This is a genomic window from Endozoicomonas sp. ALC013 (genome assembly GCF_049310205.1).
Lineage (GTDB): Bacteria > Pseudomonadota > Gammaproteobacteria > Pseudomonadales > Endozoicomonadaceae > Endozoicomonas.
This window is the reverse complement of sequence record NZ_JBLYNS010000004.1, coordinates 57,672-103,586: the sequence shown is the minus strand read 5'-3', so window position 1 is coordinate 103,586 and position 45,915 is coordinate 57,672. Positions and strand designations below refer to the sequence as shown.

Annotated in this window: 34 protein-coding genes (1 of these 34 cut by a window edge); 16 read left to right on the top strand and 18 right to left on the bottom strand. The window is 50.1% G+C overall.

The window, feature by feature from the left end; genetic code table 11:
• From recO to rpoE, 11 genes are all read right to left on the bottom strand, one after another.
• Positions 1 to 732, bottom strand: a 732-nt coding sequence (gene recO, locus ACO6V1_RS02015) for a DNA repair protein RecO (protein WP_422465588.1), incomplete at its 3' end; no start/stop codon positions are given.
• Entirely contained in the window at positions 729 to 1,700 is a 972-nt protein-coding gene (era, locus tag ACO6V1_RS02010; protein WP_422448354.1) for a GTPase Era, read from the bottom strand. The genes era and recO, both read right to left, overlap by 4 nt.
• Before the next feature lie 15 nt (positions 1,701 to 1,715).
• Complete coding sequence (gene rnc / locus ACO6V1_RS02005; RefSeq protein ID WP_422448356.1) at positions 1,716 to 2,402, bottom strand: ribonuclease III; 687 nt, start codon at positions 2,400 to 2,402, stop codon at positions 1,716 to 1,718.
• The gene (locus ACO6V1_RS02000) at positions 2,399 to 2,773 is read right to left on the bottom strand and encodes a DUF4845 domain-containing protein (RefSeq protein ID WP_422448358.1); all 375 of its coding nucleotides are present in this window, start codon (positions 2,771 to 2,773) and stop codon (positions 2,399 to 2,401) included. Before ACO6V1_RS02000 ends, rnc begins: the two co-directional genes overlap by 4 nt.
• Positions 2,774 to 2,794: 21 nt before the next feature.
• Positions 2,795 to 3,604 carry a signal peptidase I gene (gene lepB, locus ACO6V1_RS01995; RefSeq protein ID WP_422448360.1) on the bottom strand — a complete coding sequence of 270 codons (810 nt, stop codon included), beginning with the start codon at positions 3,602 to 3,604 and terminating at the stop codon, positions 2,795 to 2,797.
• 32 nt (positions 3,605 to 3,636) lie between these two features.
• Entirely contained in the window at positions 3,637 to 5,436 is a 1,800-nt protein-coding gene (gene lepA, locus ACO6V1_RS01990) for a translation elongation factor 4 (protein WP_422448362.1), read from the bottom strand.
• A gap of 252 nt (positions 5,437 to 5,688) precedes the next feature.
• Positions 5,689 to 7,131 carry a DegQ family serine endoprotease gene (locus ACO6V1_RS01985; RefSeq protein WP_422448364.1) on the bottom strand — a complete coding sequence of 481 codons (1,443 nt, stop codon included), beginning with the start codon at positions 7,129 to 7,131 and terminating at the stop codon, positions 5,689 to 5,691.
• Between the two features lie 123 nt (positions 7,132 to 7,254).
• Positions 7,255 to 7,743 (bottom strand): SoxR reducing system RseC family protein, encoded by a 489-nt coding sequence (locus ACO6V1_RS01980; protein ID WP_422465586.1) that lies wholly within the window; start codon positions 7,741 to 7,743, stop codon positions 7,255 to 7,257.
• Between the two features lie 86 nt (positions 7,744 to 7,829).
• A complete protein-coding gene (locus ACO6V1_RS01975) occupies positions 7,830 to 8,849 on the bottom strand; it encodes a MucB/RseB C-terminal domain-containing protein (protein WP_422460821.1) in 1,020 nt (339 codons plus the stop codon).
• On the bottom strand, positions 8,836 to 9,561 hold the full coding sequence (locus ACO6V1_RS01970; RefSeq protein ID WP_422448370.1) for a sigma-E factor negative regulatory protein: 726 nt from the start codon (positions 9,559 to 9,561) through the stop codon (positions 8,836 to 8,838). Before ACO6V1_RS01970 ends, ACO6V1_RS01975 begins: the two co-directional genes overlap by 14 nt.
• A gap of 38 nt (positions 9,562 to 9,599) precedes the next feature.
• A complete protein-coding gene (rpoE, locus tag ACO6V1_RS01965; protein ID WP_101746214.1) occupies positions 9,600 to 10,187 on the bottom strand; it encodes an RNA polymerase sigma factor RpoE in 588 nt (195 codons plus the stop codon).
• Between the two features lie 581 nt (positions 10,188 to 10,768).
• Between rpoE and nadB the strand changes: the two genes are divergently transcribed.
• The gene (gene nadB, locus ACO6V1_RS01960; protein ID WP_422465584.1) at positions 10,769 to 12,394 is read left to right on the top strand and encodes an L-aspartate oxidase; all 1,626 of its coding nucleotides are present in this window, start codon (positions 10,769 to 10,771) and stop codon (positions 12,392 to 12,394) included.
• A 122-nt stretch (positions 12,395 to 12,516) separates the two neighbouring features.
• On the opposite strand, the gene ACO6V1_RS01955 is transcribed toward nadB, so the two are convergent.
• Entirely contained in the window at positions 12,517 to 12,984 is a 468-nt protein-coding gene (locus ACO6V1_RS01955; protein ID WP_422465582.1) for a protein YgfX, read from the bottom strand.
• Complete coding sequence (locus tag ACO6V1_RS01950) at positions 12,956 to 13,222, bottom strand: succinate dehydrogenase assembly factor 2 (protein WP_163370676.1); 267 nt, start codon at positions 13,220 to 13,222, stop codon at positions 12,956 to 12,958. Before ACO6V1_RS01950 ends, ACO6V1_RS01955 begins: the two co-directional genes overlap by 29 nt.
• Positions 13,223 to 13,344: 122 nt before the next feature.
• Between ACO6V1_RS01950 and ACO6V1_RS01945 the strand changes: the two genes are divergently transcribed.
• Positions 13,345 to 14,391 (top strand): YgfZ/GcvT domain-containing protein, encoded by a 1,047-nt coding sequence (locus tag ACO6V1_RS01945; protein ID WP_422460829.1) that lies wholly within the window; start codon positions 13,345 to 13,347, stop codon positions 14,389 to 14,391.
• Between the two features lie 56 nt (positions 14,392 to 14,447).
• On the opposite strand, the gene ACO6V1_RS01940 is transcribed toward ACO6V1_RS01945, so the two are convergent.
• On the bottom strand, positions 14,448 to 20,255 hold the full coding sequence (locus ACO6V1_RS01940) for a response regulator (RefSeq protein WP_422465579.1): 5,808 nt from the start codon (positions 20,253 to 20,255) through the stop codon (positions 14,448 to 14,450).
• A 133-nt stretch (positions 20,256 to 20,388) separates the two neighbouring features.
• On the opposite strand from ACO6V1_RS01940, the gene ACO6V1_RS01935 reads away from it, so the two are divergent.
• The 4 genes from ACO6V1_RS01935 (at position 20,389) to recD (ending at position 29,798) form a co-directional block, all read left to right on the top strand.
• Positions 20,389 to 20,676, top strand: coding sequence for a hypothetical protein (locus ACO6V1_RS01935; protein ID WP_422448382.1), 288 nt, complete (start codon positions 20,389 to 20,391; stop codon positions 20,674 to 20,676).
• Positions 20,677 to 20,755: 79 nt separating this feature from the next.
• Positions 20,756 to 24,067, top strand: coding sequence for an exodeoxyribonuclease V subunit gamma (gene recC, locus ACO6V1_RS01930; RefSeq protein WP_422448384.1), 3,312 nt, complete (start codon positions 20,756 to 20,758; stop codon positions 24,065 to 24,067).
• Positions 24,064 to 27,801 (top strand): exodeoxyribonuclease V subunit beta, encoded by a 3,738-nt coding sequence (gene recB / locus ACO6V1_RS01925; protein ID WP_422465577.1) that lies wholly within the window; start codon positions 24,064 to 24,066, stop codon positions 27,799 to 27,801. Before recC ends, recB begins: the two co-directional genes overlap by 4 nt.
• On the top strand, positions 27,795 to 29,798 hold the full coding sequence (gene recD / locus ACO6V1_RS01920; RefSeq protein WP_422465575.1) for an exodeoxyribonuclease V subunit alpha: 2,004 nt from the start codon (positions 27,795 to 27,797) through the stop codon (positions 29,796 to 29,798). Before recB ends, recD begins: the two co-directional genes overlap by 7 nt.
• A gap of 82 nt (positions 29,799 to 29,880) precedes the next feature.
• Here recD and ACO6V1_RS01915 read toward each other — a convergent pair whose 3' ends face one another.
• Positions 29,881 to 31,110, bottom strand: a complete 1,230-nt coding sequence (locus tag ACO6V1_RS01915) for a cation:dicarboxylate symporter family transporter (protein ID WP_422465573.1) — start codon at positions 31,108 to 31,110, stop codon at positions 29,881 to 29,883.
• Positions 31,111 to 31,391: 281 nt separating this feature from the next.
• Here ACO6V1_RS01915 and nhaC point away from each other — a divergent pair, with 281 nt between their 5' ends.
• The 8 genes from nhaC (at position 31,392) to ACO6V1_RS01875 (ending at position 41,181) form a co-directional block, all read left to right on the top strand.
• Positions 31,392 to 32,822: a Na+/H+ antiporter NhaC gene (gene nhaC / locus ACO6V1_RS01910; protein ID WP_422448392.1), complete on the top strand. Its 1,431-nt coding sequence runs from the start codon at positions 31,392 to 31,394 to the stop codon at positions 32,820 to 32,822.
• A 165-nt stretch (positions 32,823 to 32,987) separates the two neighbouring features.
• Entirely contained in the window at positions 32,988 to 34,001 is a 1,014-nt protein-coding gene (gene ansA / locus ACO6V1_RS01905) for an asparaginase (protein ID WP_422448394.1), read from the top strand.
• 642 nt (positions 34,002 to 34,643) lie between these two features.
• The gene (locus ACO6V1_RS01900; RefSeq protein ID WP_422448396.1) at positions 34,644 to 34,814 is read left to right on the top strand and encodes a hypothetical protein; all 171 of its coding nucleotides are present in this window, start codon (positions 34,644 to 34,646) and stop codon (positions 34,812 to 34,814) included.
• Between the two features lie 408 nt (positions 34,815 to 35,222).
• Positions 35,223 to 35,480 (top strand): hypothetical protein, encoded by a 258-nt coding sequence (locus ACO6V1_RS01895; RefSeq protein WP_422448398.1) that lies wholly within the window; start codon positions 35,223 to 35,225, stop codon positions 35,478 to 35,480.
• Between the two features lie 91 nt (positions 35,481 to 35,571).
• On the top strand, positions 35,572 to 36,876 hold the full coding sequence (locus ACO6V1_RS01890; protein ID WP_422448400.1) for a homoserine dehydrogenase: 1,305 nt from the start codon (positions 35,572 to 35,574) through the stop codon (positions 36,874 to 36,876).
• 77 nt (positions 36,877 to 36,953) lie between these two features.
• Positions 36,954 to 38,342, top strand: coding sequence for a threonine synthase (gene thrC / locus ACO6V1_RS01885; protein WP_422448402.1), 1,389 nt, complete (start codon positions 36,954 to 36,956; stop codon positions 38,340 to 38,342).
• A gap of 381 nt (positions 38,343 to 38,723) precedes the next feature.
• Positions 38,724 to 40,460 (top strand): single-stranded-DNA-specific exonuclease RecJ, encoded by a 1,737-nt coding sequence (recJ, locus tag ACO6V1_RS01880; RefSeq protein ID WP_422448404.1) that lies wholly within the window; start codon positions 38,724 to 38,726, stop codon positions 40,458 to 40,460.
• Between the two features lie 100 nt (positions 40,461 to 40,560).
• Entirely contained in the window at positions 40,561 to 41,181 is a 621-nt protein-coding gene (locus ACO6V1_RS01875) for a paraquat-inducible protein A (RefSeq protein ID WP_422448406.1), read from the top strand.
• On the opposite strand, the gene dinB is transcribed toward ACO6V1_RS01875, so the two are convergent.
• On the bottom strand, positions 41,165 to 42,292 hold the full coding sequence (gene dinB / locus ACO6V1_RS01870) for a DNA polymerase IV (RefSeq protein WP_422448408.1): 1,128 nt from the start codon (positions 42,290 to 42,292) through the stop codon (positions 41,165 to 41,167). The two genes, ACO6V1_RS01875 and dinB, sit on opposite strands and share 17 nt — an antisense overlap.
• A 194-nt stretch (positions 42,293 to 42,486) precedes the next feature.
• On the opposite strand from dinB, the gene ACO6V1_RS01865 reads away from it, so the two are divergent.
• On the top strand, positions 42,487 to 43,134 hold the full coding sequence (locus tag ACO6V1_RS01865; RefSeq protein ID WP_422448410.1) for a lysophospholipid acyltransferase family protein: 648 nt from the start codon (positions 42,487 to 42,489) through the stop codon (positions 43,132 to 43,134).
• Between the two features lie 103 nt (positions 43,135 to 43,237).
• On the opposite strand, the gene ACO6V1_RS01860 is transcribed toward ACO6V1_RS01865, so the two are convergent.
• Positions 43,238 to 43,966, bottom strand: coding sequence for a hypothetical protein (locus tag ACO6V1_RS01860; protein WP_422448412.1), 729 nt, complete (start codon positions 43,964 to 43,966; stop codon positions 43,238 to 43,240).
• 168 nt (positions 43,967 to 44,134) lie between these two features.
• Between ACO6V1_RS01860 and ACO6V1_RS01855 the strand changes: the two genes are divergently transcribed.
• On the top strand, positions 44,135 to 44,803 hold the full coding sequence (locus ACO6V1_RS01855) for a response regulator (RefSeq protein ID WP_422448414.1): 669 nt from the start codon (positions 44,135 to 44,137) through the stop codon (positions 44,801 to 44,803).
• Here ACO6V1_RS01855 and ACO6V1_RS01850 read toward each other — a convergent pair.
• A protein-coding gene (locus tag ACO6V1_RS01850; RefSeq protein WP_422465571.1) for a PAS domain-containing hybrid sensor histidine kinase/response regulator crosses the window boundary here: on the bottom strand, positions 44,800 to 45,915 show its end. It continues 2,388 nt past the right edge of the window; the window shows 1,116 of its 3,504 coding nt (coding positions 2,389-3,504); its start codon lies off the right edge, out of view; it ends in the stop codon at positions 44,800 to 44,802. The two genes, ACO6V1_RS01855 and ACO6V1_RS01850, sit on opposite strands and share 4 nt — an antisense overlap.

The following is a 45,915-nucleotide window of genomic DNA, read 5'->3' as shown; positions in this document are numbered from 1 at the left end:
GTAGGGCAGTCTATTCTCGGTCAGCCTCCTGGTAAACAGCATGCGGCTCTGCATCGGCCTGTCTCCGATAAGCGGTTTCATGGCCTGCCTGGTAAAACGCTTGAAACCAGGATAGAAATCAGCATTGGTGAAATCCCTGGCCGAGAGTGCTTGCAGCAACTCTGCGGTGTAGCAAAACGGTCTCTCATGGTAGCTGACTTGTCCATGGGTCGGTACCAGCCCATGCTCAGGTTCAAAGCGGTAAACCATGCCTTGTTTTAAAGGCGCGCCGCTGACCACGTCCCAGTCAAGCGGTGGAGCATAGCCGCAGAGTTCCAGCAAATCCAGTTCAAAGGAACGGAGCAATGGCTCAAGAGGCACGTTCTGATGAAGATGGGCCAATAGGTCCCGGTATAATTCCGTCACGCCATCCACCAGCTGCCCCGGAATCATTGATCGCATCAGCAACTCATTGGCATAGAACCCGCAATAAAGCCGTTCACCAGTCAGAAAGGTAAAGCGATCAAGCTCCAGATCAACCAGTGTTTTCAGCTCACTTCGCCCTTTCCAGCGCACCAGTACCTGATGAAAAGGCTGTAACAGCGAAGCCAGCCGGGACTTTGACTGCCTGACTCCCCGAACCACCATGGCCACACGGCCATGACCTTCCACTAAGAACTCAGCAATCACTGAGCGCTCTTTATAAGAGCGCCGATGCAGTAACCAGGCTTTATGGAATTCATTACCAATCACAGGTTGTGATCATACCCCAGACTTTTCAGGGCACGCTCATCGTCAGACCAGCCTGCCTTGACCTTAACCCAAAGGTTCAGCATGACTTTTGAGTCGAACATGTGCTCCATATCTTTGCGGGCCTCCTGTCCGATTTTTTTCAGTCGTGCTCCCCGGTCACCAATAACAATGGCTTTCTGGCCCGCTCTCTCCACAAGAATCAAGGCACTGATGGTCAACAGTGGACCTTTCGGCCGCAACTCATGCTTGAACTCTTCAATCTCCACCGTCACGTCATAAGGCAGCTCATCACCCAGCTGACGCATGACCTTCTCCCGCACCAGCTCAGCGGCAAGAAAACGGGAACTGCGGTCCGTCAGCTGATCTTCAGGAAAATGATGGACGCCTGCCGGAATCAGCCGGGTAATCATTCCATCCAGCTGTTTCAGATTATGGCCGTGCTGCGCAGAGATGGGCACCACCCCATGAAAATCCATTTTTGTTGACAGAGACTCAAGGTGCGGGATCAATTGCCCCTTATCCGTGATCTTGTCCACTTTATTAATCGCAAGAATAACCGGACAGCGGGCACCCTGTACCTTTTCAAGGACCATCTGATCCTCTTCATTCCAGGTCAGGCGGTCAACCACAAAAACAATGGCATCAATACCCGCCAGGGCACTGCTGGCCGCTTTATTCATATAGCGGTTGATCGCTTTTTTCTGCACCTTGTGCATGCCCGGCGTATCAACATAGACCGTTTGAACCCCCTGCTCCGTCTTGATACCCAGAACCTGATGGCGGGTAGTCTGGGGGCGGCGGGAGGTAATGGAAAGCTTCTGGCCGAGAAGGTGATTCAACAGGGTTGATTTGCCAACATTGGGTCTGCCAACAATGGCGACGTAGCCACAGCGGCTGTGTTCCGAAACGGTATCGGAAAGGCTGAGTTCATGAGCAGCTGGCTCTTCTCGATTTACATCAGATGTCATCTGTTTTCTGCGCTCTTAATGATCAACGCCAAGCAACTTCAATGCATTGCGAGCCGCCTGCTGTTCAGCACCACGACGACTCGACCCTTCCCCCTTCGACGGCTCATCCAGACATTCCAGTTCACAAATCACTGAAAAGTGCTGGTCATGAGCTTCCCCCTGAATATCTGTCACTTGATATTTTGGCAGTGACTGCTGCCGCGCCTGCAGATATTCCTGCAAGCGGGTCTTCGGATCTTTATTCTGCTCATCCGTCGTGGTCAGTTGATCCAGACGAGTGGTAAACCAGATGCGAATTCGCTGGTGACAAACGGCCATACCGGCATCCAGGTAAATCGCACCAATAATGGCCTCAACCGCATCCGCAAGAATGGACTCCCGCCTGAAGCCACCACTTTTCAACTCACCGGAGCCAAGACGAAGAAAGTCGCCCAGTTCAAACTCCCGGCCAAGCTCGGCCAGGGTTACACCGCGCACCATTCGAGCCCGCAGGCGGCTCAACTGCCCTTCTTTGGCATCGGGAAAGCGCTCATAGAGGGCTTCAGCAATAACAAAGTTGACAATCGAGTCGCCAAGGAACTCCAATCGCTCATTGTTACGACTGCCAAAGCTGCGATGGGTGAGCGCCAGCGCCAACAGGCTCTGATTGGAAAATTCATGCCCTAACTTTTTCTGCAGTCGGGCAAGTTCAAGCGTTTTCACTGAGTTCCAGCTTTCCAGTTATGTTCAAACGTTAATACCAGATCAACGTTATGGAAAAAATGAATCCGTCGCTCGTAGTCAATATCGACAACGACAACACCGTTTTCGCGGGTGACCTTAACCTCATTGCGATCAAGCTTGATCAGGTTTAGCTGCAACCCTTTATTTATCCAGGTTCTCACCTGGGTAACGGATGCAGTGGCAGAGCCTGGCCGGTCAGTTAATGAAGATACCACCTGCTTCACAGAGTGATCATCCATATAAAAGGGCACAACCTTAACCGCAAAAGACAACAATAGTCCACCAATTAACAGGTAAAACAGCCAACTGACTGCACTACTGCCTCGTTGTCGGCTCTTCATACCATACATAAGATTCTCTCCTTGGACAGCTTACTCAATCACCCCGTTGTTCTTAAAGCCGGGAAGTTGAGTCCAGCTCGGCCAGTGCATCCAGATGTAAACCGCCTTACCAACAATATTCTGTTCAGGAACATAGCCCCAATACCGGCTGTCATTGCTTCGGTCACGGTTATCCCCCATGACGAAGTACATGCCGTCAGGCACAACCCACTCACCTTCAGCCCGGAAATCATGACTGGTCAGCTCTTTACGAACCTGGTAGCGCTTGCCTTCATCACCTTCGTTATAGAGACGATAAATGGATCGGGCATCACTGAGTTGTGCCACAAACTCTTCAGGAACCGCCTGGCCGTTCACCGTCAGCCGCTTGTCCATATATTGCACAACGTCGCCAGGCAAACCGATCACACGCTTGATAAAGTTGATATTTTCTTTCCCTGGCTGTTTAAACACCATCACATCACCACGATCAGGCTCACCGATGGCAAGCACCTTGGTACCTGACACGGGCAAACGCAAACCGTAACTGTATTTATTAACCAGAATAAAATCACCCACTTCCAGGGTCGGAATCATGGAGCCAGATGGAATTTGAAAAGGTTCGAACAAAAAGGATCGAATCACCAGAACAAACAGCAAAACCGGGAAGATAGACTTGGAGGTCTCAACCACGGTAGGCTCCCTGGCCAGCTTCTCAAGGGCGTCATCGTCTCCGCCCTCGGCACCGAGCATGGCAACAGCAGCCTTTCGCCTTGGTAACAAAAAAAGTCGGTCAATCAGTGCGATGATACCTGTAACAACAACCGACAGTACCAATAGCAGCGGAAAGTTAAAATCCATGGCTGTTTTTCTCTTATGTAATCAATGGTGAATTATTTGTCGACCTTTAGAACTGCCAGGAAAGCCTCCTGAGGAATTTCCACACGCCCAACCTGCTTCATCCGTTTCTTACCGGCCTTCTGTTTTTCCAGCAGTTTACGCTTACGACTCACGTCACCACCATAGCATTTCGCAGTGACGTTCTTTCTGAGCGCTTTTACCGTGGTCCGGGCAATAATCTGCCCACCAATGGCCGCCTGAATGGCAACATCAAACATCTGGCGGTGAATGATCTCTTTCATTTTTTCCGTCAGCACCCGTCCGCGGGAAACGGCGTGATCCTTATGCACAATAACCGCCAGTGCATCGACTTTTTCACCATTGATCAGAATATCCACCCGAACCATTTTAGCGGTTTCAAAACGATCAAAAGAGTAGTCCAGAGAAGCAAACCCCCTGCTCACCGATTTCAGTCGGTCAAAGAAATCCAGCACCACCTCGTTCATCGGAATATCGTAGGTCAGTGAGACCTGACCACCCGTGAACTGCATATCTTTCTGTACGCCGCGCTTTTCAACGCAGAGAGAAATCACATTACCGAGATATTCCTGGGGTACCAGAATATTGGCCCGGGAAATGGGTTCACGAATTTCGTCAATACCTGCAGGGTCAGGCAGTCTGGAAGGGTTATCAACTTCCACCACACTGCCGTTTTTCATATGACACTGATAGATTACCGTGGGAGCCGTGGTAATCAGATCCAGGTCATATTCCCGCTCAAGTCGCTCCTGAATGATCTCCATGTGCAGCATGCCCAGGAAGCCACAACGGAAACCAAAGCCCAGCGCGTCACTGCTCTCCGGCTCGTAAAACAGGGAGGCATCATTGAGACTCAGTTTTTCCAGCGCATCACGAAAATCTTCAAAGTCATCCGCACTGACCGGGAACAAGCCGGCATAGACCTGCGGCTTAACATGTTTAAAGCCTGGCAGCGCTGCAACATCCTGGGTTTTCAGATGAGTCAGGGTGTCACCGACGGGAGCACCTTGAATATCTTTGATACCGGCAACCACATAACCAACCTCACCGGCTTTAAGAACTCCGGTGGGCGTCCGCTTGGGCGTGAAAATACCGACATTATCCACAACATGAGACTGTTTGGTGGATTTAACGACGATCTTTTCTCCCTTGCGCAACGTACCGTTTTTCACCCGCACAAGAGACACCACACCCAGATAGTTATCAAACCAGGAATCGATGATCAGTGCCTGCAATGGCCCATTGATGTCACCTTCAGGAGCAGGAATAGTGGACACCAGTCGCTCAAGAACATCCTCAATGCCCAAACCACTCTTGGCAGAGCAGCGGACAGCATCGGTTGCGTCAATACCGATAATCTCTTCAATTTCCTGGGAGACCCGGTCTGGCTCTGCCTGGGGCAGATCCATTTTATTCAGCACGGGCATGACTTCCAGCCCCTGCTCTATGGCGGTGTAACAGTTAGCAACGGATTGTGCCTCAACACCCTGGGCCGCATCCACCACCAGAAGCGCACCTTCACAGGCCGCCAGGGAACGTGAAACTTCATAGGAAAAGTCAACGTGTCCTGGTGTATCGATAAAATTCAGCTGATAGGTATTACCATCTTTGGCATGATAATCCAGCGTCACACTCTGGGCCTTGATGGTGATGCCACGTTCACGCTCAAGCTCCATGGAATCAAGCACCTGGGCCTGCATTTCACGATCACTGAGCCCACCACAGGTTTGGATAAAACGGTCAGCCAGGGTTGATTTCCCATGATCAATATGGGCAATGATGGAAAAGTTCCTGATTAAGCTTAGGTCGCTCACGATAGTATCTACTGTAAAAACGTCACAAAAAGCGATCCCCGCAATCGCGGGGACCGTCTTGAATTAGGGAATTGGCCTGCGGATCAAACTGACTTACCGGCTGTTAAACAGCATGAATTGATTTTATTCATGCCTGTGGCTAAAGCTCCGGCAGCAATTAACACGTGTCTGACCTGCATAAATGATTCCATAATATTCTATAACATGTCAGCACACTACTCCATGGTCATATACCGTGCTATCCACATTTGATCACCCCTGTAACCGGAAGGTGATGTAGCCGGGATTCCCACCGCGAATAACCCGCATTGAAATTGAGCGGTTCCTGGGCAGTTTGGCTACCACTTTTTTGAATTCCGCTACCGTTGTCACACTGCTATTATTCAGGTCCGTGATAACATCGCCCTGACGCAACCCAATGGAACGGCCAGCACCCCGGTTAACTCCAATCACCACCAGCCCCTGAACATCCTCATCCAGGCGCAGCTTACTGCGATAATTCTCATCAAGCTCAGCTACCTGAACACCCAGAGGGTTTTTATCAGAAGGCGTCTTATCTCCCCTATGTTCAGGGGCACCACTGTTTTCATCCGGCAGCTCACCCACTACAACATCTACGGTCTTGCGCTTGCCATTGCGGATATATTCAAGCCTGGCTTTTTCGCCGGGTTTTATCACCCCCACCGACATTGGCAATACGCCTGAGCTGCTGATGACTCTTTCATTAAATCTGACAATAATGTCGCCGGGATGAAGCCTTGCCTTATCAGCCGGACCACCGGGAACCACCTGACTGATCAGCGCCCCCATGGGTTTTTCCAGACCAAACGATTCGGCAAGATCCCGATCCACATCCTGAATGGCGACCCCCAGCCATCCCCGGGTGACATAACCCTTCTCTTTCAGTTGATCAACCGCCCACATAACATGATCAACCGGTATGGCGAATGACAGCCCCATAAAACCGCCAGAGCGGGTAAAAATCTGGGAGTTAATTCCGATGACTTCGCCATTCATATTAAACAGCGGACCACCCGAGTTACCCGGATTGATAGGGACATCGGTTTGAATAAACGGGACATAGGAGTCGCTGGGCAGGCTTCTATTCAGAGCGCTGATAATGCCTTTGGTAATCGAGTATTCAAAATTAAACGGAGACCCAATTGCTGCTACCCATTGACCAGATTTAACACTCTCGGAATCACCAAGTTTAACGACGGGCAGACTGCGGTCATTGTTAATTTTTAACAGCGCCAGATCCGAACGCTTATCGGCACCGATAAGTTCTGCAGAACGCTCACTCCTGTCACTGAGTCTGACAATAATCTGATCAGCACCTTCGATAACATGGTTATTGGTCAGAATGTAACCGTCTGACGAGATAATAAAGCCAGAACCGAGTGACATCGGTTGAGAACGTCCGGAAGGGTTTTCATCAGGCAGCGGGATACCAAAGTAACGGCGGAAAATTTCAGGAATCTCCTCCCCGCCCGGCCCATATATTGACGGTCTCGCTTTTGGCGTGGCCAGAGTACTGATATTCACTACCGCTGGTGATGCCTGTTCAAACAATGCCGCAAAATCTGGCAGCCCGGAACCCCTGACTGAAGCATTTGCCAGTGTTGCGTAAAACAAAAGCAGGGAAAACCCAACGTTATAAAGTGACTTTTTGCAGAGAAAAAACACCCTACTCATATTATGTTTTCTCCAGTATTCGACTATTGAAAAAACTCACCGGAGCCATACGCTCCTGCGATATTATTTATAATTACGTGATAACAAGGCGACCCGGCAGCATCAGAAATAAAACAAGAAAACTCATTCCTGCCTGGAAGAAAGCGTTCGCCCAGAGGAGCTGCCTGATAACGACAAATTGTCAGAGGGTAATACCCTTACCACATCAACACGGCACATATCAGCTGACCTATTCCCAAATAACCTTACTGCACAAAAGCCACATGCCAGGAGCAAACCAGCTGAGACAAGCAGCAGCCAATCTGCTGCCCCCATTACAGAGGACAACCAGATGCCAGCCATCATAAGCAGAAGCGGGAAGAGATAAATCAGAAAAGAAGCCTTTAGCAAGGAGCCTTCCGGAATACCGACCACAACCATGTCACCCTCTTTCACTACCCAGGGACAAACCGCTTTGATATATGAAAAGGATGAGCCGACCCTGTACTTTTCAAAGAGATGCTGCCCACAACCATTTCGGGCACTACAGCTTGAACAACCGGACTGTCTGATTGTTTCAACCCAGACAAAATCACGCTCTACAGCCACAACTCGTCCCTGCTCTTCTATCATATTCCTGAAAACCTGATATAGATCGGTAACGAAATAATACAAAAAAAACCAGTCTTCAAGTCCAGCAAACTTACTTGATCATTACATCAAGGCTTTATTTTTACCGGACGAACAGATACAGCCACCCTCTCTGCCGTCCCCAGAGGAATATCACCAACAACCGTCACATGGAAGTACTGATTACCCTCTCTGTAAATCTTTGAAACCGCCGAAAGAGCACCGATTTGTTCAGAAGCCTGACTTAGCACCCTAGTATCATCCTGCTCAACAAAGACAGAGAAACTGGCAATTCCATCAGAAAAAATCAAAGCATCTACATCGTGCTTGCTGACCGGAGAAGGACGGACGGTGCTGTTTTCCAGCACAAAGCCATCAGGCAGCCAGCCCGTTTCCCATTCCGGGGGCACATCAGGTTTCTCTGAGTGTTCCGGGTTGCTTTTTAACTGAATAGTTTCATCGACACCGGAGGGCTTGCGGTCCAGAAGTGCCAGAACATCATCTGACAGCTGACCAATATTCAGGGAAGTGAACTGCAGTCGCTCAATTATTTTACCCTGATCATCAACCAGCACTGATTTCAACAACAGTGAGGATACTCGGTCAAGCCATAGCTGATAGCCATAACGGAAACGATCTTTCGGCAGCACAAGCAACAGCACGGCTTCTCGACCAGCAACGCGGTCAATACCTACAATTTTCAAGTCATAGAAACGCTCAGATACACCAGACTGGAACTTGCTTACTACCGGCATCAATGAACCATGCTGAAACCTGGTCACCCCTTCGTTATAACTGGAAAAGAAAAGTTCATTTCCGGAGCGTATAACTTCCCGGGGAGCACCATCCAGATAGAGAATGCGTTCTTTTTCCGATATATTCTCAGCTTCAGCCTGATGAACAACACTTAATGTCTGCAACTGTGCTCCCTGCTGATAAACAAACTCTCCCTGAAAGCTCAGACTTTTGGCGGAAGCAGCCATTCTTTCAAGCAGGTAACCTGCATCGGGTGATGTTTCCGCAGACACAAAGCCACTGACAAAAAAACATAGAACCAGTAACTTTCCGGTAATCCATTGCATCTGTTTCATAAATTTATTGGTTGTCAAAACTGGTCAATCTGGCAAATGACAAAATACTCTGGCCACTTCCCATTGCAGAAAGCTCTGCATGCTGAAGTGCATAGGCATGAAAACGCTCCCTGGTTGCCCTGTCAGCAAGACTCTGGGCATAAGCAAGTTGTTCAGGGGTAATACCGTCATGCTGCCTTGAGTTGTACCCGGCACGAATACCCAATGCACCGTAATCGTTATGACCCGATTGCGCCAGCTGCACTGGCTGAGTCAGGGTAACCGGTTCATTTTCAGCCAGAACCTGCAAATCAGGAGACGGATTACTGTTTCTGACCCCGACAACAATGGCAAAAGCCACCGAGGCTGCAACCGCAACCTTACCCAAAGAAGCCCATACATCCTCAAAAAAGCGACCGGGTACGGGACTGATCGCGGAAGAACCTTTTGTTTCAGAGACATTCTGCGCACCGGTAGTACCGGCCTCTTCCTGCTCTATGGCATTCATCACGCCCCTGGAAATATCGACATTGGCAAATTTGCTGCTATTACCACGGAGTGTCTCACCAATCAGCTGATAACGACCCGCAAGCGCCCGGAGGTCATCGTCCTTGCCGATGCTATCAATCACTCGACGCAATTCCAGCTCACTGGCCTGCCCATCCAGAGAAACCGATAAAGATTCTTTCAAATGTTCTCTGGCACTGTTTTGAGAACTCTTTTCACTCATAGACAAACCTCTGGTATTCATGCCGACCTTCACTCTGTCGCACATGAGTTAAACCCTGTTTAACCACTTTGCCCTAATAACGGTCTGATCTCACGATCAATGGCTTCACGAGCCCTGAAAATTCTGGACCGTACAGTACCTACCGGGCAATCCATAACATCGGCAATTTCTTCATAGCTGAGGCCATCAAACTCCCTCAACATTACTGCTGTTCTCAGTTCATCGGGTAAACGCTGAATGACATCATGGATAACCTGCTCGATTTCATTACAGTACAGGTTGCGCTCAGGGGTATCAACGACCCTCAAGGTAGTCGCTGTTTCCAGGAAGTCTGCATCATGAACATCGATATCAGACTCTGGCAATCTTCGCCCCTTGGATACCAGATGATTTTTGGCTGTATTGACAGCAATACGGTACAACCAGGTATAAAAAGAGCTGTCACCACGAAACTTATCCAGTGCACGGTACGCTTTTATAAAAGCCTCTTGCGTAACATCCTGAACTTCCTGAAAGTCACTGAGATAACCACCAACCAGCCCAAGAATACGGTGTTGATATTTAATAACCAACACATCATAAGCTCTCTTGTCACCCTGCTTTACACGATCAACCAACTGCTGATCAGTATCCGGACTATCAACCATTCAGGCATCTCCACCCATGCATGGCAGGAACACCATAAAAGGCACCATCGTGCAATAAAGGGTTTAGCTCAGCAGCAAGTATATAGACCATCAAAATGAAGAAAAGTTCCTGATATTTTCAATTTTTTACTTCAAAAGGTATCTGTCCACCACAACCCGGTTTATCCGGGTGTTGTAATTATATTGGAAAACCGACAGGTTATTTTTAGCACGTCAACGACACTACAGTAACTTCCAGACATTCTATATAATGCCCTGACAATGAACATTCCAGGTACCCGGCTGGCCCGGTGGAGAAAATACACAGGTCAGACAAGTTTACTCGGGCCTCTTGATTCAGGTCAGCAGCAATTTTAACATCGACCCGTAAAATAGCCTCTTTAGCCCGATGCACATAACCAGTAACTGTCATTAATCATACCGATAAATAGCTAAGCCACTCAATAAAGAACTCATCATGTTACTTATCCAGACATGTACAGTTCCACAGGCTAGCACATTAAAACCACACTGCATGCATTTTCCTGTGGATTATAGGAAGGATAAAAGATGTCGGAGTGACTTGATGACCGGGGAGCCTTATGCAACAGCCCTATAATTACGATGTAATCATCATTGGCTCTGGCGCAGCCGGACTGACCACGGCACTGCAGCTGCCTGATGATGCCAGAATAGCCATTTTCAGCAAAGACTCATTAAGCGCTGGCTCAACCTATTGGGCGCAGGGAGGCGTGGCGGCGGTATTGGACCAGACCGGTGACAATATCGACCAGCATGTGAAAGACACCCTGACCGCAGGCGCAGGCCTGTGTAACGAGTCGGCTGTTCGACATATCGTGGAGAATGGCAGAGAGAGTATTGAGTGGCTGATCAGCCAGGGCGTACCATTCACACCGGATCATACCGTTGACCGGCCCTTCGACTACCACCTGACACGGGAAGGTGGACACAGCTCCCGCAGAATCATTCACTCCGCAGATGCCACTGGCCGGGCTATTTCAGATACCTTACTGGAACAGGCAAGGTTAAAGCCGAACATAGACCTTTACGACCATCACCTGGCTGTAGACCTGATCACCACCAGCAAACTGGAACCTCAGATTCACCAGCATGAACCGCGCTGCGTTGGTGTCTATATACTCGACCTTCTATCAGACCAGGTGCATGCCTTCAAGAGCCGCTGTACCGTGCTTGCCTCCGGAGGTGCCAGTAAAACCTACCTTTATACCAGTAACACCGATGGTGCGTCCGGAGATGGCATTGCCATGGCCTGGCGGGCAGGCTGCCGGGTTGCCAATATGGAGTTTAATCAATTTCACCCGACCTGCCTCTACCACCCAAATGCCAAGTCGTTTCTGATTTCAGAAGCCGTTCGGGGCGAAGGCGGCCTGCTCAAACGAGCCGATGGCAGCCGGTTCATGCCAGACTACGACCACAGGGAAGAGCTGGCTCCCAGGGATATTGTGGCACGGGCCATTGACCATGAAATGAAGCGTTTGGGGTCAGACTGCCTTTACCTGGATATCAGCCATAAGCCGGCGGAGTTTATTCGCTCTCATTTTCCAACCATTTACGAGCGTTGCCTCAGCTACGATATCGACATCACCAAAGACCCAATCCCTATTGTTCCTGCTGCCCATTACACCTGTGGTGGAATACTGGTTGATAAAAACGGTCAAACCGACGTACAAGGCCTTTTTGCCGTTGGTGAGTGCAGTTTTACCGGCCTGCATGGTGCTAATCGGCTGGCCAGTAATTCACTGCTGGAGTGCTTTGTCACTGCCAAAAGCTGCGCCCGGATGATACGCGATACCATTGATCAATACCCACAACCACCCTCTCTGCCGAACTGGGATGAAAGCCAGGTAACAGATTCCGATGAAAATGTGGTTATCTCTCACAATTGGGATGAACTTCGCCGCTTTATGTGGGATTACGTGGGTATTGTCCGCACCACAAAACGTCTGCAAAGAGCAATGAATCGCGTTGAGCTGCTCCAATCGGAAATTCATGAGTTCTACAGCAATTTCAAAGTCAGCAATGACCTGATAGAGCTGCGCAACCTTGCCCAGGTATCTGAGCTGATTATTCGATGCGCCATGGCCAGAAAAGAGTCCCGCGGTTTACACTACACGCTGGATTACCTTCATACGAATCCTGTTCCTGAAGACACGATTCTGGTTCCAGAGAACTTCAGGGGCTGTTGACGTTTTGTGGATGTTCACCGAATCCGATCCTGAAGAATAACTTCAGGGATTACAGAGGCCTTAGTTGATAGAGACAGCAATGTCACAATGAAAACATTCAGGCCGAACACGATGGGCATGAACTATACGTGCCCCTCGCCCTTGCCACCAAACAGAGAGTGAGACTCAAGCATCAGCCTCAGCCTGAAACCATGCAGCTCAACCGGGTCAGCACTGTCTGGAAACAGAATCAGGCAGGAAGGGTGCCGCTTACCCTCAACTCTCAACTTAAAGCAAATCAATATTGAGGTGACAACAATTTCACCCTCAGGCCAGGCGCGATACCAGGCACCGCCAAGATTCACTCGCCACTGATCTTCCAGCAAACGAATTACAGAAATACTGGTCGGAAGACTCTGAGCAATAAATTGAAGGTAGCGTCGATAGAAATGCAAGGCGAGAACCATGGCCAGGGCAAATTTGACAACAGGCCAGACTGAACAAAGCCACAGTGCAACACAAGCTGCACCGTGGCTGATAAGCATCAAAACAAGGTGGTAACGGGAACTTCTTACATTAACTTCACAAAGACTCGCCTTTGTAGCGCCCACGCTCCAATACTCTGTCAACCATGCGGCTAAGAGCCTGATCTTCAGGCCTTGTACCACTCATAAACCAACTGAAGAGATCCGGATCTTCACACTCCAACAGGCGAACATAGGTTAGCTGATCAGCTTCACTGAGCTCAGACAGCGCCTCCCTGGTAAAAGGTTCCAAAAGCACGTCAAGCTCAAGCATCCCACGACGACTTCGCCACTGCAGGCATTTCAGCTCATTTTCACCCAGCATCTTAGAATAACTCCTATTATGGATTTTGCCGGTTATTATACCTTTAAATTCGCAGCAATAATCTTCTATTATGCCAGCAAGTATTAAATGCAATTGCGGCAACCAGATAACAAGGTAATCAGATGGCCACCGACTGGAAGACCTACTTAACAACTCAGGGCGCTGTTTATAAAGAAGAGCGGTTGACAGGCTTTGCCAAAACACCACAGGCACTGGATGAAAATTCTGTCTCAGTACTCTCTGGCCACAGCATTATCAAAATCGATGGCACCGATCGCCAGAAGTTTTTGCAGGGACAGATTTCAACACATATGCTTCAGCTGGCTGCTCATCAATACAGCACCGGGGTGGCATGCTCCCCTAAAGGACGGATGTATACCAGTTTCAAAATCATGGACAATGGTGAAGACTACCTGTTGACCATGAACTCAGGTCTGACTGAAACCACTCTCGACACTCTGAAAAAGTACGCGGTTTTCTTTAAGGTTAATCTCACCAGTCAACCTGAGCACGTGGTTCTCGGCCTGTCCGGAGCCAATATCGACACCCTGCTGAGCAAAATGTTCCCCGACTCATCACTTCCAGAGCAAAACGAAGTTATCAAAGTCTCCGGCAATGGCTACCTTATAAAAGCCGCTGGTGTCAGGACTCGCTATGAGCTTTGGCTTCATCAGGATGACCTTCCTCTTTTATGGCCAGAACTGACCAAAGAGCTTACACCTGCAACGGAAGATTTCTGGTCGTTACTGAATATTGAGTCAGTCATTCCAGAGCTTTGTCAGGAAACCATCGATAAATACATTCCCCAACACCTCAATCAACCCTCCCTTGGCGGGGTCAGCTTCAGAAAAGGGTGCTATACCGGGCAGGAAATTGTGACCCGAATGCAAAACCTTGGTCAGCAGAAAAGCCGGTGTTACTGGTTGAGTCTGGAAAGCGCCGAACAACCTGACATTAACACCCGACTTTACAGCAGTAATGGTAAACCGGTTGGTGAAGTCATCCAGCGTGCCTGCAATGTCGAAAACGGCAACATTGAATTACTGGCGGTTATTCGGATTGAAGCGGCTGAAGCCAACGATGTCTTTCTGGATACAGAAAAAAGCCATCAGCTGCAGGTTCATGAAATACCCTATGCAATAGATCCAAAGGCCGAACTGCAAAAATAGTCGCCCCAGCCAATGCCACTCACCCAGAGTCATGACTCTGGGTGAGTGGCAAGCTATCAGCTGATTTTCTTTTTGATTTCCACCAGCACCCCATAGGCTTCGTCAAAGTCGTAACTGATAACCGCATCCTGAAATAACGTCAGCTCTTTGTGGTCAATCTGATCATTCAGTCCATGAATAAGCGTTGGCAGCAGAGAAACCACATCCACATCGCCTTCACTGAGCTTTTGCTCCATCTCATCAAGCAGTTCATTCAGCTCACCAACGGCAATAGCCCCCTCCCCGGCGGGTTCCAAACCTTCTTTTACCGGAGGCAAATGTTCAAGGCCTTCCATCACCTGTTCAAAGGCCAGCACAAACGAGTCCATCAAGCTGTTGTCAGGCATTTCAAATTGTCTGCGTAAACTATGCTCAAGTTGAGCAGCCTGATCATGCAGGCTGCTTGCCCCTAAGTTACCGGCAACCCCTTTCAATGCATGCACCAACTGGCAAGCCTCATGCCATTTGCCGGTTTCCAGAAGCCCTTCTAATTGGATCAGATCTTCCCGCTGGCCATGATAGAAGTCTGTCAAAAGCTTTTCATAAAGCGCCCGGTTGCCCTGAAGCCTCTGCAAACCATCGTCTACATCTATTCCCGGCAGTTTCAGGCAGGACGTATTCTCTGATGCCTGAGGCAAAGCAACAGTCTGATGCACATCGGTTTCTCCTGCCTGCAACCAGTGACGCACCATCTGCTTGAGAGCAGCAGGACTTAATGGCTTGGAAATATGATCATTCATTCCAGCCTGCAAACAGCGCTCCCGATCACCGGTCATGGCGTGTGCAGTCATGGCAATAATTACCAGCTTATCCTTGCCAAGCTTTCGCCTGATCTTCCGTGTTGCCTGATACCCATCCATTTCAGGCATCTGAATGTCCATAAAGACCAGGTCAAAGTCTTCGTGCTTCACCCGCTCTACCGCTTCGGCACCGTTCGTGACCATGACGACCTCAAGCCCCATGCCCTGTAACAGCTCACGGGCAACCTGCCGGTTGATTTCATTATCCTCAGCCAGCAGTATGCGGCCTTTAGGCATAATCTCACAAAATCGAGCTTCTTCGATGATTTCAGTTTTCGGATTATTCTGACACTGCAACAGGCGCAAAATAGTCTCTATCAAAACGCTGTGATTGACCGGTTTAATCAGAAAAGCATCCACTGTACCTGAGGCTTTTGCCATCAGCTCTTCCCGGCCATAGGCCGAAACCATCATCAGTTTGGGTTCCGGGGCAAGATTGAGTTTATGAATGCGTTCTGCCAGTTCAATGCCATCCATATCCGGCATTCTCCAGTCAAGCAGCACCAGAGAAACGGCCTTATCAGCACCGGAATTCTTCTCTTTCAGCAACGCCAGCGCTTCGTCACCATGGTTACTTTCCAGGGTTTCGCACCCGGATGTTTGCAAATGACTGATCAGAAGTGCTCTTGCTGTCGGGTTATCATCCACCACAAGCACACGGACCCCGGCAAGTGACCGCTCCAGAACCTGAGTCTGATGGGCAACACCCAGTTCAACGGTAAAGCAAAAAGTACTGCCCTTGCCGGGCTCTGAGGCAACAGAGATATCCCCATTCATCATGTACACAAGGTTTTTACAGATAGCCAGCCCCAGCCCGGTACCACCAAACTTCCGGGTTGTTGACCCATCAACCTGAGAAAATGACTGAAACAACTTATTCTGCTGCTGTTTACTGATACCAATGCCTGTATCGGCCACCGAGAACTGAAGTCTGACCACATCCTGCCTGCTGCTGACCAGCCTGACAGACACATTGACTTCGCCTTCACTGGTAAACTTGAGGGCATTATGGGTCAGGTTGATCAGTATCTGCCCAAGCCGGAGCGGATCACCCCGCAGATGTCTGGGCACATCCGACTGAATATCGTAAGTCAGTGTCAGGCCCTTTTCCCTGGCCTTGATACTGCTGAGGTTATAGACGTTGTCAAAAACGCCCCCAAGGTCAAATTCAATATTTTCCATATTGAGTTTGCCTGCCTCAATTCTTGAGAAGTCAAGAATGTCGTTGATGATACCCAGAAGGTCATGGGCAGATGACTGAATTTTACTGATGTAATCCCGCTGCTGATAAGAAAGCCTGGTTTCCTGAACCAGATGACTCAAGCCAATAATGGCATTCATCGGCGTACGGATCTCATGGCTCATATTGGCCAGAAAGTTACTTTTCGCCTGATTGGCCTGGTCAGCAACTTCTTTCGCCTTGCGCAACGCTTCTTCAGTCTGTTTTCGATCGGTGATATTGCGCCCGGAAGCAAAGAGGTACCCTTCTCCCTCATACTCCATATAGTTCGCAGTAATCTCCACTGGAAAAACAGTGCCATCGGATGTTTTTCGCAGCGTTTCATAGGTCATACCTTTTCTCAGCTCCAGCTGCTCCCAGAGCTTTTTCCAGGAACTCCGGGTAACCGCCGGGTTAATGTCCATGATGGACAGTTTCATCAACTCTTCCTGGGAAAATCCCAGGGCTTTACAGGCAGACTCATTGACATACTTGTGGTAACCATCCCTTCTGAACCAGTGAATATGATCACCGGCACTATCGAGGGAGAAACGGGCCATCGACAGCTCACGTTCCCGTTCAATCTGGCGAGTAATATCCACGGTTGTACCAATGACCCGAAGGGGTTTCCCCAGCTCATCCCTGAACACCACCTTCCCTTTGCTGCGAACATTACAATAACTGCCGTCTTTCCTGCGGATACGGTAAACAAACTGAAACGAGTTATCGGAAGTCTCCAGCTGTTGTTCAAAAAAATGAATGGTGGAAATTTTATCCTCTGGATGAAGCTGCTGTCGCCAGGTCCTGATATTGCCCAACAGTTCCCCGGGCTGGTAACCCAGCATGGTTTGATATCGGGGGCTTAAATACATGTTATCCCTGAGGACATCCCAGTCCCAGAGACCATCGGAAGCCGCATCCATTGCCAGCTGGTAACGTTCCTCACTGACTCTTAAGGCATCTTCCGCATGTTGACGATCACGGGCAACCGCCACCAGCTCACCCATTCGATGCAGCAAATCCATTTCATGGATATAGACCTGATATTTTTCCGGCGTATTGATCAATCCAATACCACCCACCACACGACCAAACAGCAACATAGGGGCATAGACCGCGATGGAAACCCCCAAATCATCCAGAATGGCAGCACCTTCAAGGTCCCCCTTCTGCAATATTTCATCACGAATAAGAATGTTGCCCTGATGTTTTTTCACCTCGCCATAAACACCGGAAAAGTCATGGTCAAACAGTGGCTCAAAAGCTGCGGGATCAGGATCAGGTCGGCATGACCAGTAATGCTCAATACGGGCCTGGGGCTCCCAGGAGAAGATGCAGACGGCTTCAGCATTGAGATAGCGCCCAAGCCGACTCAGAAAATAGTCATTGGCCCGATGCACCGGCTGGTCCATGAAATGCCTGGAAATATCACTCAGCAGGCGGTCCAGTTCGGAACGAACCCGCAGCCCTTCTTCTGCTTTTTCACGGTCAGCAATCTCGATGGTTAAACGACGATTCCAGTAAACAATGAGAATCAATGTCACCAGAATCAATACCAGACCAATAAACAACTCTTTATTAGGCCGCCACATGCCTCCCTGAATCGACAGCCAGCTGCTTTCAAGAGCCTCCCGGTCTTCCGGAGTAATGGTATCCACCGCTTTTTCCAGGATAGAGGCCAGTTCAGGAGAGTTGTTTCTCGATGCCATACTGAAGTCATAGTTAAAACCCGCTTCAGCAACCACCTGCAAGTTGGTTATTTTCATGCGCTCTATTTCATAACTTGCAGAAGCCAGGTTGACCACTATGGCATCAAGAACTCCACTGGCAACCTGATTCAAGCCTGTGGCAATATCCGGCATCTTGACAAAATTGATACCCGGGTAGTTCTGTTGAAAGATTTCATAAGTGACATAACCTGGCGTAAAACCAACCCTTTTCCCATTTAAATGGCCCGGAGAACGGATGCTTTTATCGGAATCACGGGCGAGGATCACGGCCGGCACACTGACAAATGGTTTGGTAAAATTCAGATAACGGCTGCGCTCTTCCGTTTTCTGTAACATCGCAACGGCATCAACATCATGGCGATAAGCCTGAATCAAGGCATTGGTCCATACGGGGTCCTGATGAAGCTGAAAGGTGATGCCCAGCCTGTCTTCCAACAGCTTGAGATAAGCTATGGTCATTCCCTGCCATTGCCCTCTTCTATCAATATAAGAAAATGGCGGTTTATTATTATCAACCAGAACACTGATCACCGGATTTTCAGCTAACCAGCGGCGCTCGGAATCACTCAGTTCAACCACTGAGCCGCTGTGGCGAAAATAGCGATCTCGACTACTGATAATCCAACGGTTTTCAATGGCACGGTACTCATCCGGTGTGATGGCCCGAAATCCATTATTCAACTCCGGCAATAAGTCTGCCGACCTGTTCAGCAAAAGGCCGGCCCCAACCGCCTCATTCAGATTAAAGTACTCGCTGGAGTTCACCTCCCCCACCAGACCATGGCGATTCAGGGCAGACCGGACAATCACCGGTTCGCCAAGAAATGCATCTATTTCTCCGGAGAACAGGCTCTCAATCATCTGGGAGACAGTACCATGTTCAATGGGATAAGCATCCGGCAACCAGCGCCGGACGAATTCCTCAGGGCTTGAAGAACCGATCACACCCAGCTTTTTACCATTTAAATCCGCCCCGGGATCACCCAGGTTGCTGTCAGGGCGAAAGTAAATTCGGGTATTCAATCCATAGTAAGGATTTGACAGCGCCATCCACTGGCTTCGTTCCATCGTCGGAGACACGGCAGCAATAACGTCGACCTTACCTTTTTGCAAAGCAGCTATGTTTTCACCAATAAGACCCATTCTGAATTTAATCGGTGTTCCTGTTTTTTCTGACCATAAGTTCCAGATATCAACAAACAGGCCTGAGGGTTTACCCAGTGCATTGATAAAAGACAGCGGGGAAAGGTCGGTCTCCAGGGCAACGACCAGACTTTCAGGATGACAATGAGTAAACCTGAACAGCTCTTCAATAAGATCTGCTTTGTCCTGATCAGAAATTTTCGCCACCCCATGCTCAATAACACGCACAAGATCCGTTCGACCCGGGGCAACAATGGCCTTGACTTCAACGGGTGGCAAAGGCGTTGGCACCACCTGAAATTCATCTTTAACACCCAGATTATGCAAGTAGTAGCTCAAGCTTGAACGACCGCCAAGTATCGCGTCGATCTCACGTTTGGATACTGCTGTGGCCATAGATGAGCCTGAAGTGAAGGGCACGACAACAGCTTCTGCATTAAAGCTTTTGAGGCAGGGCTGACAGTTATAACCTTTGATGTAGCCAACCCGGAGTTTCGCAATTACCTCCTCAAAGCTGCTTATCTGACTGCTTTTTCTGACAAAGAGAACAGGAACAAACGAGTGAATCGGTACACTCTCCAGACCATTCTTGCGCAACTGATCCTGCATGCCCGGTGGCAGGTAAGCCAGAACATCAACTTCAGAACCCTTAAGCTCGGCCTCAATTTTTTCCGGAGAAGACACCACAAACTGGATATCAACGTTGCTTTTTTCCGACCACAGTTCCCAGAGGTCATGAAACACACCGTCGGCCTCTCCCTCGCTGTTGGTAAACATCCAGGGCGCATCATCGGTAAAATAAGCAATTCTGATCGGCTTTTTATTACCCTCTGCATAAAGCCCCGTGCTAATGGGCAATATCAGGAAAAACAGCAGGAGTGATATCAAAGTCCGGGAAATCGTTCGGGAATAACGGCTCAGTGCGAAGGGCATAGTAATTCGGGATAAGTCAGGGAACCGGAAAGCGGGCTTATCTTACCCTGTATCCAGACAATCAACTATCAAAGAAAAGGTAAATTCGGTTATTTGCTAAAATAAGCGTGAGAATAACTATCAGGTAAATACCATGGCAACCGAACAATTTTCCACCGAACAACTTGATGCCAGTAAAAAAGCCATTGCCCGGGCTAAATCATTGATGGATTCAATGAAAATGCTGAAGAAAAAACTGCACCTCAGTGAAGGCTGCGGGCAACGCTTCCTGCAAAAGACCAATCCTGACCTCGCGCTGTTACAAAAAGCCGAACAGGAAATTAATCAATCCTACAGCGGCAAACCGGGGAATAGTCGGCCGACCAGCTCAAAAAATAAAACGGGGTTGTTAAACAATATTCTCCGCAGGGGACAGGCCTGAGTTTCCACCAATCCGGTTGACAGCACGGTGGATAGCGCCGACAGTAGCCTTATCTATCGGTTAATGACGACGTTTCCCTGTGCTGACCATATACCATTCCAATCATCTGGATGTGCTTAAAGACCTTCTGGTCGAGCTTTTTCGCCAAACCCCTCCGAGCAACCCCCTGGAAGATGAACAGATTCTGGTACAAAGCCCCGGAATGGCCCAGTGGCTCAGACTGGAACTGGCGAAAGGGCTGGGTATAGCTGCCGGTGTCAATTTTCCTCTGCCGGCCAGTTTCCTCTGGCAAATGTATACCCGCATCCTGCCGGACGTTCCACGCCGATCCGCGTTCAATAAGGAGTCAATGACCTGGAAGCTGATGGATCTCCTTGACTCCCTGAAACACGACCCGGACTTCTATTCATTAACCCAATACCTGGCGAGTGATGATGACGACATTCGGAAATTTCAGTTGTCCGGAAAAATTGCTGATATTTTTGACCAATATCTTGTCTATCGCCCTGACTGGATTCTGGACTGGGAACAGGGGAATGACACCAGCACAATCACCTCTGACCAGCCCTGGCAGCCCAAACTATGGCGTGCCCTGGTCTCAAGAACAGCTGAACTGGAACAATCCCCCTGGCACAGGGCCAATATGCACCACCGCTTTCTTGAGGCTATGGCCAATAATGATTGCAGCTCACAGCTGCCACTGCGGTTGTTTGTCTTTGGTATTTCTGCCCTGCCCCCGCATTTTGTCGAATCCATCGAGGCAATGTCCAGCCAGTGCGATGTGCATTTAATGGTCGCTAACCCCTGCCAGCACTACTGGGGAGATGAACGGGACCCAAAATATCTGCGCAAGCTGGCAGCCCGTAAACTGCTGGATCAAAAGAAGCAGCAGGATAAAGGCTGGTTCAGTAAAGAGGGATTGTCTCTGGACAACCTGGACGCCATTGGCAATCCGCTGCTGGGCTCAATGGGCAAGCTTGGCAGAGACTACTTCCACCAGCTCCACGGCCTGGATGCGTTTGATATCGATGTCTTTGTCAGCGATCACAAGGATACCCTGCTGGGCAATCTGCAAAAGGACATCTTCGAGCTGCACGACCGGACAGCCCAGGGCCAGAAAACGGCGATGCCAAACGATCAGTCCCTGCAATTCCATAGCTGTCATAGTCCACTCAGAGAGGTGGAAATACTGTATGACCATCTGCTTGATATGTTTGAACAGAACCCGGAACTGACCCCCAAAGACATTGTCATCATGCTACCGGACATCGACAGCTATACCCCGTGGATTCAAGCCATATTTGGCAGCATGGATGACCAGCGTCGTATCCCATGGGCCATTTCAGATGTCAGTGCAAAAAACGAGCACCCTGTCCTGTCAGCACTCCTTAAACTGCTGGAGCTGGACAAAAGCCGCTGCTCCGCCCCGGAGCTTATGGAGCTGTTGGAAGTGCCCGCCATTCAATACCGTTTCAACCTGACCACCGGTGACCTGGACATTCTGAGACAATGGACCCATGAGTCAGGTATACGCTGGGGTTTAACCCCTGCCCACCAAACCCGGTTTGACCTGCCAGAGCTGCAGGCTAACTCCTGGTCATTCGGGCTCAGAAGGATGCTGCTGGGCTATGCCATGCCGGAAAATACCGGCGTCTATGATGATATTTTGCCGATGGATGCGGTTCAGGGCATGTCTGCAGTGCTGGCAGGCTATCTGGCCAGTTTTATTGATAGCAGTGAGCAATTACTCAATGAACTGGATAACACACGAACCATTGAACAATGGATCCAGTTCACTCATCAGCTGCTGGATCGCTTTTTCCTTACCCGCTCGGAAGAGGACGAAGCAGCGCTCACACTGGTCAGGAATACCCTGTCTCACCTCTATGAACAGCTGCAGGAGGCAGGGTACCAGCAAACATTATCACGCAGAGTCTTTATCAGTTATCTGACCGAACGTTTGACTCAGGAGCGCAGCAGTCAGCGCTTCCTCGCTGGCCAGGTCAATTTCTGCACATTAATGCCCATGCGCTCCATCCCGTTCAGGGTTGTCTGCCTGCTGGGTATGAATGACGGTGCCTATCCCCGCAGTATTGCCCCCGCCGGATTTGACCTGATCGCCCGCCATGGCAGGCGTGGTGACCGCTCACGTCGGGTAGACGACCGTTACCTGTTCCTGGAGGCTCTGCTGTCTGCCCAGGATACCTTATACATCAGCTATGTTGGCCGACGGATACAGGATAACAGTGAGCGCATACCTTCCGTACTGGTCACCGAACTGCTCAACTACTGCGAACAGGGTTTTGACCTGAAATCAGAGCAGCTGGTTATCGAACACCCTCTGCAGCCGTTCAGCCACAGAAACTTCTTGAATCAGCCTGAGTCAGGCCAGCGAGGGCACACTTTTCACAGTTACATTAAAGAGTGGTTACCGGCAGCCAGTCGCACTGAAGAAAGGCCAGGCCAGTTTATTCAGACGCGCCTGCCGGATGAAGAGGGAGTTAACCTCAATGACGTTGAGCTTGCCGAGCTGTTGAGATTTTACAGCAACCCCAGTCGCTACTTTTTTAATCGCCGCCTGAAAGTCTATTTCTCCGTTCAGGACCAAGCCCTGGAGGAGACCGAAACATTCGCCATGGAGCCGCTGGAGAATTACCAGCTGAAAGCCGGGATTCTTGACAGTCTGATTAACGAAGAAGCCCCTGAACGTCTTCTCAGCCGACTGCACTCTTCCGGCAAGCTGCCACACTCCGCTTTTGGCCAGATTCTGCTGGATGAGCAGATAAAAGACCTTACCCCAATGGCTGACCGATTAAGCCTACAGTTGGAAGATAGTGCTGACGACCGGGAAGTGAACCTGCAGCTCCCCCACCTCGAACGCCAGCACCCTCCGGTGCATCTGACCGGCTGGCTGAAAGGCTTCTCTGCGTCCGGTATGCTTCGCTACCGCCCCGCCAGTTTTAAAGGTAAAGATCTGATCAGAAGCTGGATTGAGCACCTGTGTCAGTGCACGACCGAAAATCCAACCGTGACCCGGATTCATGACCCGGAGAAGGAGCGCCTGTTGCCGGTCATCCCAAAACAGGAAGCAGAACAACACCTGTCCACACTGATCCATTACTTCCAGATGGGTCAGAACCTGCCGCTGCCCTGGTTCCCGGAAACGGCCTATAGCTGGTTAAAGGCCGATCCGGATGATAACCCGGACAAGGCAGAAAAAGCCGCCGAAAAAGCCTTTGCCGGGGATGATTTCCATGTGCGGGGAGAGTGCAGTGATGACTATATACAGCGGGTCTACCCTGAGCTGACGCCGGTATTTACTGAAATGACCAGCCTTACCAGAGAGATTATGGCTCCTGCGTTTGACTGTTTGCAGGAGGAACAGCCATGAGCCAGTCAACAGCCTTGAGCCAGTCAACAGCCACTGACCAGAACCACCTGGTTCCGGAAACACTGGACCCACACGCCCTGCCCCTGCACGGCGTCCGCCTGATCGAAGCCAGTGCCGGCACGGGCAAAACCTATACCATTGCCAATCTCTATCTTCGCATACTGCTGGGCCATGGCAGCGATAAAACACAACATGAAACCCCGTTAACCGTTGATCAGATACTGGTGGTTACCTTTACCGAAGCGGCCACCGGCGAATTGCGGGATCGTATCCGGGCCAGAATTCACCAGACCCGGGATGACTTTATTGCGGGCAAATCCAGCGACCCGTTTATTCAGCAGCTGATTGAAGATATGGATCAGCCAGAACAGTGTCAGGCACTGCTGCTGGCCGCAGAACAGCAGATGGATGAGGCGGCGATTTTCACCATCCACGGCTTCTGTCAGCGCATGTTGAAACAGCATGCGTTTGAAAGTGGCACACTCTTCTCCAGTGAGCTGATTACCGATACCGAGCCCATGTTGCAGCTGAGTGCTGCGGACTACTGGCGCCGGCATTTCTATCCCCTGGAAAAACCGCTGGTGAAACTGATCCGCAACCTCTGGAAAACACCCAACGACCTGCTGAGTCATTTGCGCAGCTGGCTGCCCCTGTCAGATCTGAAACTGGCCGGAGACCAGGTGCCGGAATCCATGGAGGAGTTCAACAGGGTCTATCTGTCACCCGCCAGGGAGTTGAAGACACTCTGGCAAAACGATCAGGACACCATCGCAGACCTGTTGCGTAACTGTGGCCTGCGTAAAGACCGCAAACCGCTGAAACGTCTTGGCCAAATGAACAGTTTTCTTGCCTCTGACGATCTGATTCCCAATCTGGAAAAAGACAGTTGGGAGATCTACGGCACCGAAGTATTACAAAAGAGCCTGTTAAAAACCGGCAAACTGCCCGAGCACCCCATTTTTCGGAAAATTGATGAATTCCTGGATTTGCCACTCTCTCTCAAGGAGGCGCTTCAGGGCCTGATTACCCGGGATGCACTGCAACATATCAAACACCAGCTGACACAATTGAAAGCCAGCCGCTATCAACTCTCCTTTGATGACCTGCTGACCAACCTGGCCAGTGCGTTGTTTCCTGAAGGTAATCCTGAAGGCAATTGCGAAGAGAAGGCCGGTGACGGCGAGCTGCTGGCCCAGGCAATTCGCAGCCAGTATCGCATTGCCATGATTGATGAGTTTCAGGATACCGACCCTCTTCAGTATCGCATTTTCAACAAGATCTACATGGAAGGCGGTGACCCCGGCGTCGGCCTGTTTATGATCGGCGATCCCAAGCAGGCCATCTATGCCTTCCGTGGTGCCGATATCTTCACCTATATGCAGGCCAGGCAACAGGTACACAGCCATTACACGCTGGCTATCAACTGGCGTTCAAGCAATGCCATGGTGTCTGCGGTGAATACGGTATTCCAGCATTCACCGACCCCCTTTATCTACAACGACAGCATCCCTTTTGAACCCGTTCACCCATCCCCGGGTGCCGCGCAGAAGCGCCTTTATCATGAGGGAGAAGCACTACCGGCAATGACCCTGTGGCTGCAGCAGCCCGTTGATGGACCCACCATCAATGCCGAGCGCTATCTGGATACCATGAGCCAGGCAACCGCCACCGAGATCAACCGCCTTCTCACCGCCGCAGACCAGGGCAACTGCCAGATTCACAACGGTGACCGGCAAACACCTCTACAACCCGGTGATATTGCCGTACTGGTTCGCAGTGGCCGCCATGGCCAGAAGATTCGCGAGGCCCTGGCCGCACAGAATATCGCCAGTATCTACCTGAGCAACCAGGACTCGGTATTTGCCGCACGGGAAGCGTCTGACCTGGAAAAAGTCCTTCAGGCCTGCCTGCAACCCACCAGCGAACGGGTGTTGAAAGCGGCGCTGGCCACCACGCTTTTCCATCTTGATGCCCCGGCCCTGGATGCACTCAATGTGGATGAGCAAGCCTGGGAAAGCGCGGTGGAAGAGTTCACTCACTATGGCGAACTCTGGCAGAAAAAAGGCATCCTGCCCATGTTACGCCAGCTTGTCTTCCAACGGAAAATCGCCGAACGACTGCTCTCATTCCAGGATGGGGAACGGCGTCTGACCGACCTGTTACACATGGGCGAGCTGCTGGCGGCCGCCAGCCTTGAACAGCAGGGAGCATCCGCCCTGGCTCGCTGGTTTTCCGAACAGGTCATCAGACCCAATCAAAACGCCGATGATCAGCAGCTGCACCTGGAGAGCGAGCGGAACCTGGTCAAGATTATTACCATTCATAAATCCAAGGGGCTGGAATACAAGGTGGTCTTTATCCCCTTTCCGTGCCATCTGCGCAAAGCGGATTCCCCCCTGTACCATGACCCGCAAACCAGTGAAACCTGGCTGGCATTAACCCCCTCGGAACAAGCCTCAGCCCTTTCCGAAAAGGAGCGTCTGGCTGAAGACCTGCGCCTGCTCTATGTTGCCCTGACCCGTTCGGTCTACTGCTGCTACCTGGGCATGGCTCCCTACAAATCGGGGAAAGCCGGTAAAGAGGGTAAAACTGATCTGCATCAGAGCGCGATTGGTTACTTGCTCAACCAGGGCTCAGAGATCATCAGTCAGGATCTGAATCTGTTGCTGGAGCATGTGGCCGGGCAATGTGATCATCAACAGATCATGGTTTCTGCACCACCAGCCGACACTCTCCCACCCTATGCTCCAGTGAATACACAAGAAGCGTCGTTAAGCGCACGGAATTTCACAGGAAATATTGAAAGAAACTGGTGGACCACCAGCTACTCGGCACTTTCACGGCATGCATCACATCGCGCTGAGACACCGGCCGTTGCCAGTAATGAATCGCCAGGGTTTGATACTGATGCCATCAATGAACAACATACGGCCCCGGATAACCCGCAGTCTGAAGCCGCCCCTTTAAGCCTGTTTAACTTTCCTAAGGGGGCTCAACCGGGAACGTTTATGCACAGTCTGTTTGAAGAGCTGGATATGAACGCATTGCGCTTTGCAGACAGTGACGCCTATCTCGACAGCTTTCTGGTGGATAGCCACGCCCGGGCCGGTTATGGCGAAGAGTGGCTGCCCGCTACCAAAGGTATGTTGTTAACTTGCCTCAACGCGCCGCTGGATAAAGACAATCTTCGCCTTATAAATCTGCCAGATTCCGCTCGACGGGTTGAAATGGAGTTTTATCTGCCTATCGAACAGCTTAATCCCCAGAGCCTTAACCAGCTGATTGCTCAACACGATTCACTGAGCGCCAGGGCCGGAGAGCTGCAGTTCCACCGTATGAAAGGCATACTGAAAGGCTTTATTGACCTGACCTTTGAATATCAGGGGCGCTGGTATGTGCTCGATTACAAATCAAACTGGCTGGGAAATAACATCAGTGATTATTCCAGGGAAGCCATGGAGAAAGTCATGATAGAGCATCGTTACGATCTGCAATACCAGCTGTACTCTCTGGCATTGCACCGACTGCTCAAACAACGTGTACCGGATTATGACTATGACCGGCATTTCGGTGGCGTTATCTATCTGTTTCTGCGCGGCGTGCAGATGAATGATCCTGAGCAACACGGCATATTCAGCCATAAGCCCTCATTTCAGCTCATTAATGGTCTGGATCGGCTTTTCCGTGGTGAAGATGGCAAAGATAATCAAAAAGAGGAGCTGATAAGATGTTAAATCAGCTGCAGATACTGGAACAACAGGGGATTATTCGAGCCCTGGATTACCAGTTCGCCAAACTGATCCACTCCTTGAATCCCGATCCATTGCTGACTCTGGCCGCCGCCAATGTCAGCTTTGAACTGGGCCAGGGCAATGTCTGCATGTCTCTGGCATCGGACTTCAGCCTTTTTGGTATGGATGGGCAGGAATGTTCCGAACTGATGGATACCGTTGCCATTCCAAAAGACCAGTGGCTGACCCGCCTCAAACGGACTCAGGTTGTGGGTGAAGGCAGTGAACCAACACCCCTGGTTCTGGATGATGGGCGTCTGTACCTTTATCGGTACTGGCAATACGAACGCAGTGTCGCCGGTTTTCTCAACAGCAGAAGCACCGAAACACTGGATACCGATGAAGCCCGGTCGATTTTGCAGAGACTCTTTCACAGGGATTACCACTTTGTCCTGCAACAGTGTCAAGGGAAGTCCGAAGCCGCTCAGAAAGCTGAACTCATCAAGTGGCTGGATATTGAGTCCGTTGATACGCTTGACTGGCAAGCCATTCTAAACTCGGTTAACCACGGCGCTGATACCGATACCCTTGATTCATTGATTCCCGAGTCGGCGTGCCTGAACTGGCAGAAAATTGCTGCGGCACTGGCCGCCAGTCGCTCATTTTCCGTGATCAGTGGTGGCCCTGGAACCGGCAAAACCACAACCGTTACCCGACTGCTTGCCCTGCTTACAGAGCTGGGCCTGAAACGCCAATCCCCTCCGGACATCAAACTGGTTGCCCCAACGGGTAAGGCAGCAGCCCGTTTAACCGAGTCCATTGGCGGCGCACTGGCAAAAATAAACTGCAGTGACACGGTAAGAGAAAAAATCCCGACTCAAGCCGGAACGCTGCACCGTTTACTGGGCGTCATTCCCGGAAAAACCGGTTTCATCCACAATAGAAACAATCGGTTGCACCTGGATATTCTGGTAGTGGATGAAGCCTCCATGATCGACTTGCCACTGATGAGCCACCTGCTGGAAGCATTGCCAGATCATGCCCGGTTAATTCTGTTAGGTGACCGTGATCAGCTTTCGTCAGTGGAAGCTGGCAGTGTCCTCGGTGATATCTGTGCAGCCGCCAGCTTTGGTTACTCAAATGAACAACGCAATCTGCTGGAAAAGTTAACCGGACATGATCTTGCTAAAATGGAGCCTGCACAAACCAGGACAAATCTTGCCGTTTCCGACAGCCTTTGCCTGCTGCGCAAAAGCTACCGCTTTGATGCCCATTCCGGTATAGGGAGTCTGGCCAAAGCCGTAAACAACAATGACCTGCGATCTCTGAAGTCGGTATTTACCTCAGGCTTTGACGATATTGAGCGCTTTTCCATCGCCGGGGACTCTGATTATCAGCAATTGATACAGCAGTCCGTTGAATCCTACCGACACTACCTGGAACTCATTCAACTGACATCAGCACCTCACCATATTCTTGATGCCTTTAACCGGTTTCAGGTGTTATGTGCCTTGCGGGAAGGCCCCTACGGTATTTCAGGGCTGAACGAAGCAATACAAAAAGCCCTGCAAGAAAAAGGCCTGATCGACGTGACTGGACAATGGTATGAAGGCCGCCCTGTTTTGATCACCCGCAATGATCACGGGCTTGGCCTGTACAATGGTGATATCGGGATTACCATCAGAGGCCCTGATGGCCAGCTCCGGATCGCTTTTCAGTTGCCCGATAAACAGGTCCGGCAGTTTCTACCCAGCCGACTTCCTGAGCATGAAACCGTGTTCGCCATGACCATTCACAAAAGCCAGGGTTCTGAGTTTGCGGATGTTGTCATGGTGTTACCGGATAAAGACAGCCCGATCATCACCCGTGAGCTTGTCTATACGGGGATTACCCGGGCCAAATCCAGACTTACGCTCTTCGCCGAAATGGATATCCTGATCAAAGCTGCAAAGTCGCCCACCAAGAGGCAGTCGGGCCTTTATCAGCGGCTGGTTCAATAACAACCAAAACCACAGAGATCACAAAACCCGAAAAGCAAGAGACAAGCTTTTCACAATGTGCTTCATGATCTCTGCGGCTCCATCAAGCCACACTACTTTCAGGCTCCTGCTTACCATCCTCATTGCCATCATCACCGTTAAGGCCAAGCCTCTGGCACAGCCTTGAAAATATAATGGCGAAAGCCCCATTTCCGCTAACATTCATGGCGGTACCAAAGGGATCAAATATCATATAGACGGCGGTAATTAACCCCAGCATCTCATCTGAAAAGCCCATCAAACTCTGCAAGATTGGCCCTACCACAAGAATGACCCCACCGGGCACAGCCGCTACCGAAAATTTGGCCAAAGCGTAATAAAAGCCAAAGATGGCAAAACCCGCCAGATCAGGCAGTGGCATATTGAAAGTATTCAGTGTCACCAGCGCCAGAATGGTCAAACCTATTGCACTGCCAATGGTATGAATATTGACTGTGGCAGGTACGATGGTTCTTGCCATGATGGGATTACCGATATTTCTTTCAGTACTGTCGATTAACACAGGCATCGTGGCGGCGCTGGAGACCGTGCTTAAACCCGTTAACCACGCAGGAAATACGTTGCCCACGTAGGTAATAAAAGCCCGAAATGAACACTTTGCAGCCACAAAAAAGTAGATAAAGAGGTAAGCCAGCTGCGAAACAATAACCAGCAGCAAAATCCTGCCATAAGCCGAGATAGCCTGGCTCAAAATTCCATCAGCATGGAGTTTGTAAGCAAATCCGAGGATAAAAAAAGGCAGTATCGGGATAAAGAAATGTTTCAGGAACCCGCTGGAAACATCACCGGCTCTGAAACAAAGTGCCCTTAGCGGCTGCATATCCAGCAGATTCACCAGCAGGCCTGCAATGAATCCCACAATCAAGGCATTCATATTTGTGAATAGAGGGGGTAATTCAAACACCCACATGGTCGCAAGACCACTGCCATCGAGAGCATCAAGGGTGACAGGCATGGATATCAGCGGCACCATGACACTGCCAATGGTATACCCGGTGAAAATGGCCGTGATATTGGAAGCAAATACCATCATGATCAACAACAGGGCAAACAGCAGAGCATTCTTACCCATTCTGGCGAGACAGGAGACCACAAAGCTGAACACAATAAATGGCAGGACAAAAACCAGCAGTGACTTAATGGTCAGGCTCAGGGTGAAAAAAAATGACTTAACGTCATAGCTCATCCAGGGATCTGTCAGAAAAGGGATCAACAACACCAACAGAAGTGTGGCCGGTAGTTTAATGTTGGCAAGATGCTCAATAATTTTCACGAATCTCCTCTTTCCCGGTAATAAAACTGACTGTGATGAAAACATAGACTTTTTTTCTGCATCGTCAAAATGTGACCGCTCTCTCAGCCTGAAAACTCACAATTTCGAACATATGTTCCAAGAAAAAATTGTCCCAGCTCATTATTTTTCGCTTTTCCGAGGGGACTGTAAGGATTCGCTGTCATTTTCTGACACAGATCAAAAAATATACTTGCCAAATCATTAGGATATGCGCGTTCGATAGCGCATTGATTAAATTAATAACCCCTCGGAGTTCATTCATGGAGCAGAAGATCACGTTACCTTCTATGGGACAGGTGTCCCTGGTATTAGGTACCTTTCTGGTTCTCGCTTTTGCGTTTACCGCCAAACTGAACCTTCCTATTCAATTGGCGCTCTGCATCGGCTGGTTCCTGGCCATGGGACTGGGTGTCAAACTGGGCCACCAGTACAAAGATCTTGAAGCGGCTGCCGCAGAAGGTATCTTCAAAGGCACCGGTGCGATCCTGATTCTGATTGCCGTAGGCGCACTGGTGGGCACCTGGATTGCCGGAGGTATTGTTCCATCGATCATTTACTACGGCCTGAAAACTATCCATCCTTCCATCTTCCTGCTGGCCACCATGGTGATCTGTTCCATGACCGCCCTGGCAACCGGTACCTCATGGGGTGCAGCCGGTACTGCGGGTATCGCCATGATGGGAATTGGTCAGGGTCTCGGCGTTCCTGCGCCGGTTACTGCCGGTGCCATCCTGTCCGGTGTTTACTTCGGTGATAAACTCTCTCCCCTGTCGGACAGTGTTATTCTGGCTTCCTCAATGTCCGAGGTTGAAATTGTTGACCACATCAAGGGCATGCTGCCCATCAGCCTGACTGCTTATGTCCTGACGGCCATCGCTTTCACCGTGTACGGTTTCCAGTTTGGCGGCAGTGCTGATATGGCCCAGGTGCAGGAAGTTATGAACCTGATGGATGAGAACTTCAGCATCTCTTTCATGGCTTTTGTTCCGGTAGTTATCATTCTTTTCCTGCTGGCCAAAAAGTTCCCGTCCTACCCGGTTATCATGCTGGGTGCTGGCCTGGGTGTGGTCTGGGCAGTTCTGTTCCAGGACCGCACGCCCATCGACGCTGTGAACGCCCTGTGGGCACCGTTGACGGTTGATTCCGGCAACGCTTTTCTGGACAACATCCTGAACCGGGGCGGTATGGTGAACATGCTGGGTTCCGTTGCGGTTGTTATCTTCGGCCTGGGCTTTGGTGGCCTGCTGGATAAGGTGGGCATCCTGGAAACCATCGCCCGCACCTTTGAAAACCGTATCACCAATGAAGGCAACCTGACTGCCTACACTGTGGCTACGGCATTCCTGGCCAACGTATTCGGTTCTGCCATGTACGTATCACTGATCCTGACACCCAAGATCATGTCCGGAAACTACGACCGTATGGGTGTTGACCGTCGTATGCTCTCCCGCAGCTCGGAATTTGGCGGTACTCTGACTTCAGGTATGGTGCCATGGTCTGACAACGGTATCTTTATGGCGGGCCTGCTGGGGGTATCTACTTTCGCCTACGTGCCTTACATGTGGATGAGCTTCATCAGTATCGGCCTGGTTGTTGCTTTTGCTTACCTGGGTAAATTCCGCCCGGTGGATAACAAGTATGTGAAACAAGTGGAAGATCATTCAGTCCACGGCCAGATGGCTACTGCCTGATTACTCTCTTCATCATTCATTCCCAGTGCCGCCCGGGTTGTTATCAACAGGGCGGCGTTTTTTTTCAGCCTCTGCCATGCATTGAAGTGATAGACTTGATCAAAGCCCATCACCCAATGACAATCGCCGTTTATACTGTGAGGCTGATCTTAATCAGGAACATTCATGAGCAAGAAAATCTACGTTGCCTACACCGGTGGAACCATTGGTATGCGCCATTCAGATTCCGGCTATGCGCCCGGGGATAACCTGATGGGGCTGCTGGAAGAGAAACTTTCTCCTGATGTGATGGCCAGCCTGCCAGCATTCGAACTGTTTGAATACCCTCAGCTGATCGATTCCAGCAATATCCGCCCGGGTAACTGGCAGCAAATCGCCGCTGATATCGCCAGCCGCTATGAGCAGTTTGATGGTTTTGTCGTTCTGCACGGTACCGATACCATGGCTTATTCCTGCAGCATGATCTCTTTTATGCTGCAAAACCTGCAGAAGCCGGTCATCTTTACCGGCTCCCAGATTCCTCTGTGTGAAGCCCGCACCGATGGTCTGGAAAATCTGGTTGGTGCCCTGACCGTGGCGACTGATGACCGAATCAAAGAGGTTTGCCTGTATTTCAACGGCCGCCTGTTGCGCGGCAACCGTGCCCGTAAACTGAACGCCTACCTCTTTGATGCCTTTGACAGCCCCAACTACCCTTGGCTTGGCCGGGCAGATATCCATGTAGAACTCAATGAAACGCTCCTGTGGCGGCCAAAGGAAGCTGAAAAGTTTCAGCTTGATTGCGACGGTGAAACCCATGTTGGCATTCTGCAGCTGTTCCCTGGCATTACTGCCAGGTGGATGGAGTCAGCGCTGAATCAACCCATGGATGCCTTTATTCTGCGCACTTATGGTACAGGCAATGGCCCTGATGCTGACCACGCCCTGCTGGACACCTTTGCCAGGGCAACCGCTTCAGGAAAATTGATTGTTAACCTGACCCAGTGTCACCGGGGCACAGTTCATCAGGGTAGCTATGCAGCAGGCTCAGCACTGGCCAAAGCAGGTATTGTGGGAGGCCTGGATACCACTACCGAAGCCATGTTCTGTAAACTTCATCACCTTTACTCTCTGGGTCTCGGCACCGACGCGGTTAAAGCCATGCTCAGTGTCAGTCTGGCTGGTGAAGTCTCTATCTGATTGCCATTTCTTCTTGTGATAAGGGTGTCCAGACCACCCTTATTCTTTCCTGCCTTTTCAGCTATCTCCTTCTCCTCAAAAATATCAGTGAACTCTTGCCAAAAAATTCTGTCTACATGGACATTAAATTCAGAATTGCGATGAGGAAACAGGATAATGCTGACAGCACCTACTCCACAAACTATCAGCAGACAAATGACCGAGCCAAAAGTCTGTGTCTATGGAGGTTTCCAATGCGGAGCTGCTGCGGGCTTAGGTTCCGGTATTTTCACAGGGGTCAAAGTCACATCCTGTACTTGCACAAACTTTCTCAAAGACTGTTGCTGCTGTCTCGGAAATATAGATCAGGCAGACCGCTGTCTTAAATTAGGTCTAATGACGGGCAAAGTATGCGCTACCTTTGGCATATGCTCGGGAATGACAGTCGCCGGGGGTCTGGTTGGGGTATTGACTATGGGCTCTTTGGGGTATGCGTGTGCAAATAAGGAACAGCGATCTCGCTACTGTGCCAGTGCTAGCGGCCTTCCCAGTGCATGCTCCACGCTAGCCAAATTTCTGTGTTGTTATCTAGGCCCTTTCTCTGACAGTCGCTGTAGTCATCCGGAACAGCAGGAGCAATCAGCACCGGGTAAGGATTCTGCTGTGATTGATGTTGAGCCCCTGCTGCACGATACCCATTTGCCTGCACCTGCGGGCTCAATGGCTCCGCCACCCTACAACACCCTGAACTATCCCCCCAATCATGCCCCCCCCAATTATGAAGAAACCATTAACTCGCTGGCCGATGGTGTCCAATCCAATAACCCTGACTGACAGCGCTTACATTGCCTGTTGTTTTTAAAACCGTTAAACGGAGTAAATCGCAAAATGCTTAATGCACCCATACCACAAACCATCACCAGATACGTCACCAGATCTATCACCGACCCGAAAGCCAACTGTCATAATTGCACAGGCTGCGGGGCCACTGCTGGCCTTGTCGCTGGTAGTTTCCTGGGGACCAAAGTCACCGATTGTAGCGGTGCACAATGCATGCACTGCCTGCTACGTGGAAATACAATTGATTGCCAAAAATGTATTACAGCAACAGGCTTCTGTTCTCTAACCACTGTGGCAATAACAATTGTCACTGGGTTGGCTTTCGGTGGTGTAGGATATTTGTGCGCGAAACATCTGCAGGGATCATCATGTCTTGCTAATAATGACTCCGAGGAAGACAATTTGCCACCTGATCAGGACGATACACCTGCCAGAGACATTACCGGCACAACAGACCAGGAAACAACACAACCGGTAACAACAGCCCCGGTTACGGCCACTGGAATGATTGACAAGAAGTCCCTGCCTGACAAGGCTGGTTGTGCATCTTCGGACTCAATGGATCCCCTTAACGTTCCACCATCCTACAAAGACCTGTTCCCGGATCCCCCCAATTATGAAGAAGCCATGAAATTACTGCGAGACAGTGCCCGCGAATGACACCGCCCATATCGCATCAAAAAACTGTTTAAGGTTATAATCCCCACCGGTATTACCGGGAATGATCATAACAATGAATATGGGGAACACCTTGAAACCGGTCAAAGTAGGTATCTGTGGACTTGGTACTGTTGGTGGTGGCACCTTCAATGTACTTCAGCGTAACGCCAGAATTATTACTGCCCGGGTCGGCCGTCCTGTGATTATTGAGCAGGTTGGTGCCCGCCGGGATAATTCTGACTGCGACACCGGGGACATCAACGTCACCCGGGATATTTTTGCAGTGGCTCACAACCCTGAGATTGATATTCTGGTAGAAACCATTGGTGGCTATGATGTCGCCAAAGAGCTGATTCTGACGGCAATCGACCAGGGAAAACATGTGGTCACTGCCAATAAGGCCCTGATTGCCGAACATGGTAACGAGATCTTTCAGGCTGCCCGTGATAAAAATGTCATTGTCGCCTATGAGGCAGCGGTTGCCGGTGGCATTCCCATCATCAAGTGTCTGAGGGAAGGGCTGTCGGCAAACAGCATCAGCTGGCTGGCGGGTATTATTAACGGTACCGGCAACTATATCCTGACGGAAATGGGTGACCATAACCGTCCGTTTGCCGATGTTCTGAAAGAAGCACAGGCACTGGGCTACGCTGAAGCAGACCCAACCTTTGATGTCGAAGGTATTGATGCCTGTCACAAGCTGACTATTATGGCGTCCATCGCTTTTGGTATTCCTCTGCAATTCACCAAAGCCTATACCGAAGGCATCAGCAAAATCACGCCCAGTGACATTCAGTATGCCGCTTCCCTTGGCTTTAGAATCAAACACCTTGGTGTTGCCCGCAAGGCAGCCAATGGCATTGAACTGCGGGTTCACCCGACCCTGATTCCTTCTGATCGTCCACTGGCCAACATCAATGGTGTGATGAACTCGGTTGTGATTCAGGGAGATGGGATTGGCCAGACCATGTACAGTGGCCCCGGGGCTGGTGCTGAGCCCACGGCATCTTCCGTAATCGCCGATATCGTCGATATTGCCAGAACCATTGACGCTCCAGACGCTGCTGTTCATGCCCTGGGTTTCTCAGCGGAAAGTCTGAGCGATACCCTGCAGGTACTGCCGATTACCGAGACAGTGTGCAGTTTTTATCTGCGCATCCATGCCGACGATCACCCCGGAGTAATGAATGCCGTTACCCGGGTGCTGAGCAACCACGGCATTAATATCGATGCCATTACCCAGAAAGTCACTCGTGAAGATGATGGTTGTGCGGATATCGTTATCCTTACCCACCGTACTCTTGAAGGCACCATGGACAAAGCTATCTCTGAACTCGAGGCGTTGGAGGATATTAAATCCCCCATCACCCGAATTCGTGTTGAAACCATGGCCTGAAGCTATTTGCCCACCCGCTTACTCTTTGCTGGGTAAGCGGTGCTGTCAGAGTAATAAACAGATATACGGAATTCCCAGTGAAATACATCAGTACCCGAGGACAGGGACACACCAAAGATTTTCAGGATGTTCTGCTGGCCGGGCTGGCGGATGATGGTGGTCTTTACGTACCAGAAACCCTGCCACAGTTCAGCGCTGAGACCATTCGGTCACTGAAGGGACTCCCCTACCATCAGCTTGCCTTTGAAATCATCCAGCCTTTTGTCGGCGGAACCATCCCGGATGATAAACTCAGGCAGATGATTGATGACAGTTACGCCGGGTTCAGCCATCAGGCTGTCGCACCACTTCAGCAACTGGGTGCCAATCAGTGGGTTATGGAACTTTTCCACGGCCCAACCCTGGCCTTCAAAGACTTTGCACTGCAACTGCTTGGTCGCCTTCTGGACCACACACTGACAGATCGTAATGAAAAGGCCATAGTACTGGGTGCAACGTCTGGTGATACCGGATCGGCAGCCATCGAAGGCTGTCGCCATAGCGATCATCTGGATATATTTATTCTTCATCCTTATCAACGGGTATCAGAAGTTCAGCGTCGCCAGATGACGACGGTTCTGGACAGCAATGTTCACAACATTGCCATACAGGGCAATTTTGATGACTGCCAGGATATGGTGAAAAGATGTTTCGCCGACCAGTCGTTCCTGCCGGAGAACACCCGGCTCGTTGCCGTTAACTCCATCAACTGGGCCAGAATCATGGCCCAGATTGTCTATTATTTTCACGCGGCCCTGGCCCTTGGTGCGCCGGATCAGCCTGTCAGCTTTGCAGTGCCTACCGGCAACTTTGGCGATATCTTTGCAGGCTATATCGCCCGGGGAATGGGCCTGCCCATAGAGAAACTGATTGTTGCCACCAATCACAATGACATTCTCCACCGTTTCTTCCAGAACAATGACTACCGCAAGGAAGCACTGCAGCAGACACTGTCGCCCAGTATGGACATCATGGTTTCCAGTAACTTTGAACGCCTGCTGTTTGATATGCATAACCGTAATGGCGACACCCTGACGGAATTGATGTCTGGTTTCAGGGAAACAGGAAATATCCGTGTTGATAATGATGTGTGGCAGGCCATCAGAGCACTGTTTGATAGCAGCCGTTCTGATGATCAGCAGGTCTGCGATACGATCAGTGCCCTGTATAATAACACCGGGTATCTTGCGGACCCCCATACAGCAACCGGTATCCGGGCAACGGAAGAAGTTGGGTTGGCCAGAGAAACGCCAGTGGTAACCCTGGCAACCGCCCACCCGGTGAAATTCCCTGACGCGATCGTCAAAGCGGGCCTGGATGCACCCGCACTGCCAGCTTATATGGCTGATTTGTTTGAGCGGGAGGAGCGTTACGATATTCTTGACAACGAACTTTCATCTCTCAAGTCTTTCATCCAAAGCACCTGACGTTCAAAACCATCACACCTGCAAAGTGCATGCTGGTGTCGCCTTCAAGCAGTTGTGATTCTGCCGATCCAGAACAGGGAGTGTTCTGGAAACTGTCACCAATGAAACCCGATTTGGCTATAAGCGATGGCATAAACGCCTGGCTCCAACCATCCTTGGTCGACGGGCCATAATTCACGCTCATAAGGCCACGGGAAAAAATACATTGTATGGCCGTCATAGTCGGTCACATGTGCATTATATGGCTGAACTGAGACGGAAGATAAACGCGTTAAAGTAATCCATTACGGTACTTTGCAGGCTCTCTATTTATCGCCCCCGCTAAACGGAAACTGTGTTACCCTGACACTTCCTTTCGCTTCATCGCCTGTTGTTTCATTTATGCCTGTGAATATAATCCGCCGCACCTACGACCTTTCAACCTGTTGCTTCACGCCCGAGATGGATCCTCTGCTGGCCAGAATATACAGTGCCCGGGGCGTTAAAACTCAGGATGAACTGCCACGTCAGCTGCAACAGTTAAGCGACTACCGGCAACTCAGGGATATCGATAAAGCCGCTGACATTCTGGCTGAGGCTATTATCAACCAGCAGCGCATGCTCATTGTTGGCGACTTCGACTGTGATGGTGCCACCAGCAGTGCTCTCGCGGTTCTGGCGTTGAGAAGCATGGGTGGCCATGCTGATTTTCTGGTGCCCAACCGCTTTGACTATGGTTATGGCCTGACCCCTGAAATTGTTGAAGCCGCCCTGCCCTTTCAACCGGATGTATTAATCACCGTTGATAATGGCATCTCCAGCCTTACCGGTGTCCTGGCAGCAAAAAACAAAGGTATGAAAGTGGTGGTTACCGACCACCATCTGGCTGGTCGCGAACTGCCCGAAGCCGATGCGATCGTTAACCCTAATCAGCCAGACTGCCCGTTTCCCGGCAAAAATACCGCCGGGGTAGGCGTTATTTTCTACCTGATGTGTGCCTTGCGAACTCTGTTGCGGTCACGGGAGTATTTTCAGGGGAGCACAGAGCCCAATCTGGCCGAACTTCTCGACCTTGTTGCCCTCGGCACAGTGGCTGATGTGGTCAAGCTGGACAGCAATAACCGCATACTGGTTTTCCAGGGACTTGCCCGTATCCGCTCCGGCCGCTGCCGACCGGGTATTACAGCGCTGATTGAGGTATCCGGTAGAAATGCTGAAAAACTGGTCGCGTCTGACCTGGGCTTTGCCCTGGGTCCAAGACTTAATGCGGCTGGACGTCTGGATGATATGTCGATTGGTATCGAACTGCTCCTTTGCGACGATATAAACCGGGCAAGGGAGTTGGCCGTTGAGCTGGATGGTCTTAACCGTGACCGAAAAGCCATTGAGGGCAGCATGCACAGCCAGGCCATGGCAGAGTTGGAGAAAATCCGCTTTAACCAGCAAACAGACCTGCCATGGGGCGTCAGCTTGTTTCAGGAAAGCTGGCACCAGGGCGTGGTTGGCATTCTGGCGTCCCGGGTAAAAGAGAAACTGAACCGTCCGGTGATTGCTTTTGCTGAAGCCGATAATCCTGTGGGAGAGCCAGAACTGAAAGGCTCTGCCAGGTCGATTCAGGGACTGCACATGCGTGATGCACTGGACAGTATTGCCAGGGATAACCCCGGACTTATTATTAAATTTGGTGGTCACGCCATGGCCGCGGGGCTGTCCATACCAAAAGCAAAATTCAACGAATTTCAAACGGCTTTTGACCTTGAGGTCAGAAAACAACTGACCGCTGAAGACCTTCAGGCAGAAATGCACACTGACGGTGAACTGATGCCCGGTCAGGTAACCATGGCAACCGCCTATACCCTTCGCGAGGGCGGGCCATGGGGACAAAGTTTTCCTGAGCCCTGCTTTGATGGTCAATTCCAAATCATTCAGCAGAAACTGGTGGGAGAGAAGCACCTCAAAATGGTACTCAAGATACCCGGCAGCGAACTCTGGCTGGATGCCATTGCCTTTAATATTGACAACAGAGTGTGGCCTGATCCCAATATTCGTCAGATCAAGGCTGTCTATAAACTCGATATCAATGAATTCCGTGGTCAGCACAACTTACAACTGATGGTTGAACATTTTGAACCAGCATGAAATAGACCCATCATGATTAGCAAGCTGACAAACGTCGCTCCTTAGACCAAACTGAGCTATCAGAATCTATTCCTTATTAAGAAGAACAATGAGGTCGTTGATGACAGCTTCCAGGTGGCTACTCACGCTGATGATAATCACCTCCCTTTGCCTGCTGATTCCGGGAGTGACTCAACCCATGATGACCATCAAGGCCGATCTTGATCGTCAGGCAATGCTGAATGAGGCAAGGCATATCGTTCAGCAGCAGAACCTTCATCCTGCCATGGCGGGTCTGGCTACCCAGTTCCTTGATCGTCTGGAAGTTAAAGGGACATCCACTGTTTATGAAAAGAAGCGTTCCATTCTTGGTACCGCTGAAGACCTCTGGAGCAGTGGCTATTATTTTGTGGCAGTACTGATTGTCACCTTCAGCCTGGTGATACCGGTGATAAAACTGGGCTTCCTGTTGCTGGCTAATTTTGTCAGGGAAAACCAAATACTGCTCAGGCTGAACAGTTTACTGGGCAAATGGTCCATGGCTGATGTGTTTGCTATTGGAGTACTTATCGCCTTTCTGGCGGCCAATGCCACTGCGGCTGGACATGACGAATCCAGGCAGATTGTGCAATTTGATGCAGCATTGCACTCTGGCTTTTATTGGTTCGTGGCTTATTGTCTGGTCAGCAATATGATGGGACAGCTGGCAGAAAAAAAACGGGAGCCTAAGCCAGCCCCATAATTTTCTTTTCAAAAAGCTCCAGCTGCTCAAGCGCTCTTTCTTCACGGAGATCCACAAGCCTGACCCCTAAGCCAAGAAGCCTGACCGGACGACCTCCCCGTTCCCAGGCTCTTACCAGCAACTGAGTAAAATGCTCCTTAACACTTTCACCGGTTGTCGGCAGACTCTCCTCAAGGGTGGTCTGGGTAAAATCAGCAAACTTTACCTTAACAAAGTGCTTATGCACCTCGTATTCCTTTTCAATACGCTGGTAGCGTTCCTGAAGTTCTTCAAGCAACGGGATAACCTGTGCAGTAATATCCGCAAGCCCCGCCAGGTCTTTATCATAAGTATGCTCAACAGAAAGGGACTTCCTGCGCCGACTGGTCTGCACCTCACGATCATCCCGCCCCCGGGAAAGCTCCCACAACCGTTCACCAAAACTGCCAAACCAGCGACTTAACTCAAGAATGGAGTACTGGCGTAATTGCCCGCAGGTATTGATGCCTTTTTTATGCAGTTTCCCGGCGGTAACCCGACCTACCCCATGAATTTTTTTCACAGGCAGATCGAAAATAAAATCATCCGCCTGTTCCGGAGTGATCACAAAAAGGCCATTGGGTTTATTCCAGTCACTGGCAATCTTCGCCAGAAACTTATTGGTGGCAACGCCGGCAGAGACGGTGACATGCAATTGTTGAAAAATTTTCTGCCGGATTTCCTCGGCAATCAAGGTGGCACTGCCTCGGCAAAGATGAGTTCCGGTGACATCGAGATAGGCCTCATCCAGGGACAAAGGTTCAATTAAATCAGTATATTGGCGAAAAATGGCATGAGCTTCAGAAGACGCGGCACGATAAACAGAAAAGCGGGGAGGAATGATCTTCAGCTCCGGGCAGAGCCGCATCGCCTGGGCTGAAGACATGGCTGAATGCACACCAAATCGACGCGCCTCATAGTTACAAGTGGCAATCACCCCTCTACGATCCGGAGCCCCCCCGACAGCAACCGCCTTTCCTGACAACCTCGGATTATCACGTATTTCAATACTGGCAAAGAAGGCGTCAAAATCGATATGTATGATTTTTCTCTGGACCACCTTTTGCTCAAGAATGGCATTACTTTCCATCATGTTCCAATTAGCTCCGGGATAAGCACTGTATATACATACAGAATGCTTTTGGCAAGCAATTCCTTGCCTGTTAACCAGTCGTTAAGGCTGCATACATTCATTTTCTGTTATGAAGCTGTGCTCAAAGCGATCGCTCTTTTGATAGCTTTCAACACCGCTTCCTGTAAACGGGATAGCAAGGCACCCTCTGAACTATGCAAATCACAATTTTCAATACACCCATTGTCAGCCAGACCCTTTCTATATTCGCAAAACTGTTTCTCAAAGTGATGGGCTGGAGGATTCAGGGCAGAGCCCCACGCCTGGCCAGGTACGTGCTTGTTGGTGCTCCCCATACCAGTAACTGGGACTTTGTCTATGGCATGGCGATTGGCCTTGCTACCGGTGTACAGTGTTACTGGGTGGGCAAACACACCCTGTTCTGGGGGCCGTTCAACTGGGTTATGCGCTGGATGGGAGGGATTCCACTGGATCGGAATGGCAGATGCAGAAGAGGCAGCCTGGTAGAACAGGCGGTCTGTACTTTCAAGCAACACAGAAAGCTGGGCCTGGTGATATGCCCTGAAGGTACCCGGGCACTCGGCGAGCGGTGGCACACAGGCTTCTACCATATGGCAAAAAATGCCGGCATCCCCATTGTACTTGCCTTTCTTGATTTCAAGGACAGAACCGGAGGATTTGGTCCTGTTATCGAGCCAGGGGAGGACATCGAAAAAGACCTTTCGGAAATACAGGCATTTTACTCAGACATTTATGGCAAACATCCGGAATGCTTTAGTCCGGTATCACCAAAATGCACAAAGCAAAGCCTTCATGGGCCATACCAGGCACCGACTTCATAATGCCTGTGATTAATTTTCGCCCTGCTGAGAATGGGTGTAGTGCTTTGCAACAGGCGTTATTGAGCGCCTGTAAAGCAGTCGGGGAAATGAATGCCCTTTATCATCAGCCAACCAGATCAGCCAATTCCTTGATAGAAACCTGCTCGGCAACCACTTTAGCTGCAATTCGATCATGAAGAGCTAAAGGGGTTCTTTTAATGCCCGCAGCCCAATCATCAAATTTTTGCCATAAATAGTGTTGTGCACTGAGCTTGACTGAAAAATTTCCCGGACCATCGATGAAATGCTCGACATTATTGGATTTATTATGTTTAAAGTCATTGTAAATCAGTGGGGACAATAAAGTGCCTGCTGCCAGACCGCCGAGGATGATATTCACAGGTTCCACAACCGCAACCATAAGCCCGAAACCCACAACATATCGACAGGCAAGGTCGGTAACCCGGTTATAGATAAAATTACTCAGTATGTTTGCTGGAGTAATCGTATATTCCAGGAACGACTTGGTGTTTTCTCTCCCCGAAAGATGATCCACAGCCTTCATAAAGGGCGCATAAACACAAAAGCCGAAAACCCCACCCACCAAGGCAGATGGGAGCGCAAAGACAGTATGGCCAAAAATGCTACCAACCAGTTGTCCGAGCTGGGAAACTGCCGCAAGGGAAGAAACCGCAACCGTCTTGACTGTATTCCATCCAGGACTCTTTTCCCGGTCCTCTTTTAATTCAGCCAGGCTTTGAGCCTTTGATTCATAATCTTCAAAATATTCCTTAGTGTATTTACCCTGATCAACAGCAACTGGAACTGAAGAAAAATTGACCGAACCAACCATTTAGTGCCCTTATTTCAGTAGATATCCACTAATTATGACCGCCCCAACAGAGAATAGTTCCATCATATGAAATCGATTTACTTATACTTTAATAAACCTCTGAGTCTTTGAAGGGTTCACAGAGGTTATTTAATTGACCGATCAAACAGATAATGGCAACCTCAAAAAATGGACTACACAATAATAATTGCCGATGACCACCCCTTATTCCGGACTGCTCTCAAGTCCTCTGTTGGTCACGCACTCAAGGAACCTGTGATCCACGAAGCTGGTTCAATCGCTGAACTGCAAATGCTTCTGGACAACAATGCCTCACCGGATCTCATCTTGCTGGATCTGCACATGCCGGGAGCGCACGGGCTGTCCGGGTTGATATTTCTCAGAGGGCAATATCCGGATGTTCCTGTTGTCATTGTTTCAGCTTCTGATGACCAGCAGATCATACAGAAAACCAAAAACCATGGAGCCAGTGGCTTCATTCCAAAGTCTACGCCGCTGGATGTCCTGAAAGTCGCCATTATCAAAGTTCTGGATGGAGAAAACTGGTGGCCTGATAATTTCCAACCTGTCGAATCCCGGCAAAGCAGTGATATGGAAGCCAGACTGGCAACCCTGACACCACAGCAGTTCAGGGTTCTGGGCATGATCAGTGAAGGCCTGTTGAATAAGCAGATTGCCTATGACCTGAATGTTTCGGAAGCGACGATCAAGGCCCATGTGACCGCCATTTTCAAAAAACTGGGGGTCAGAAGCAGGACCCAGGCGGTGATCGCCATCAAAGCGCTGGAAATTGAGATGCCCGGGCAGGATCCGGAAGATCATAAAACCGAAGACTAAACCGTTTCTAACGGGTGTTTTTCAACGTCATAACGGTTCAGAATGGCCCTCATGGAGGCTGGCTTGACGGGCTTTTTCAAATAGCTGATATTCAGCTCCCGGCATCGTTGCCGCAGTTCATCCTGTTGATTCGCGGTGACCAGAACAGCACCTGTTTGATAACCTGACCTTTTACGGATACGTTCTATCAACTCAATACCGCTGGCCTGATCGCCCATCTGGTAATCCACCATCAATAAATCAGGCGTCATGACCTCAAGCGAATGAATCGCTTCATGATGACTTTGTGCAGTCTCCACCCGACACCCCCAACGAGTTAACAGACTGGCCATACCTTTGATAATGTCCGGTTCATCATCCACACACAGAACCTTCAACCCCATGCTCCCCTGATCAGGATCACAAGGTACCACTGCGGGATCCACAATACTTCCAGAGACCAAAGGAACCACAACGGAAAAAACAGCCCCCTCTCCCGGCGACGATGACAAGGAAATTTTTGCCTCAAGGATCTGAGCTATACCTTTAGCAATGGAGAGCCCAAGCCCCAGCCCATTCACGGCTGTCGATAACCGCTCAAATTCTGCAAAAATCAGTGCCTGCTTGTCTTGGGGTATGCCCTGCCCATTATCCCTTACCTCAAGTCTCAGCTGTTGATTGTTGATAAAACGACATCCCAGCAGCACTTTTCCTGTTTTATGGGTGCTGGCAACATAACGAAACGCATTGGTCAGGAAATTTTGTAATATTCTTCTCAGGAGCACCGGATCGGTTTTAATGCGCCGATCAGAACTGACCACCCTGAACATCAGCCCATTCTCTTTCGACAACAGCGAAAACTCGGACCTCAGGGGCTCTAACACCTCCATTACAGGAACATCCCGAAGATTCACCGCCACCTTACCCGCTTCGATTCGCGACATATCCAGCAAATCTGTCAACAAATGCTCCGCAGACCTTAATGAGTTGCTGATATTTTGCGCCAGTTCTTCATGCACGGTGCCTTTTGCTTCCAGTTCCATGGAGGCAGTAAATAGTCGAGCCGCATTCATTGGCTGCATAAGGTCATGGCTGATTGCCGCAAAAAAACGTGAACGCAAGTGGTTCGCTTT

Bases quoted from the DNA above. Each gene is read 5' to 3' on its own strand.
- era (WP_422448354.1), bottom strand. From the start codon at position 1,700: ATGACATCTGATGTAAATCGAGAAGAGCCAGCTGCTCATGAACTCAGC.
- ACO6V1_RS02000 (WP_422448358.1), bottom strand. From the start codon at position 2,773: ATGTATGGTATGAAGAGCCGACAACGAGGCAGTAGTGCAGTCAGTTGG.
- lepB (WP_422448360.1), bottom strand. From the start codon at position 3,604: ATGGATTTTAACTTTCCGCTGCTATTGGTACTGTCGGTTGTTGTTACA.
- ACO6V1_RS01985 (WP_422448364.1), bottom strand. From the start codon at position 7,131: ATGAGTAGGGTGTTTTTTCTCTGCAAAAAGTCACTTTATAACGTTGGG.
- ACO6V1_RS01980 (WP_422465586.1), bottom strand. From the start codon at position 7,743: ATGATAGAAGAGCAGGGACGAGTTGTGGCTGTAGAGCGTGATTTTGTC.
- ACO6V1_RS01970 (WP_422448370.1), bottom strand. From the start codon at position 9,561: ATGAATACCAGAGGTTTGTCTATGAGTGAAAAGAGTTCTCAAAACAGT.
- rpoE (WP_101746214.1), bottom strand. From the start codon at position 10,187: ATGGTTGATAGTCCGGATACTGATCAGCAGTTGGTTGATCGTGTAAAG.
- nadB (WP_422465584.1), top strand. From the start codon at position 10,769: ATGCAACAGCCCTATAATTACGATGTAATCATCATTGGCTCTGGCGCA.
- ACO6V1_RS01950 (WP_163370676.1), bottom strand. From the start codon at position 13,222: ATGCTGGGTGAAAATGAGCTGAAATGCCTGCAGTGGCGAAGTCGTCGT.
- ACO6V1_RS01945 (WP_422460829.1), top strand. From the start codon at position 13,345: ATGGCCACCGACTGGAAGACCTACTTAACAACTCAGGGCGCTGTTTAT.
- ACO6V1_RS01940 (WP_422465579.1), bottom strand. From the start codon at position 20,255: ATGCCCTTCGCACTGAGCCGTTATTCCCGAACGATTTCCCGGACTTTG.
- ACO6V1_RS01935 (WP_422448382.1), top strand. From the start codon at position 20,389: ATGGCAACCGAACAATTTTCCACCGAACAACTTGATGCCAGTAAAAAA.
- recB (WP_422465577.1), top strand. From the start codon at position 24,064: ATGAGCCAGTCAACAGCCTTGAGCCAGTCAACAGCCACTGACCAGAAC.
- recD (WP_422465575.1), top strand. From the start codon at position 27,795: ATGTTAAATCAGCTGCAGATACTGGAACAACAGGGGATTATTCGAGCC.
- nhaC (WP_422448392.1), top strand. From the start codon at position 31,392: ATGGAGCAGAAGATCACGTTACCTTCTATGGGACAGGTGTCCCTGGTA.
- ansA (WP_422448394.1), top strand. From the start codon at position 32,988: ATGAGCAAGAAAATCTACGTTGCCTACACCGGTGGAACCATTGGTATG.
- recJ (WP_422448404.1), top strand. From the start codon at position 38,724: ATGCCTGTGAATATAATCCGCCGCACCTACGACCTTTCAACCTGTTGC.
- ACO6V1_RS01875 (WP_422448406.1), top strand. From the start codon at position 40,561: ATGACAGCTTCCAGGTGGCTACTCACGCTGATGATAATCACCTCCCTT.
- dinB (WP_422448408.1), bottom strand. From the start codon at position 42,292: ATGATGGAAAGTAATGCCATTCTTGAGCAAAAGGTGGTCCAGAGAAAA.
- ACO6V1_RS01865 (WP_422448410.1), top strand. From the start codon at position 42,487: ATGCAAATCACAATTTTCAATACACCCATTGTCAGCCAGACCCTTTCT.
- ACO6V1_RS01860 (WP_422448412.1), bottom strand. From the start codon at position 43,966: ATGGTTGGTTCGGTCAATTTTTCTTCAGTTCCAGTTGCTGTTGATCAG.
- ACO6V1_RS01855 (WP_422448414.1), top strand. From the start codon at position 44,135: ATGGACTACACAATAATAATTGCCGATGACCACCCCTTATTCCGGACT.